At 70.4% G+C, this 56,442-nt stretch carries 46 protein-coding genes and 10 pseudogenes (2 of these 56 running past the window's edge); 24 read left to right on the top strand and 32 right to left on the bottom strand.

What is annotated here, in order from left to right; all coding sequences use genetic code 11:
• A protein-coding gene (locus tag JF597_RS18370; protein WP_293995894.1) for a universal stress protein crosses the window boundary here: on the top strand, window positions 1-439 show its 3' portion. The gene continues 434 nt to the left of window position 1, outside the view; 439 of the gene's 873 nt are visible here — the last part of the coding sequence; its start codon lies off the left edge, out of view; it ends in the stop codon at window positions 437-439.
• A 111-nt stretch (window positions 440-550) separates the two neighbouring features.
• On the opposite strand, the gene JF597_RS18365 is transcribed toward JF597_RS18370, so the two are convergent.
• The 3 genes from JF597_RS18365 to JF597_RS18355 all read right to left on the bottom strand — a co-directional run bounded on the left by JF597_RS18365 (window position 551) and on the right by JF597_RS18355 (window position 3,253).
• A complete protein-coding gene (locus JF597_RS18365) occupies window positions 551-1,432 on the bottom strand; it encodes an aldo/keto reductase (RefSeq protein WP_293995892.1) in 882 nt (293 codons plus the stop codon).
• Window positions 1,429-2,814: a Na+/H+ antiporter gene (locus tag JF597_RS18360; protein ID WP_293995879.1), complete on the bottom strand. Its 1,386-nt coding sequence runs from the start codon at window positions 2,812-2,814 to the stop codon at window positions 1,429-1,431. Before JF597_RS18360 ends, JF597_RS18365 begins: the two co-directional genes overlap by 4 nt.
• Before the next feature lie 67 nt (window positions 2,815-2,881).
• The gene (locus JF597_RS18355; RefSeq protein WP_293995878.1) at window positions 2,882-3,253 is read right to left on the bottom strand and encodes a DUF2255 family protein; all 372 of its coding nucleotides are present in this window, start codon (window positions 3,251-3,253) and stop codon (window positions 2,882-2,884) included.
• 187 nt (window positions 3,254-3,440) lie between these two features.
• On the opposite strand from JF597_RS18355, the gene JF597_RS18350 reads away from it, so the two are divergent.
• Window positions 3,441-4,307: a helix-turn-helix transcriptional regulator gene (locus JF597_RS18350; RefSeq protein WP_293995877.1), complete on the top strand. Its 867-nt coding sequence runs from the start codon at window positions 3,441-3,443 to the stop codon at window positions 4,305-4,307.
• A 139-nt stretch (window positions 4,308-4,446) separates the two neighbouring features.
• Here the strand turns inward: JF597_RS18350 and JF597_RS18345 are convergent, their stop codons facing one another.
• The 8 genes and pseudogenes from JF597_RS18345 to JF597_RS18310 form a co-directional block, all read right to left on the bottom strand.
• On the bottom strand, window positions 4,447-4,677 hold the full coding sequence (locus tag JF597_RS18345) for a zinc-binding dehydrogenase (RefSeq protein ID WP_293995876.1): 231 nt from the start codon (window positions 4,675-4,677) through the stop codon (window positions 4,447-4,449).
• A 196-nt stretch (window positions 4,678-4,873) separates the two neighbouring features.
• A pseudogene (locus JF597_RS18340) lies at window positions 4,874-5,644 on the bottom strand (helix-turn-helix domain-containing protein); the annotation flags it as partial.
• Between the two features lie 114 nt (window positions 5,645-5,758).
• The gene (locus JF597_RS18335; RefSeq protein WP_293995874.1) at window positions 5,759-6,457 is read right to left on the bottom strand and encodes a type 1 glutamine amidotransferase domain-containing protein; all 699 of its coding nucleotides are present in this window, start codon (window positions 6,455-6,457) and stop codon (window positions 5,759-5,761) included.
• 24 nt (window positions 6,458-6,481) lie between these two features.
• A complete protein-coding gene (locus JF597_RS18330) occupies window positions 6,482-6,871 on the bottom strand; it encodes a nuclear transport factor 2 family protein (RefSeq protein WP_293995872.1) in 390 nt (129 codons plus the stop codon).
• 147 nt (window positions 6,872-7,018) lie between these two features.
• On the bottom strand, window positions 7,019-7,930 hold the full coding sequence (locus JF597_RS18325) for an alpha/beta hydrolase (RefSeq protein WP_293995870.1): 912 nt from the start codon (window positions 7,928-7,930) through the stop codon (window positions 7,019-7,021).
• Between the two features lie 333 nt (window positions 7,931-8,263).
• Window positions 8,264-9,394, bottom strand: a complete 1,131-nt coding sequence (locus tag JF597_RS18320; RefSeq protein WP_293995868.1) for a cellulose binding domain-containing protein — start codon at window positions 9,392-9,394, stop codon at window positions 8,264-8,266.
• Between the two features lie 154 nt (window positions 9,395-9,548).
• A pseudogene (locus JF597_RS18315) lies at window positions 9,549-10,570 on the bottom strand (LacI family DNA-binding transcriptional regulator).
• A 333-nt stretch (window positions 10,571-10,903) separates the two neighbouring features.
• Window positions 10,904-11,599 (bottom strand): annotated as a pseudogene (locus JF597_RS18310) (glycoside hydrolase family 48 protein); the annotation flags it as partial.
• Window positions 11,600-12,061: 462 nt separating this feature from the next.
• On the opposite strand from JF597_RS18310, the gene JF597_RS18305 reads away from it, so the two are divergent.
• The 3 genes and pseudogenes from JF597_RS18305 to JF597_RS18295 form a co-directional block, all read left to right on the top strand.
• Window positions 12,062-12,289 (top strand): hypothetical protein, encoded by a 228-nt coding sequence (locus JF597_RS18305; RefSeq protein ID WP_293995866.1) that lies wholly within the window; start codon window positions 12,062-12,064, stop codon window positions 12,287-12,289.
• Window positions 12,290-12,319: 30 nt separating this feature from the next.
• On the top strand, window positions 12,320-14,089 hold the full coding sequence (locus tag JF597_RS18300; protein ID WP_293995864.1) for a glycoside hydrolase family 6 protein: 1,770 nt from the start codon (window positions 12,320-12,322) through the stop codon (window positions 14,087-14,089).
• A 267-nt stretch (window positions 14,090-14,356) separates the two neighbouring features.
• Window positions 14,357-14,689, top strand: a pseudogene (locus JF597_RS18295) (TetR family transcriptional regulator); the annotation flags it as partial.
• A 78-nt stretch (window positions 14,690-14,767) separates the two neighbouring features.
• On the opposite strand, the pseudogene JF597_RS18290 reads toward JF597_RS18295, so the two are convergent.
• The 4 genes and pseudogenes from JF597_RS18290 to JF597_RS18275 form a co-directional block, all read right to left on the bottom strand.
• Window positions 14,768-15,682: pseudogene (locus JF597_RS18290) on the bottom strand (FAD-dependent monooxygenase); the annotation flags it as partial.
• Window positions 15,683-15,999: 317 nt separating this feature from the next.
• Complete coding sequence (locus JF597_RS18285) at window positions 16,000-17,184, bottom strand: cytochrome P450 (protein WP_293995862.1); 1,185 nt, start codon at window positions 17,182-17,184, stop codon at window positions 16,000-16,002.
• Window positions 17,185-17,214: 30 nt separating this feature from the next.
• Window positions 17,215-18,570 carry an NAD(P)/FAD-dependent oxidoreductase gene (locus JF597_RS18280; protein ID WP_293995860.1) on the bottom strand — a complete coding sequence of 452 codons (1,356 nt, stop codon included), beginning with the start codon at window positions 18,568-18,570 and terminating at the stop codon, window positions 17,215-17,217.
• Window positions 18,560-18,769, bottom strand: a complete 210-nt coding sequence (locus JF597_RS18275; protein WP_293996136.1) for a ferredoxin — start codon at window positions 18,767-18,769, stop codon at window positions 18,560-18,562. The genes JF597_RS18280 and JF597_RS18275 overlap by 11 nt, the downstream gene beginning before the upstream one ends.
• A gap of 335 nt (window positions 18,770-19,104) precedes the next feature.
• Here JF597_RS18275 and JF597_RS18270 point away from each other — a divergent pair, with 335 nt between their 5' ends.
• The 3 genes from JF597_RS18270 (at window position 19,105) to JF597_RS55575 (ending at window position 20,505) form a co-directional block, all read left to right on the top strand.
• The gene (locus tag JF597_RS18270) at window positions 19,105-19,527 is read left to right on the top strand and encodes a hypothetical protein (RefSeq protein ID WP_293995858.1); all 423 of its coding nucleotides are present in this window, start codon (window positions 19,105-19,107) and stop codon (window positions 19,525-19,527) included.
• Window positions 19,528-19,729: 202 nt separating this feature from the next.
• Complete coding sequence (locus JF597_RS18265) at window positions 19,730-20,152, top strand: SsgA family sporulation/cell division regulator (protein WP_293996134.1); 423 nt, start codon at window positions 19,730-19,732, stop codon at window positions 20,150-20,152.
• Between the two features lie 113 nt (window positions 20,153-20,265).
• The gene (locus JF597_RS55575) at window positions 20,266-20,505 is read left to right on the top strand and encodes an NIPSNAP family protein (RefSeq protein ID WP_366916417.1); all 240 of its coding nucleotides are present in this window, start codon (window positions 20,266-20,268) and stop codon (window positions 20,503-20,505) included.
• Window positions 20,506-20,593: 88 nt separating this feature from the next.
• Here JF597_RS55575 and JF597_RS18255 read toward each other — a convergent pair whose 3' ends face one another.
• Entirely contained in the window at window positions 20,594-21,217 is a 624-nt protein-coding gene (locus JF597_RS18255; protein ID WP_293995856.1) for a TetR family transcriptional regulator, read from the bottom strand.
• Between the two features lie 257 nt (window positions 21,218-21,474).
• On the opposite strand from JF597_RS18255, the gene JF597_RS18250 reads away from it, so the two are divergent.
• From JF597_RS18250 to JF597_RS18240, 3 genes are all read left to right on the top strand, one after another.
• Window positions 21,475-24,696: a cytochrome P450 gene (locus tag JF597_RS18250; RefSeq protein WP_293995854.1), complete on the top strand. Its 3,222-nt coding sequence runs from the start codon at window positions 21,475-21,477 to the stop codon at window positions 24,694-24,696.
• Between the two features lie 159 nt (window positions 24,697-24,855).
• Window positions 24,856-25,902, top strand: a complete 1,047-nt coding sequence (locus tag JF597_RS18245) for a zinc-binding dehydrogenase (RefSeq protein WP_293995852.1) — start codon at window positions 24,856-24,858, stop codon at window positions 25,900-25,902.
• 105 nt (window positions 25,903-26,007) lie between these two features.
• A complete protein-coding gene (locus JF597_RS18240; RefSeq protein WP_293995850.1) occupies window positions 26,008-26,658 on the top strand; it encodes a TetR/AcrR family transcriptional regulator in 651 nt (216 codons plus the stop codon).
• A 239-nt stretch (window positions 26,659-26,897) separates the two neighbouring features.
• Here JF597_RS18240 and JF597_RS18235 read toward each other — a convergent pair whose 3' ends face one another.
• Both JF597_RS18235 and JF597_RS18230 read right to left on the bottom strand, forming a co-directional pair.
• A complete protein-coding gene (locus JF597_RS18235; protein WP_293995848.1) occupies window positions 26,898-29,081 on the bottom strand; it encodes a SpoIIE family protein phosphatase in 2,184 nt (727 codons plus the stop codon).
• A gap of 59 nt (window positions 29,082-29,140) precedes the next feature.
• Window positions 29,141-29,770 (bottom strand): TetR/AcrR family transcriptional regulator, encoded by a 630-nt coding sequence (locus tag JF597_RS18230; RefSeq protein ID WP_293995846.1) that lies wholly within the window; start codon window positions 29,768-29,770, stop codon window positions 29,141-29,143.
• Window positions 29,771-29,985: 215 nt separating this feature from the next.
• Between JF597_RS18230 and JF597_RS18225 the strand changes: the two genes are divergently transcribed.
• Both JF597_RS18225 and JF597_RS18220 read left to right on the top strand, forming a co-directional pair.
• A complete protein-coding gene (locus tag JF597_RS18225; RefSeq protein ID WP_293995844.1) occupies window positions 29,986-32,457 on the top strand; it encodes a SpoIIE family protein phosphatase in 2,472 nt (823 codons plus the stop codon).
• Between the two features lie 20 nt (window positions 32,458-32,477).
• Window positions 32,478-34,904, top strand: coding sequence for a SpoIIE family protein phosphatase (locus JF597_RS18220; protein WP_293995842.1), 2,427 nt, complete (start codon window positions 32,478-32,480; stop codon window positions 34,902-34,904).
• A gap of 50 nt (window positions 34,905-34,954) precedes the next feature.
• Here the strand turns inward: JF597_RS18220 and JF597_RS18215 are convergent.
• From JF597_RS18215 to JF597_RS18205, 3 genes and pseudogenes are all read right to left on the bottom strand, one after another.
• A pseudogene (locus JF597_RS18215) lies at window positions 34,955-36,000 on the bottom strand (NAD(P)-dependent alcohol dehydrogenase).
• A gap of 185 nt (window positions 36,001-36,185) precedes the next feature.
• Window positions 36,186-36,401, bottom strand: a pseudogene (locus JF597_RS18210) (cytochrome P450); the annotation flags it as partial.
• Between the two features lie 209 nt (window positions 36,402-36,610).
• Entirely contained in the window at window positions 36,611-37,246 is a 636-nt protein-coding gene (locus JF597_RS18205) for a TetR/AcrR family transcriptional regulator (protein ID WP_293995840.1), read from the bottom strand.
• Between the two features lie 434 nt (window positions 37,247-37,680).
• Between JF597_RS18205 and JF597_RS18200 the strand changes: the two genes are divergently transcribed.
• The 6 genes and pseudogenes from JF597_RS18200 to JF597_RS18175 all read left to right on the top strand — a co-directional run.
• Window positions 37,681-38,307: a hypothetical protein gene (locus JF597_RS18200; RefSeq protein WP_293995838.1), complete on the top strand. Its 627-nt coding sequence runs from the start codon at window positions 37,681-37,683 to the stop codon at window positions 38,305-38,307.
• A 100-nt stretch (window positions 38,308-38,407) separates the two neighbouring features.
• On the top strand, window positions 38,408-39,736 hold the full coding sequence (locus JF597_RS18195) for a Dyp-type peroxidase (RefSeq protein ID WP_293995835.1): 1,329 nt from the start codon (window positions 38,408-38,410) through the stop codon (window positions 39,734-39,736).
• A 33-nt stretch (window positions 39,737-39,769) separates the two neighbouring features.
• Window positions 39,770-40,939: a DUF4331 family protein gene (locus tag JF597_RS18190; RefSeq protein WP_293995833.1), complete on the top strand. Its 1,170-nt coding sequence runs from the start codon at window positions 39,770-39,772 to the stop codon at window positions 40,937-40,939.
• On the top strand, window positions 40,936-42,009 hold the full coding sequence (locus JF597_RS18185; protein ID WP_293995831.1) for a tetratricopeptide repeat protein: 1,074 nt from the start codon (window positions 40,936-40,938) through the stop codon (window positions 42,007-42,009). Before JF597_RS18190 ends, JF597_RS18185 begins: the two co-directional genes overlap by 4 nt.
• A 52-nt stretch (window positions 42,010-42,061) precedes the next feature.
• Window positions 42,062-42,451, top strand: a complete 390-nt coding sequence (locus tag JF597_RS18180; RefSeq protein WP_293995829.1) for an alcohol dehydrogenase catalytic domain-containing protein — start codon at window positions 42,062-42,064, stop codon at window positions 42,449-42,451.
• 177 nt (window positions 42,452-42,628) lie between these two features.
• Window positions 42,629-43,297, top strand: a pseudogene (locus JF597_RS18175) (transposase); the annotation flags it as partial.
• 129 nt (window positions 43,298-43,426) lie between these two features.
• Here the strand turns inward: JF597_RS18175 and JF597_RS18170 are convergent.
• The 4 genes from JF597_RS18170 to JF597_RS18155 all read right to left on the bottom strand — a co-directional run bounded on the left by JF597_RS18170 (window position 43,427) and on the right by JF597_RS18155 (window position 46,166).
• Window positions 43,427-43,942 carry a DinB family protein gene (locus tag JF597_RS18170; protein ID WP_293995827.1) on the bottom strand — a complete coding sequence of 172 codons (516 nt, stop codon included), beginning with the start codon at window positions 43,940-43,942 and terminating at the stop codon, window positions 43,427-43,429.
• 116 nt (window positions 43,943-44,058) lie between these two features.
• A complete protein-coding gene (locus tag JF597_RS18165; protein ID WP_293995825.1) occupies window positions 44,059-44,700 on the bottom strand; it encodes an IS630 family transposase in 642 nt (213 codons plus the stop codon).
• Window positions 44,701-44,764: 64 nt separating this feature from the next.
• On the bottom strand, window positions 44,765-45,190 hold the full coding sequence (locus tag JF597_RS18160) for a helix-turn-helix domain-containing protein (RefSeq protein WP_293995823.1): 426 nt from the start codon (window positions 45,188-45,190) through the stop codon (window positions 44,765-44,767).
• Window positions 45,191-45,434: 244 nt separating this feature from the next.
• Window positions 45,435-46,166 (bottom strand): SDR family oxidoreductase, encoded by a 732-nt coding sequence (locus JF597_RS18155; protein WP_293995821.1) that lies wholly within the window; start codon window positions 46,164-46,166, stop codon window positions 45,435-45,437.
• Window positions 46,167-46,250: 84 nt separating this feature from the next.
• Here JF597_RS18155 and JF597_RS18150 point away from each other — a divergent pair, with 84 nt between their 5' ends.
• Both JF597_RS18150 and JF597_RS18145 read left to right on the top strand, forming a co-directional pair.
• Window positions 46,251-46,868, top strand: coding sequence for a TetR/AcrR family transcriptional regulator (locus JF597_RS18150; protein WP_293995819.1), 618 nt, complete (start codon window positions 46,251-46,253; stop codon window positions 46,866-46,868).
• A 703-nt stretch (window positions 46,869-47,571) separates the two neighbouring features.
• Entirely contained in the window at window positions 47,572-48,483 is a 912-nt protein-coding gene (locus JF597_RS18145; protein WP_293995817.1) for a M56 family metallopeptidase, read from the top strand.
• 186 nt (window positions 48,484-48,669) lie between these two features.
• Here the strand turns inward: JF597_RS18145 and JF597_RS18140 are convergent.
• A pseudogene (locus JF597_RS18140) lies at window positions 48,670-49,494 on the bottom strand (HAD-IC family P-type ATPase); the annotation flags it as partial.
• A 173-nt stretch (window positions 49,495-49,667) separates the two neighbouring features.
• Window positions 49,668-51,086: a hypothetical protein gene (locus JF597_RS18135; RefSeq protein ID WP_293995815.1), complete on the bottom strand. Its 1,419-nt coding sequence runs from the start codon at window positions 51,084-51,086 to the stop codon at window positions 49,668-49,670.
• 186 nt (window positions 51,087-51,272) lie between these two features.
• Here JF597_RS18135 and JF597_RS18130 point away from each other — a divergent pair, with 186 nt between their 5' ends.
• Together JF597_RS18130 and JF597_RS18125 are read left to right on the top strand one after the other, a co-directional pair.
• Complete coding sequence (locus JF597_RS18130; RefSeq protein WP_293995813.1) at window positions 51,273-51,656, top strand: hypothetical protein; 384 nt, start codon at window positions 51,273-51,275, stop codon at window positions 51,654-51,656.
• 167 nt (window positions 51,657-51,823) lie between these two features.
• Window positions 51,824-52,690, top strand: a complete 867-nt coding sequence (locus JF597_RS18125; RefSeq protein ID WP_293995811.1) for an alpha/beta hydrolase — start codon at window positions 51,824-51,826, stop codon at window positions 52,688-52,690.
• Here the strand turns inward: JF597_RS18125 and JF597_RS18120 are convergent.
• A complete protein-coding gene (locus JF597_RS18120) occupies window positions 52,653-53,972 on the bottom strand; it encodes a condensation domain-containing protein (protein ID WP_293995809.1) in 1,320 nt (439 codons plus the stop codon). The two genes, JF597_RS18125 and JF597_RS18120, sit on opposite strands and share 38 nt — an antisense overlap.
• Window positions 53,969-54,766 carry a hypothetical protein gene (locus tag JF597_RS18115; protein ID WP_293995807.1) on the bottom strand — a complete coding sequence of 266 codons (798 nt, stop codon included), beginning with the start codon at window positions 54,764-54,766 and terminating at the stop codon, window positions 53,969-53,971. Before JF597_RS18115 ends, JF597_RS18120 begins: the two co-directional genes overlap by 4 nt.
• 114 nt (window positions 54,767-54,880) lie before the next feature.
• Here JF597_RS18115 and JF597_RS18110 point away from each other — a divergent pair.
• Window positions 54,881-55,060: pseudogene (locus JF597_RS18110) on the top strand (hypothetical protein); the annotation flags it as partial.
• Window positions 55,061-55,482: 422 nt separating this feature from the next.
• Here the strand turns inward: JF597_RS18110 and JF597_RS18105 are convergent.
• The 3 genes in view from JF597_RS18105 to JF597_RS18095 are tightly spaced (at most 16 nt apart) and all read right to left on the bottom strand, a layout consistent with a single transcriptional unit that may run on beyond the window.
• A complete protein-coding gene (locus tag JF597_RS18105) occupies window positions 55,483-55,863 on the bottom strand; it encodes a hypothetical protein (RefSeq protein WP_293995806.1) in 381 nt (126 codons plus the stop codon).
• A complete protein-coding gene (locus tag JF597_RS18100) occupies window positions 55,860-56,150 on the bottom strand; it encodes an acyl carrier protein (RefSeq protein ID WP_293995804.1) in 291 nt (96 codons plus the stop codon). The genes JF597_RS18105 and JF597_RS18100 overlap by 4 nt, the downstream gene beginning before the upstream one ends.
• A gap of 16 nt (window positions 56,151-56,166) precedes the next feature.
• Window positions 56,167-56,442, bottom strand: the end of a protein-coding gene (locus tag JF597_RS18095; protein ID WP_293995801.1) for a radical SAM protein. 900 nt of this gene lie beyond the right edge of the window; 276 of the gene's 1,176 nt are visible here — the last part of the coding sequence; its start codon lies beyond the right edge, outside the window — the gene reads right to left on this strand; its stop codon occupies window positions 56,167-56,169.

Here is a 56,442-nt window from a genome sequence, read left to right as displayed (position 1 = left end):
GGCCGGCGGCCACGAGCGGATCCTGCTCGGCGCGGGGGAGCCCGGCACCGCGAACGAGGCCGTACGGTTCGCCTTCCGGGAGGCGGAGGCCCGCGCATCCGTCCTGTACGCCGTCCGGGCCTGGAGCTGCCCCGCCCACCAGGTCGGCAACCGTCTGCCGGTCGCGGAGGCCGTCCGCCGGCGCGAGGAAAAAGCGTCGGCACTGCTCGACGCGCTGCTCGGCGAAGCCACGGCCGCCCATCCGAAGGTCCGGGTCCGCAGCGTGACGGCCGAGGGGCCGGCCCACCGGATCCTGGCGGACCGCTCGGCCGCCGCCGACCTCGTCGTCGTGGGCGCGAGGCGCCGCCCCGGACACGTCGGTCTCCGGCTCGGCCGGGTGGCCCACACCCTGCTCCACCGAGCGGCGTGCCCGGTGGCGGTCGTACCGCAGACGGAGTGATCGTCGTACCAGCCCGTACACGCGAGGTCCCAGAGGGGATGGGGCGCCCCATGCTGGTGATCGACGCGCCCGCGGTTCCTTCCGCCGCCTCCGGCGAGGCTGAACGGGCCCCTACGTGTCCAGCAGCGACATGTGGTGCTCGTTGTAACGGTCTCCCTTGACCCCGATCCGGCCTGCGAGTGCGTTCAGGTCCGACAGTTCGTCGGCGGAGAGCGGAACGTGCGTGGCGCCGGCGTTCTCCTCGACGCGGGCGGTGCGCCGGGTGCCGGGGATCGGCACGATCGACGGATGCCGGGCGAGCAGCCAGGCGAGGGCCACCTGCCCCGGTGTGGCGTCCCTGGCCTGCGCGAGGGCGGTGACGTGCTCGACGAGTGCCTTATTGGCCGCCCGGTTCTCGGCCGTGAAGCGCGGGATGGTGGTGCGTACGTCGTCGGCCGCGAACGGTGTCGAGGCGTCCACCGCCCCGGTCAGGAACCCCTTGCCCAGGGGGCTGAAGGGCACGAAGCCGATGCCGAGTGCCGCGCACGTCGGCAGGACCTCCGGCTCGGGATCGCGGGTCCACAGCGAGTACTCGCTCTGCACCGCCGTCACCGGGTGGACCGCGTGGGCGCGCCGGATGGTCCCCGCACTGGCCTCCGAGAGCCCAAAGCAGCGGACCTTGCCCTCCTGCACGAGCTCGCCCACCGTGCCCGCGACGTCCTCGATGGGCACCTCCGGGTCGACGCGGTGCTGGTAGAAGAGGTCGAGCCGCTCGACGCCCAGCCGTTTGAGGGAGGCCGTCGCGACGGAGCGGATCTGCTCGGGCCGGCTGTTCAGTCCGACGGCCGCACCGCCCTCGATGCGGAAGCCGAACTTGGTGGCGATGACCACCTGGTCACGCACCGGGGCCAGGGCCTCTCCGACGAGTTCCTCGTTGACGTAGGGGCCGTAGACCTCCGCGGTGTCGAAGAACGTGACGCCCAGATCGACGGCTCCGCGCAGCACGGCGATCATGTCGGTGCGGTCGCCGGGTTGGCCTCGTACTCCTGGCGCAGCCACTCCGCGACCTTGGGGGTGGTGCCCAGTTCGGCCGCGAGCCGGGGCAGTGCCTTGACGGCCTCCTCGGTCGCCGTGGTCTCGGCGAGGATCTGCTCCTCGTCGACGGAGGTGTCCCGGGGCAGCCGGGCCCAGCGCACCACGCCCGGCAGCAGCAGCCCCTGCACCACGAGCGTCACCACGATCACGCCGGAGGTGACGAAGACGATGAAGGCGCGGCCCGGGAACGGCGCTCCGGAGTCGAGGGTCTCGGGCACCGACAGCGCCACGGCCAGGGACACCGCGCCCCGGAAGCCCGCCGGCCCGCTCACCACGCGCGCCCGGTCGCTCATTCTCCGCAGTCGCTGCTCGGGACGCCGGTCGATCGCGCGGATCAGGTAGGCGGAGGCGAAAAGGAACGCGAACCGGACCGCGACCAGGACCACGCCGACCGCCCCGACCGCGATGAGGGCGTCCCTGAGGTCGGACCGGCTCAAGTGCCGCAGCGCGTACTGCAGTTCCACCCCCACCAGGACGAACAGCGCGCCGTTGATGATGAACGTGGCCAGCGGCCAGAAGGCCAGTGCCTGGCGGCGGTGCTCGGCCCGGATGAGGCCGGGCGCCACCTGCGCCATGATCAGGCCGCTCACCACGACCGCGAGAACACCCGAGGCGTGGATCAGCTCGGCCAGCAGATACGCCGTGAACGGCGCCAGGATCATGACGAGGTTGCCGAGCAGGGGATCGTCCAGCCGGCGGCGCAGGTTCATGTTGACCCAGGCGACCGCGACGCCGACCGCGGCCCCGCCGCCGTACGCCAGCAGGAACAGCGCGCCCACATGGGGAAGGGTGAGGTGCTCCTCGCCCACGGTGATGCCGACCGCCAGACCGTAGATCACCAGGGCGGTGCCGTCGTTGACGAGGCTCTCCGCACGCAGGACCGTGATCTGGCGGCGCGGCAGGGAACCCGCCAGGGCGCTCACCGCCGTGGCGTCGGTCGGTGCCACGGCCGCGCCCAGGGCCCACGCCGGTCCCCACGGCAACCCCAGCGCGTGGCCTGCGACCGCCACCGCCCCCGCGGTGAGGATCACCAGCACGGTGCTGAGCAGGACGATGCCGCGCAGGTTCGTCCGGATCTCCCGCATCGACGTGGTCAGGCTCTCCCAGTACAGCAGCACGGGAAGGAAGAGCAACAACACCACTTCGGGAGGGAGTTGGGTCTGGCGGACGGCCGGGACGAGGCCGATCAGGGCGCCCAGGAGCAGGAGCACGACGGGCGGGGCGACACGGAAGCGCTGACCCAGGAAGTTCCCCACCAGCACGGCCGCACCCAGGACGACGACGAGTTCGAGACCGAGCATGACACTTACTCCGGTGCGGGGCCGGCCGGCGGTGACGGCTCAGCGGGTTCGACGGGGATCTTCCTGGTCATCCGGGCAGCAGCCGCAGCGTCGTGGCACGCGCCGCCACCATGGGATCGACGTACGCGCCGCCGAGACGGCCGTACTTGCTCCGGTACGCCGTGTCGACGCGGTCGTTGGTCTCGGGGTCCGGCACCTCGGCGAAGGTGACGTCCTTGTCGACACCGCCGGAGCGGACGTGGCCCGCGTGGGTCGCGACGGCGGTGCGCCACCAGCCGCCGGCCGTGCCGCGGAAGGAGCGGACGTACAGGTCGTCGCCGTCGCGGACCACCCAGACCGGCACCGGTGCGCGCAGTGTGCCGTCACGCCGGAGCGGGGCCATCTCCAGTTCGTCGGCCTCTGCGATGCGCTGGAGCTCGCCGTCTGTCCAGGTGGTCATCGGTGTGGTTTCCATCCTCGTGATGCGGTGGGGGCACGACTCGTCGAGGTCGCTGGAACGTCACGGACGCAGCAGCGGTCACTTTCCCGGGGACCCGCAAAGGGGAGAATTCCATCCGGGGAACTGCTTATCCAGGGGAGAAATCCTTACCCCCCTCCCGGCGGCCGGGTGCTGCCACACTGGCGCCATGACCGGCGACGCGCATCCGAACGAGCTGGGAGAATTCCTCAAGGCGCGGAGGGCCGAGTTGACCCCGCGTACCGTCGGTCTGCCCGACACCGGTGACCGACGGGTGCCCGGCTTGCGCAGGGAGGAGGTCGCCCTGCTCGCCACCATCAGCACCGACTACTACACACGGCTGGAACAGGGCCGCATTCGGCCGTCCGCGTCAGTGCTGGCCACTCTCGCCCATGTCCTGCACCTGTCCGATCACCAGCGTGACCACCTGTTCCAGCTGGTCGGCCGGCCACGGGCACGACACCGCCGGCCGGCCGCGCAGAAAACGCACCCGCAGCTGCGCCGCCTGCTCGACGATCTCACCTCGAGTCCCGGCCTGGTGATCGGCCGGCGCCTGGACATCCTTGCCTGGAACCCTCTGGCAGCCGCTGTGCTCACCGACTTCGACAAGGTCCCCGCGAAGAGGCGCAACTACGCGCGGCTGATGTTCACCGACCCCGCCTTCCGAGAGCTCTGCCTCGACTGGAGGACCAACGCCCGGGCCTGCGTGACCCAGTTGCGCCTGGAGGCCGCCCGGTACCCCGGCGACCCCGGGCTTGCCGCGCTCGTCGGCGAGTTGTCGGTCGCCGACGCCGACTTCCGGCAGTGGTGGGCAGGCCGCCAGATGAACGGCCTGCGGGCGGGCACGAAGCGGCTGCGCCACCCGGTCGTCGGCGACCTCACCCTGGACTGGGACAGCCTGACCTGCACCGCCGCCCCCACACAGAAGCTGCTGATCGCCACCGCCGAACCCGGGACCCCGCCGCACGACCAGCTTCTGTTGCTGGCGTCGTGGACCGCGGATCCGGAACAGCGCGCAGAGGACGCGGCAGCCTGAGGCCTTCCGGCTCGCGGACGCCGCGCCACCCGTCCCGGGGTCGGAGACATGGCCACGCAGGGGCGCCCGGACGCCGTCCGGCCGCACCCACGCCATGGTGGTCGAGGGACGCCCACTCACCCCCGGTCCGTGGCCCGGATCAGAACGTCAGGACCAGCCGGCCACGCACGCCCCCGGCGGCGAGGAGCCGGTGCGCCTCGGCGGCCTGCTCCGCCGGGAACGTCCTGGCGACCCGAAGCGTGATCCGGCCGTCCTCCACCTGCTGCCGCAGCCGGTCGAGCTCGGCGCGCTCCCGGGCGTAGCGGAACACGAGGATCGGCTCGCAGACGATGCCTCGCTCACCGGGACCGTCGTAGCCGCGCAGTGTCACCACCCGGCCCCGTCACGCACCGCCCGGGCGGTGAGAGCGCCGAGCGAGGCGCCGTCGAGGCCCCTCGTTGTTCGACTCACGGTCGCTGAGGTGTCCGACCTTTCCGTCTCGCGCAGGCCCGGAAAAGGGGAGGGAATCCTGGCGGGGATACGGCCACAGGGGGGACGCTTCCTTCCCCCCATAGACGGAGAAGCGTTCAGGTCGTCGCGTCGGTCGCCGTCGGCTTCTCGCCGGCGGCCCAGGAGGCGAGCAGGCGCAGCCCGTCGTGGGACGCGCTGCCGGGTTCGGCGTTCCACACGATGATGTGCTGGTCGGGGTCCGTGCCGCAGGTGAGCGTGTTCCAGTCGAGGGTCAGCTCGCCCACCACGGGGTGACGCAGCTTCTTGACGCCCTTGCCCCGCAGCGCGACGTCGTGTTCGGTCCACCACTGCCGGAACTGCGCGTCACGGGCGGAGAGTTCCTCGACCAGCGCGGTGAGGGGCTGGTCGTCGGGGTAGCGCGCGCTCTCCATGCGCAGCTGGGCGACGGCCAGCCGGGTGACGTCCTCCCAGTCGACGTACAGCTCGCGCATCCAGGGCTCGGTGAACAGCAGCCGGACGAACACCCGCTCCTGCTCGGGGTAGCGCCCGAAGTCGGTCCACAGGGCGGCGGCGAGCCGGTTCCAGCCGAGGATGTCCGTGCACCGGCCGATGACGAAGGCCGGGGAGGCGCTGAGATCGTCCAGCATGCGCTGCAACTGCGGGTCCACCTGCTGGCGCTCGCGGTACACGGACGGGCGCAGCCTCTCCTTCGCCGCGAGGCCGAAGAGGTAGGTGCGCTGGGCGTCGTTGAGTCTCAGCGCCTGGGCGATCTCGTCGAGGAGGGGAGCCGATGCCTGGAGCCGGCCCTGCTCGATCCGGGTGTAGTACTCGGTGCTGATCGCGGCGAGGAGGGCCACCTCCTCGCGGCGCAGCCCCTTCAGACGCTGCGTCTTGTGAGGGGGACAGATCCTTCCCCTGCCTGATCGGACAGTGGGCGGCGATGGCTGGTGGCCCGGGGCGCGCGTGCGCGCCGGGCCATCGGCGGGGGTGTCTCCGGATGCTCAGCTCAGCGCCTTGACCAGCTCCTCGGCGAGGGGGACGGCCGAGTACGGGTTCTGGCCGGTGTAGAGGGTGCGGTCGACCTGGACGTGCGGGGTGAACGGGTCGGCCTCGCGGTAGTCGGCCTTGAGGTCGCCCACGAGGCGGTCCTGCAGCAGCCACTTCGCGCGGTCCGCGAGACCGTTCTGCTTCTCCTCGGCGTTGGACAGCCCGGTCAGGCGGTAGCCGGAGAAGGGGGACGAGCCGTCGGGGCCGATGGTGGCCAGCAGGGCCGCGGGGCCGTGGCAGACCAGGGACACGGGCTTGCCGGAGGCGAGCCAGTCGGTGAGCAGCCTGCCGGAGGCGGCGTTGTCGGGCAGGTCCTCCATCGGACCCCAGCCGCCGGGACAGAAGACGGCCACGTAGTCGTCGATGTGCACGTCCTCGATGCGCATCGGGCGCGCCAGCTCGGTGGCCTCCCGCAGCGCGGTACGCATGCGTTCGGCGCCTTCCTCGCCTCCGTTGAACTCCGCGCTGAGGCTGAGCGGGTCCGCCGTCGGCGGCACACCGCCGGGCGTCGCCGCCGCGATCTCGTATCCGGCCTCCTTGAAGACCTGGTAGGGGCCGATGGCCTCCTCGGCCCAGAATCCGGCCGGCTGGCGGGTTCCGTCGGCCAGCGTCCAGTGGTCGGACGCGGTGATCACGAAGAGGATCTTCGCCATGGAGAGCTCCTGATGAGGGGAGGGTCAGCCCTTGAGGGCTTCCTGGAGGACGTGGCTGTCGGCGATCTGCCGCATCCGTACGGCCTGGCCGTCCCGGACGGTCCACAGGTGCAGGAACCGGACGTCGGCCGTGTTCCCGGTCTTCGTCTCGGCGTGGTAGTGGCCGTAGACGAAGACATGGCCCGCCTCGTCCGCGAAGAACTCCTCGGGCACCGCGCCGAAGGACTCGTAGCCCGTCATCTTGCCGAAGAAGTCCGTGGCCACGCTGTCCCAGCCGTGGAAGACACCGCTGTTCGGGAAGCCGGGGGTGATGTCCCAGACGAAGTCCGGAGCCATCACCTCCTTGGTGACCTCGGGTGCCATTCGGGACTCGTAGACCCGGCGGATGACGGTGAGGCTCGGGGAATCGGACATGGGGTACTCCTTGCGCGGGGCGGGTGAAGCGGAAAAGGCCAAAGGGATCTGTGATCAGGCGGCGAAGGCGTCCGACGTGTGGAGGGCCTCGGGACCGGCTTCAGCGGCACCACGCGCCACGGCCTCGGCGATCACGTGATCTTTCTCCTAGAGGACGGCGAAGAACTTCACCATCTTGGTGATCGCCTGGTCCATGTACTCGGGAACGTCGTACATGGCGATGTGCGTCGCGCCGTCGACCACGAACAGTTCCTTCGGGCCGTTGGAAAGCTCGTACGCCTGGTCGCTGAACACCTTCGTGTCCGCCTTGCTCCCCGCGATGAGAAGCAACGGCTGGGTCAGCAGTTCCGGAATCTGGTCGAACGCCGAGAAGGCGTACATCTTGTCCAGGCTGGTCAGCAGGAAACGGCCCTTGGAATGGGGATGCCGACCACGCGGAGTCCGGTAGTAGTCGTACCCCTCGCGCAGGAGGTCCGGCGTGTTGTCGTCGATCTCCTCCAGCGTCTCCGGGACGAACGGGGCGTAGGCCGGCGCTGCTCCCCTCGCCTCCGCGGTGCGCTGCTGGGCGACCATTTCCAGGGTTTTGATCTGCTCGGACACCGAAGAGGGGTGCCCGAGAAAGGCCCTGGAGCCTTCGCCCATCGGGGCGGCGCTGACCGTGGCCACCGCCTTGAAGCGGCGTTCGGTCTGCGCCACGCTGATCGCGTAGCCGCCGCCGGCGCAGATGCCGAAGACACCCATCCGCTCGGTGTCGACGTAGGGGAGGGTGGTGAGGAAGTCCGCCGCGACGCGGGCGTCCTCCACCCTGGTCGTCGGGTCTTCCAGAAGGCGCGGTTCGCCGCCGCTTTCTCCCTGATAGGAGGAGTCGTAGACCACGGTGACGAATCCGTGGGCGGCCAGCCGCTTCGCGTACTGGCCGATGGTCTGTTCCTTCACGCCGCCGGCCGGGTGAATTCCGACCAGGGCCGGGTACTTCTTTTTTTCGTCGAAGTCGTCGGGCAGATGAAGGTGTCCCGCGATTTCTACTTCTCTGTTCCTGAATGAAACGGACTCGACCACGGCGCCTTTCCCCTTTTCGCCCCTGTTCCGCCAATTGGCGGTCCGCACACCATGATTCGCCGACGCAGAGATGATGTCCACCCGCGATGGGGGGAAGAAACCGTCCCCTGTATATGAATGACCGGGTAGGTGATTCCTCTTCTCGCGTGGAGGGGACTGACAGGGGCCCCACTGATCGTCTCGCCTTCTGGCCTGCGCCGGGGCGAGGTCGCGATGCTCGCCGGGGTGAGCGTCGAGTCCTGCACCCGCTTGGAGCGCGGCGATCTGAACGGGCGCCGGGGCCCGCGGGTCCGCGTGGAGAAAGCGGGCGGCCCCGGCGTGGGGGGGCGCAGGTCAAGCGGTGGTGCAGGCGGTGCCGTTCAGGCTGAAGCCGGCGGGCTTGGCGAAGGTGCCGCCGTAGGTGCCCTGGAACCCGAAGGACGCCTGGCCGCCGGCGGTGATCTGCTCGTTGTGGCCGACGTTGCTCGCCGTGACAGCGCCCGAGGACGGGGACACGTTCGCGTTCCAGGCGCTGGTGATCTGCTGCCCGGAGGGCAGCGTGAACACGAGTTTCCAGCCATTGACCGTGGCGGAACCGGTGTTGGTGACGGTGACGTCGGCGGTGAAGCCCCCCTGCCAGACGTTCGTGCTGTACGCCACCTTGCAGGCCGCGGAACCTCCCGGGCCGCCCGGGTCACCGGAGGAGCCCTTGTTGACAGTCGAGGAGAACGAGGTCAGGGCGAGACCCGTGCCGTTCTGCCAGGGTTCGAAACCGGCCTGAACACTGGTCAGGTACCAGTTGTTCTGGGCCAGTCCGCGGGAGACAGCCTGCCGGGCGAAGTCCATGACGTCGAAGTTCCAGCTGCTGATCGCCGACGGTGCGACGAACGACAGCACATCGTTCGAGCCGTTGTTACCGGACCACACCTGCCACTCGCGCCCGCCCACCGTGGCGGTGCCGACCGGCGAGCCCACGGGTTGGACGGATCCGACCCTGTTGAACCAGATCATGATCTCGGTTCGGTTCACGCCGTCGGTGCGGGGCGTGGGGTCGAGCCAGATGTCGTAGGCCGCGTCGTAGGCCGCGTCGTTCACGTAGCTGTACGAGGTGCTCGTGGGCGCGCTGGAGATGGAGCTGAGCTGAGCGGGGAGATCGGTGCCGGGCGAGCAGTTGGTGTAGTGGCAGCCGTTGTAGACGGAGGGGTACGACTTCGGAGCGCCGTTCGTGGGGACGGATCCGTCCGCCTGGGTGATCCTGAATCCGGAGCCGGTGACGGAGATGCACTGTGTGGCGCTGGTGCCCCAGCGGTTGTTCTGGACGACGTAGCGGCCCTGGACGGTGGTCGATCCGAACTGTTCGCAGATCGTGGTGTCGGCGTGCGCCCCCGATGCGGTGGTCAGCAGCGCGGCGAGGGAGAGGAGCGAGGTGAGCAGCGCGCCGAGCATGCCCCGCGCGCTGCGGGCGTGGTGTCGTGAAGGTCGCATGCAGATCCTCCGGAACGGGATGGGGGGATGTGCGGGAGCGCTCCCGAAAGCAACGATTGGGAGCGCTCCCAATCCGTCGGTTCGGCAGGGACACTAGAGATGGTTCAGGTTCATGACAAGGCCCGCGGCGTACCGGAATGCCGCCGGGTGACGGTCAGGTGGATTCGCGCACCACCAGCTCGGTGCGGAGGATGACGTGACGCCAGGCCACGGGCCCTCCTCCATCTCCTCCAGGAGCAGCCGGACCATGGCCCGTCCGATCGCCTCGATCGGCTGGCGCACCGTGGTCAGTCGTGGTGTGGTCCGCTGGGCCAGCGGGAAGTCGTCGAAACCGATCACGGCGATGTCCTCGGGCACACGGTGCCCCGCCGAGTGCAGCGTCTCCAGAGCTCCTGCGGCCGTGGTGTCCGACGCGGTGAGGAGTCCGTCGATCTCCGGATGCCGTCGGAGGAGTTCGGCCATGGCGCGGCGTCCGCTCTCCGCCGTGAAGTCGCCCTCGGCGACGAGGGTCCGCTCCCCTTCCAGGCCCGCCAGGGCCAACGCCTCCTGGTAGCCGCGCAGTCGGCACTGGGTCACGTACATGTCGGCCGGCCCGGTGATCGTGGCGATCGTTCGGCGGCCTCGTTCCAACAGGTGGAAGACGGCGCTGCGGGCTCCGCCGACGTTGTCCACATCGACGTAGCTGACGTACTCGTCGCCAGAGCGGCGCCCGAGCAGAACGGTCGGCAACCGGGCTTCGGCGAGCATGTCCGGCAGTGGATCGCCGGCGTGCACGGACATCAGCAGAACGCCGTCGACACGACCGCCGCGCGCGTACTCGAGGAAGCGCTGCCGCTCGGCGTCCGAGCGGACCAGGGTCAGCATCAGCTGCATTCCGGTGCCCGACAACGCGTCCCCGAGCGAGCTGACGGTCTCGGAGAAGAAGGGCTCCGCGAACTGGCGCCAGTCCGGTTCCGTCATGACCAGGGCGACCGCGTCGGCCCGCCGCCCTGCCAGCGAACGGGCCGCGAGGTTGGGCACGTACCCCAGTTCCTCGATGGCCCGCTGTACCGTCCGGCGCGTCGACTCCTTCACGCCCGCAGCGTTGTTGATGACGCGGGAGACCGTGCCCCGTCCCACCCCGGCACGGGCGGCCACCTCCTCCAGCGTCGGCGTCCCCAGGCGCCGTTTGCCCATGACCACCTCCCCCACCAGGTCACCGATCTTACGGGGACGGAGGTGCCGAACACACGACTTTGCCAGGGGCACGGGAACCGGCGGGCGACCCGGCCGCATCGGCCAGGGCAGTGTTCCCCTCCCTCCTTTCGAAGCCCGCCGGTGAGATCTGGGAGCGCTCCCGACGAGGACGGCGCGGGTGGGCGCGCGTGATGCGCATCGTCAGTGGTGAACCGTCAGGCCACGCTCCTGGCCGGCGTGAGGGCCGGACGGTCCCCTGTGCGCAGGGGACCGCCCGGCCGGGTGCCCCCGTCTCCCTGTGACGGGGGCCGCACGCGGAACTTCAGCGGGGGCCTATTCGAGGAGTTCCGCGTACGAGCCCATGGCCAGGGCGATGTCCGCCTGGGCCCAGAACCGGTGATACGTGAACACAGGCGCGGCACCGCCCTTGAGATACGCCTCGACCTTCGACCAGGCCGGGTCGTTCTTGTAGAACGACCTGAGCGAGCTGAATGTCGACGACGAGTTGATCGCGTCGCCGTTCGGCATCGTGCCGCTGAAAGTGCTCGGCACGTACACGCTGTCGTTGAACCTGCCGTAGTCGGAACGGGTTTCCGGGACGGCGATGCCCAGGCTGTCCCGGTAGTTGTTCCACATGCCGTCCAGCAGCGCCTTCGCCGTCGACTTGGCCGCGGCGTCACCGGACCTGGCGGCGTAGTACGTCAGGGTCTTGGCGTACGCGGCGGCCACCCCGACGTCGTTGGTGTAGTCGGCGACGGTGACGTGGAGCCCGCTGTTGGAGCCGGGGCTGGAGGCGTTCCAGGTGTCGGGCTCGCCCGACCACTGCAGCGTCGACGGGATCAGGTAGGTGCCGTCCGGGTTGATCGTGGTCTTGGACAGCGCCCACGTGACCCACTTGTCGAGGATCGCCTTCGCGGAGGTGTTCCCCGTCTGCTGGTAGAGCTCGGCGACCCGCTCCATCGACCACGCCTGGAAGCCGAACCACTGGTTGGACGGCGGGTCGTGGTACACGGGCTGTTCGTCGTAGTACGACGCTGCACTGAACGCTCGCCGCCTGTGCGGTGGTTGCGCCGGCGGCGAGCATGGAAAGGGGCAGGGCGAACGCTGCCGCCACGGCGGTCCACATTCGCCGTAAGGCTGCGCGTCTACGTCCGGGATCCATGTGCTGGTTCCTCCTTGATCACGCGGCTCGCGGGGGAGAGGTCAAGACTCGAAACCAGTGGGAGCGCTCCCATCGTGGAGACGGGGGCGGGCGCGGTCAAGACGTTGAGGAGTTGAAAGTTCGAAGCCGCATGTCGAACCGGAGTATTTCGCGGGACCCCTTTGAAACCTGCCCGGCTGGCGCTACCTTCGTCCGCACCAGTGGGAGCGGTTCCAATCAGTCGACGCGTCCGTAACGGCGCGCCCGAGCTGCAAGGAGTCGCTCATGCGACACCCCCCGCGTTCAGTACTTTTAACCGCCGCCGGAGCGGTCGTCCCCTTGTCGGGGTCATGACTGTTCCGGCCGTGGACGTCGTCATGGCCGGCGGGCTCGCCTACGCCGACGATCCCAGCCAGTGGCTGACGTACGAGCCTGCCGACCCTGCGGGCGATCTCGCCGCCGCGCACCACGTCCGGTCGCCGGCGAGGTCGGCGAGAACACAGCTCTCCGCCTGCGACGGCACACCCACCGCGTACGGCGTCGGGCCGCGTGACCATCTGCGCGCCCTCACCCCGTAACTCCCCACCGGAGGAAGGAAACCCGCACTCATGAGTCACACCAGGACATCGCTTCTCGTCGCCCTGGCGCTGGTCGCCGGGCTGTCGGGGACGGCGCTCGTCGTCGGCCAGGCCGGCGCCGCCACCTCGGCCATCCCCTGCACCGTCGACTACAGGATCCAGAGTCAGTGGGACACCGGTTTCACCGCAGCCGTGACGGTCACCAACAACGGTGCGGCCAAGTCGGGATGGTCGGTGAAGTGGTCGTATGCCGGCAACCAGAAGGTCTCCAGCTACTGGAACGCCAAGGTCGTCCAGAGCGGTGCCGACGTCACCGCCGTCAACGAGAGCTACAACGGCACCCTTGCGAACGGCGGCTCGGTCAGCTTCGGCTTCAACGGCTCCTACAGCGGGACCAACAGTGTGCCCGCCACGTTCACGCTCGACGGAGTCACCTGCAACGTGGACAGCGGCGGCGGCACCGGCGGAGGTACCGGGGGCGACACCGGTGGCGGCACCGGGGGCGACACCGGTGGCGGCACCGGGGGCGGTGGTGGAGACACCGGCAACCGCGTCGACAACCCCTACACCGGAGCGAAGGTGTACGTGAACCCCGAGTGGTCGGCCAAGGCCGCCGCCGAACCGGGCGGCAGCCGCATCTCCAACCAGCCCACCGCTGTCTGGCTCGACCGGATCGCCGCGATCAACGGTGTCAACGGCGGCATGGGTCTGCGCGCCCACCTCGACGAGGCGCTCAAGCAGAAGGGCTCCGGTGACCTGGTCGTACAGCTGGTCATCTACGACCTGCCCGGCCGTGACTGTGCCGCGCTCGCCTCCAACGGCGAACTCGGACCGAATGACCTCGACAAGTACAAGTCCCAGTACATCGACCCCATCGCCTCGATCCTCTCCGACCCGAAGTACGCGGGCCTGCGGATCGCCACCGTGATCGAGCCCGACTCGCTGCCCAACCTGGTCACCAACGCCGGCGGCACCTCCTCCACCACCGACGCCTGCGTGACCATGAAGAGCAACGGCAACTACGAGAAGGGCGTCTCCTACGCCCTGGACAAGCTCGGTGCCATCCCGAACGTCTACAACTACATCGACGCCGGCCACCACGGCTGGCTCGGCTGGGACAGCAACCTGGGCCCGGCCGTCCAGGAGTTCGCGAAGGTCGCCACGACCAACGGTGCGAGCGTGAACGACGTGGCCGGATTCATCGTCAACACCGCCAACTACAGCCCCGTCAAGGAGCCGAACTTCAAGGTCACCGACACCGTCAACGGGCAGACGGTGCGTCAGTCGAAGTGGGTCGACTGGAACCAGTACGTGGACGAACAGTCCTTCGCCCTCGCACTGCGGGACAAGCTGGTCGCGGCCGGATTCAACTCCGGCATCGGCATGCTGGTCGACACCTCCCGCGACGGCTGGGGCGGCCCCGCCCGGCCCACCGGTCCCGGACCGACGACCTCCGTCGACGACTTCGTCAACGGCAGCCGCATCGACCGGCGCATCCACGCCGGCAACTGGTGCAACCAGAGCGGCGCGGGACTCGGCGAACGTCCCACCGCGGCCCCGGCCGCCGGCATCGATGCCTACGTCTGGGTCAAGCCTCCGGGCGAGTCCGACGGCTCCAGCTCCGCCGTCTCCAACGACGAGGGCAAGGGCTTCGACCGCATGTGCGACCCCACCTACGGCGGCAACGCCCGCAACGGCAACAACCCCACCGGCGCCCTGCCGAACGCGCCGCTGGCCGGGCACTGGTTCTCCGCCCAGTTCCAGCAGCTCATGCAGAACGCCTACCCGCCGCTGTCGTGATCCGCTGACACGGCGCCCCCGCCGGGGCCCGGCCACTCCTGGCCGGCCCCCGGCGGGGGCGGGCTCCGGAGCCCGCAGGCCCGAACGGGCGGCCCGGGTGGGTCTGCGGCGCTCCTTCGAAGTTGCGTCCTGCCCGATCGGCGATCTGTATATCGGATACGGCGTTGTTGTTATGGTGCCGACCGGTGAGGTGAACGTTCCGTGGAAGCAGCTGGTCCTGCCCGGGGGAGCACGACATCGGCTCGGCGTTCTCCGGGGTGGCCGCCCGTGCCGCTGGAGCGCATCGTCGCCACCGCACTGCAGATCGTGGACGAGGAAGGCGCGGACGCTCTCTCGATGCGGACGCTGGCCCAGCGCCTGGGCTCGGGCACGGCGACGCTGTACCGCCACTTCGACAACCGGTCGGCTCTGGTCGCTCATGTCGTGGACCGCATGTTCGGCGCCGTGGAGCTGAACGGCGACGAACTGCTAGCGATGGACTGGAAACAGGCGCTGCGGATGGGCGCGCACACCATGTTCGGCGCCTTGGCCCGACACCGGAACGCGGCTCGTCTGCTGGTCGAAGAGGTCCCTCTGGGACCGAACGCCATGGCGCTCCGCGCAGCAGTACGCGGCTCATACGGTGGTTCCCCGGCCGGGACCGTTGGGGCTGTGCTGGGACATGGTGCGGCTCCTTGCCTACGGCGTCATGGCGCGTACGGCGGTGTGTGTGGTGGTGAGGAAGTCCCGGGCGGCGATGTGCCCGATGTAGCCGTCGGGACGGATCAGCAGCAGCGTGTCGCCGGTCAGGCCGTAGGCACGCCGCAGCGTTTTCTCCAGGCCGCAGAAGGAGAGGCCGACGGCGAGCCGCTTCAGCCGGGCGCCCGCCGTCGGCCAGGCGAACCGTTCGAGGTCCCGGGCGGCACCGGGCCCGTAGGCGATGGCGGTGAAGTCCGGCCCGCGCAGGACGTCGAACAGCCGGGGCTCGGCGCCGCCGGCGTCGAACAGCCGGGCGTCCGGGGCGCGGTCACCCACGCGCAGTGTCGCGGTGCGCATGCCGCCGGCGAGGGCGAGGGGGCCGCCGCAGTACGTCAGGCTGAGCTGCTGTTCCTCCTTGCCCCGCTTCATGCTCGACGGGTCGAGCCTGGCGATGCACGCCCCACTTGTCCGTGGACAGGCCCAGAACCCCGGCGGCGATCGGCTGCCTCTCCGCCTCGTAGGTGTCCAGCAGCGACGGGTTCGCCCCGGCGAGGACCTGGCCGAGCTTCCAGCCGAGGTTGTAGCCGTCCTGTATGCCGGTGTTCAGGCCCTGGGCGCCGGCCGGAGTATGGACGTGCGCGGCGTCACCGGCGAGGAAGACCCGTCCTCGGCTGTAGCGCTCCGCAAGACGGATGTTGGGCCGCAACACCGACGTCCAGCGGATGTCGTGCAGCTGAATGCGCCGGTTGCGGGTGTGGGTGTGGATCCGTCGGACCATGTCGTCCCTCTCCGAAGGCGGCTCCTCGTCCGGCCGGGCCGCATGTGCCACCGGTTGCGGGCCAGACCCGTCACCGAGGCGTCCGCGATGAGCATCCGGTCGCTCTCGTCCGTCGTCCCGGCGAACCCGACGCCCAAAGTGAGTTGCCGGCCACCGGGGGCCGGTCAGGCCGGACCCCGGCAGGTCGGGGCGGATGACGTCGAACGACTCGGACAACAGGCCCGCCGCTCGGTCGAAGTGCTGGAGCGACGACGCGCTGCCGTGCAACAGGACGAGTGCCGGACCGTGACCAGCGTGTTTGTAGTGCATCCGCAGACCGTCCACCACGAGGAATTGGGCTGCGGCTCAGACCAGGTAGCAATAACGGTCACGGTGTTACCGATAAGTGGCCGTGTCAAGTGCGAGCTGATGGAGTCCGTGACCTCGCAGACCAGGACGCCGTGGCCACGCGGGTCTACAGCTGAACGGGCAGGTGGCGGGGGCCTCGGAGCATGGCGTTCTGCCGGTACGGAGGCGGGTCCTCGACCAGGTGGGCGCTGCCGAGGTGGGGAATCAGCGCGCCGAGCGCGGCGTACGCCTCGATGCGGGCCAGAGGTCCGCCGTAGCAGAGGTGGATACCGCTGCCGAAGCCGAGGTGCTGGTTGTCCGCGCGGGTGGGGTCGAACCGGTCGGGCTCGTGGAACCGCCTGGGATCGCGGTTGCCTGAGGCCAGCACCAGGACGACGGTCGCGTGTTGCGGGATCTCGGTGCCGGCGACGTCGATGCCGGCGTGCGGGACGCGCTCGCGCATGTGGACCGGGGGCTCGTAGCGCAGCAGTTCCTCCACCGCTCGCGGCAGCAGTTCCGGTTCGCGCCGCAGCCGGTCCAACTGCTCGGGGTGACGCAGCAGTGTGAGCGAGCCGTTGGTGATCAGGTTGACCGTCGTCTCGTGCCCGGCGATGAGCAGCAGCACGGCGGTTTCGGCGAGTTCCTCCTGAGTGAGCCGCAGGGCCGGGTCCGGTTCGTTGACGAAGGCGGAGAGCATGTCGTCGCTCGGATGGCCGCGACGCTGCTCGGCGAGGTGCACCAGGTACCCGCCCATTTCCATCCGCGCCTGGTCGCCGGCTTTGTCCGTCTCGGCGGAGTCGTCGTCGGGCCGGACGTCGGCGGCGGCGACCAGCGCGTCGGACCAGGCGCGGAACAGCGGTTCGTCCTCGCGCGGTACGCCGAGCAGCCGGCAGATCACCGTGACGGGCAGCGGGTAGGCGAAGTCGTCGACGATGTCGATCTGCCGGCCCGCCTCGAAGGACTCCGCCAGTTCCTTGGTGATCCGGTCGATCTCGCCGCGCATGGAATCGACCCGGTGGGGGCTGTGCGGGGGCCCGAAGGGCCGCATGGCCAGCGTGCGCAGCCTGTGGTGCTCGGGGTCGTCGAGCCGGAGGAAGGGCGGCTTGTGGGTCACTTCCCCCCGGGTGCGGGGGTCGGCGCTCATCCGCGCGTCATGCAGCAGAGCGGCGATCTCGTGGTAGGTGCCGATCAGGTAGCTGCCGTCTGCCTGCTGCACCACGGGACCGGCTTCACGGAGTTCCGCGTACAGGGGGTACGGGTCGGGGCGGCTGGCGTAGTCGGTGATCCGTGCCAGCAGTGTCTCGGATTCCATGGCGGATCCTCCGGATGGACGGGACGCGGGCTACACCACGGTCAGTCGGCGGTCGGGAAGATGGCCGGTGAGGGCGACGGTCGGGCCGTGGGAGAGCACCGACGGATCCGGCACGAGGGAGGGGATCGGGACGTCGGCGGCGATCGCCCGGTCCTGCGCGCCGGGCGGGGGCGGGAACGGAGCGGCCGTCTCGATCAGGTGCCGGTAGTAGTCGAGGGACTTGGCCATGTCGACGGTGACCGCGGCGGTGACCCGGCCCTGGTAGCCGTAGACCATGGCGAGACGGCGTGCCTCCAGGGAGCCCTGGGCGATGACCACGTGGTCGGAGTAGGTGGGGACCCCCACCGACTTGATGTTGAGCCCGAACTGGGTCGACCAGAACACCGGGATGGACAGGTGCGGGCGCTGCAGCGGACCGGGGTTGACCATGTTGTGGGCCGCCACCTCGGCCTGCTCGACCGCGTTGCCCCAGTGCTCCAGGGACAGCATCTGGTAGCCGAACAGCGGGTGGGGGAAGCGGGAGACGTCGCCGGCCGCGAAGACGTCGTCGGTGACGATCCCGTACATGTTGAAGGCTCGGCATCCGGCGTCGCAGGCGATCCCCCGCGGGCCCACCGCCAGCCCGGATTCTGCCAGCCACTCCACGTTGCGGATGGCGCCCAGCGCGACGACGCACACGTCCGCGTCCACGCGACTGCCGTCCGACAACTGTGCGCCCGTGAAGGCACCGTTGCCGGTCAGGGCGCTGACCGTCACCCCGGTGCGCAGGTCCACGCCGTGGTTGCGCTGCATGACCGCCGCGAGCTTCGAGAGGATGCCGCCGAGGGCGCCCACCAGCGGCGCGGGGCCGCGTTCGGCGACCGTGACCTCGAGCCCGAGTTCCCGGCAGGCCGAGGCGATCTCCGAGCCGGTGAAGCCGGCGCCGATCACCAGCACCCGCTCCGGCCGCGCGTCCAGGCGTTCGGCCAGCCCGGCGGCGTCCTCCCGGGTACGCAGGGTGAACACGCCGTCCAGGGCGCCTTCCTCGGGGTTCGGCCAGGGACGCGCCCGGGTGCCGGTGGCGATCAGCAGCCGGTCGTACGGCAGCGACTCCCCGTCCTCCAGCACCACTCGCTTCGCCAGTAGATCCACACCGGTGGCGCGCACTCCGAGGCGCCACTCGGCGTCCGCATCCCGGCGCATCGGCAGCTCGGTGGTGTCCGCCGTCGCCTGGCCGAGCAGCACCTGCTTGGACAGCGGCGGCCGGTCGTAGGGCGCGTGGGGCTCGTCGCCGACCACGGTCAGCGGGCCGGTGAATCCCTCCTCGCGCAGTGCCTCGGCGGCCCTGAGTCCGGCCAGCGACGCACCGACGATGACGATCCTTCCCTCCTTCAGGTCACCGGGCACCGGTGTTCACCTCTTCCCCGAGGAGAATCGCCTGCACCGGGCATGCCGCCGCGGCCTGGCGCACGCGTTCTTCCTGGTCGTCCGGTACGGCGGTCGCGTAGAGCAGTCCCTCCTCGCCGTGCAGCTCGAACACCTGCGGCGCGAGGAACACGCACTGTGCGTACCCCTGGCAGTGGGTGAGATCGACGACGGCCCGCATCGTCACCACTTCCTCCGTTGTCACACCCCCCTCGTCTCCAGCATGGGCCGGAAATCCTGTACTCGCATGTCGCGGAGGCGGGACGAAGCCCCCCGACGCACCGAGGACACGGAGGCGGTCAACGTCCCTGTGCCGCAAGGGAGTTCGCCACTTCCGCAACAGCCGTCCACAACAGTTGCCCGCGTCACATCGACATTTCCATACGACGTATGGTTACACTCGAGAGAGTGATTCCGTACAGCGTATGGAAGTGCTCGCACCACCGTACCGGGCGGCCGACGTCGCCTGACCGGAAAGCCGTCGGCGCAGACCGCGCCGACCGGGAAGGGGAAATCATGAAGAAGTTCACGAAGCGCGTCGCCCTCGCTGTCTCCTCCGCGGCGGTCGTGGGGGTTTCCGTCCTCGGTGCCGGGGGCACCGCTTCGGCAGCGACGTCGGAGTCCGCGCACGTTCAGCGGTCGGCTGTCCAGGTCGGGAACGCCGACTACAGCTGGGACAACGGAGTCGGGTACCTGCTCGAACGGGGCTACTCCTGCGACGAGGTCCATGGCTGGCACCGCGTCACCGACGCGACCCGGCACGACTGCGACGGCCGCTTCTACCGCGGGGGGCACTTCTACCGCGACGGTCACTCCTGCCTCCGGCGGGACGAGCGCCAAGGCTCTGCGGCCGCCAGGTCGTACCGGCTCGGCGAATACCGCGTCGAGCGCGGCGACCGGGGCTGGCACCACCCCGAGCCGGACCGCGGTGACCGGTGAGACGAGTGCCGTTCAAGTCCTGGGGGCGGCGGTCGGCGATCGGCGCCTCCGACCGCCGGCTGAGCGGGGCCGCCCCACTGATCGTGCGATGCGCCGGTGCCCTCCGGCGCCCGTGCCCCGCCGTACCGCCTCCGCCCGCGCCGCCGCGATGCCGTCGGCCGGACGCGGGGCGCCGCCTCGGTACGCCCAGGAGCGGAAGCCGATGAAGAAGTCCTTGAAGTCTGTCGAACAGCGGGTGGCCGTGCAGCTGGTCGTGTCGCGGGACTGTTCACTGCCGCTGTGCCTGCGCCTTCGGTACGAGCCCACCGATCCCTATGCCGTCCGCGCCGTCTTCTTCGCCGACTGCGACGAGCCGGTCGAATGGGTCCTGGGGCGGGATCTCCTCGCCGACGGCCTCAAGGGCCCCGCGGGCTGCGCGGACGTCCGGATCTGGTCGGCCTCGGGACGTGGCGACACGTCGATGTACATCGCCCTCGGACCGCCCGCGGACACCGCGCTGCTCGAGGTCTCCACGCGGGACGTCAGGTCCTTCCTGGAGCGGACCGAGGCTCTGGTGCCCCGCGGCACGGAGTCCGGACACATCGACTGGGGCGCCGAACTGGCGCACCTGCGCTCGCAAGGCTGACACCCTCAGGAAAAGGAGCAACTGTCCATGTCCCAGTACCAGCTTCGCGTCTACGCCCTGCGCGGCCCCGACGCGCTCGCCGCCTACGAGAAGATCTGGAGCACATTCCCGGCATGGCCAAGCACCGGATCACCACACACGGCGTCTGGACTGGGCCGGCGGCGCCCGGGAGCGAGACGTTCCGCCTCTACGCCCTGGTTTCCTACGAGGGCACCGATGACGTGCAGGAGCGGTTGGAGACGTACCTGTCGAGTCCGGAGTTCCGCACCGGCATGGAGGGCTTCGACATCAGCCGGATAGTCGGCCTCGACGAAACCCTGCTGACGCCCACCGGCGACTCACCCCTGCGCTGACGGCGGGCCCGCGACGAGTGACGCGACTCGGCCGAGGCGCTCGCCGGCGGGCTGCTCGTGCCGACCGCGACGCCTTGGATCCACCGACTCAGCGGCCGGCGCCTCTGCCGTTGGCGAGCCGGCCCTCCAGGCCCGTGATGAGTGTGTCGATCACCAGCCGGAACATGTGGTCCTGATCCAGGTCTGCCTTGTCTGCGTCCGTGACCTCGTCCGCGTCGGCAGCCGCACCGGGGGGCTTGAGGCTCGCCCACAGCTGGAGTGAGCCGTTGAGTTCGGCGCTGAGGACGCCGATGACGACGGCGATCATGAGTGCGGCGGTCTCCGGGACCTCCGGCTGCGGCACCCCGGCGGCGGCCACGATCGCGGTGAGTGTGGTCCAGAACGGGTCGTCGGGCTGGATGAAGTCCGGCTGGTGGCTGAACGAGTAGGCCATCAGCTCGGGGTGACGGTGCGCCAGGGTCCGGAAGTCTGTCGCCAGCAGGCGGATGCGCTCCTGCCAGGGCGCGTCCTGGAGTGTCACGGTGCGGAACTGGGCGCCGACCGTTCTCGCCACGCCGCGCAGCACGGCTTCCTTGTTCGGGACGTGGTGGTACAGGGACATCGGGTTCGCATCGAGCTGGGTGGCGAGCTTGCGCATGGTGAGCGCCTCGACCCCGTCCTCGTCGATGATCTTCAGGGCGGCGTCGTAGATACCGGCCTGGGTCAGCGGCACGTCCCTCTTCCTCGTGCCCCGTGGGGGACGCCTCACCTTGTTTTCCATACCCCGTACGGTATCAGCTCCGTACCAGGGTATGGAGATGGCCCGGATCACAGTGCCCGCGTGCACGGTCAGGACTTGCGTCCGATTTCCATACGTCGTACGGTACTAATTCCATACGGCGTATGTTTCTGCCTGGCGCCGCGGCATCGACCCCGCGCAGCGCGCCCCTGGCCCATCCCCTTTCACCCCTCCACGCAGAGGAGCAAGCCATGACCACGCAGTCCGCGAACGACCTTCGCCCCATCCGGTCCCCGCGCGGGGTCCCCCTGCTCGGCAACACGCCGCAGATCCCCGCCACCAACCCGTTCGAGTACTTCGCCGAACTGTCCAAGCAGTTCCCCGAAGGCATCTACGGCATGGACATCGCCGGCATCGAGCAGGTCTTCGTCTACGACCCGGACCTGGTGGCCGAGGTCAGCGACGAGACGCGGTTCTTCAAGCAGATCGACAAGACGCCGCTGGCCCATGTCCGGGACTTCTTGAACGCGGGCCTGTTCACCGCGCACCAGCACGAAGAGGAATGGGGCAGGGCGCACCGGATCCTGCTGCCGGCCTTCAGCCAGCGGGCCATGAAGGGTTACTACGGGCAGATGCTGGAGATCGCCCAGAACCTGGTGGGCAAGTGGGAGCGCCGGGAGGGGAAGCGGGTCAAGATCACCGACGACTACACCCGCCTGACGCTGGACACCATCGCCCTGTCGGGGTTCGGCTACCGGTTCGACTCCTTCGGCAAGGAGGAGCTGCACCCCTTCCTCAACGCGCTGCTGGAGACGCTGATCGAGTCGCTGCGGCGCTCGCAGGAGCTGCCGATGATGACCAAGCTGCGCAAGGCGGACGACCGGAAGTACCGCGACAACATCCGGCTGATGCAGGACCTGGTCGAGAGCGTGATCAAGGAGCGCCGCGAGGGGAAGGGCACCGGTGAGGACGACCTGCTGGGCCTGATGCTGGAGGCCACCGACCCGGAGACCGGCAAGCTGCTGGACGACTACAACGTCCGCGACCAGGTGCTGACGTTCCTGATCGCCGGTCACGAGACCACCAGCGGTCTGCTGGCGTTCGCCACCTACTCGCTGATGCGCAACCCGCACGTCCTGGCCCAGGCCTACGCCGAAGTGGACCGCCTGCTGCCCGGCGACACGGTCCCGGACTACGACACGATCATGAAGCTGGACGTCATCCCGCGGATCCTGGAGGAGACCCTGCGCCTGTGGGCCCCCATCCCTTTGATCGGCAAGGCGCCGCTTGAGGACACCGTCATCGGCGGCCGCTACCGGCTCAAGAAGGGAGCGCGGGTCAACATCCTCGAAGGCCCGCTGCACACCAACCCCAAGGCATGGGACCGTCCCGACGAGTTCGACATCGACCGGTGGCTACCGGAGAACCGCGCCAAGCAGCACCCGCACGCCTACAAGCCGTTCGGCAACGGTGTGCGTGCCTGCATCGGCCGGCAGTTCGCGCTCACCGAGGCCCGCCTGGTCCTTGCGCTGGTGCTGCAGAAGTTCAAGTTCTCCGACACGGCCGACTACAAGATGGACGTCAAGGAGGCGCTGACCCGCAAGCCCGGCAACTTCGAGCTGGTCGTCCGTCGCCGTCAGGAACACGAGCGCACCGTGTTCGGCGCCGCGGACGTGCAGACGGGCGACACGCAGGCGCAGGCCGCGGTCAGCGGCGTCGGCGTGAACCTGACCGTCGCCTACGGCTCCAGCCTGGGTTCGTGCGAGGACCTGGCGCGCACCATCGCCGACCGCGGTGAACGCTCCGGTTTCGGCACCACGCTGATGAGCCTGGACGAGCTGGGCGACAATCTGCCCACCGAGGGACTGCTCGTCGTGGTCGCCGCCAGCTACAACGGCAAGGCGCCCGACAACGCCCAGCGCTTCGACGACCGGCTCGCCACCGGACTGCCCGAGGGCTCGCTGTCGAACGTGCGGTTCGCGCTGCTGGGTGCCGGCAACACCCAGTGGGTGGCCACCTTCCAGGCATTCCCCAAGCGAATCGAGGAAGGGCTGCTGGCCGCCGGCGCCACCCCGGTCATCGAGCGCGGCATCGCGGACGCCGCCGGTGACTTCGACGGCATGGCCAGTCGCTGGATGGACACGCTGTGGGCCACCCTGGCCGAGGAGTACGCCGCCGACACCTCCGAGGCGAGCGGACCGCGCTACCAGGTCCAGCTGCTCACCGAGTCCGACGTGCGTCCCGCCATCGTCTCCGAGCAGGCGTACCCGCTCACCGTGGTGGCCAACGAGGAGCTCGTGGCCGACGCGACCGGCCTGTGGGACTTCAGCATCGAGCCGCCGCGCCCGTCCGCGAAGTCCATCACCATCGAGCTGCCCGAGGGCGTCACCTACGACACCGGCAACCACCTGGCCGTCTTCGCCAAGAACGAACTCGGCCTGGTGGAGCGCGCACTGAGGCGGCTCGGCGTCGCATACGACCAGGTGCTCCGGCTCGACCAGCCGGCCGGTGGCCGCACCCACCTGCCGGTAGGCACCCCGGTCACCGCCGGCATCCTGCTCACCGAGTTCCTGGAGCTGCAGGACGTGGCCACCCGCTCCCAGATCCAGACGCTCGCCGAGTACACCCAGTGCCCGTGGACCCGGCCACAGCTCCAGGCGTACACCACCGACACCCAGGAGGCCGAGGAGCGCTACCAGAAGGAGATCCTCGGCAAGCGCGTCTCGGTGCTGGGCCTGCTGGAGCGCTTCCCGGCCGTCGAACTGCCGCTGGCGGTCTTCCTGGAGATGATGGGCCCCATCCGTCCCCGCTTCTACTCCATTTCCTCCGCCCCGTCGGCCAACCCGCGCCACGTGCGCCTGACCGTCGGCCTCCTGGAGGGCCCGGCCCTGTCCGGCGACGGCCACTACCGCGGCACCTGCTCCTCCTACATCGCGGGCCTGGAGCCCGGGGACGTCGTCTACGGCTACGTCCGCGTGCCCTCCCCCACGTTCGCCCCGCCCGCCGACCCCGCCACGCCGCTGATCCTCATCGGCCCCGGCACCGGCATCGCGCCGCTGCGCGGCTTCCTCGAGGAGCGTGCGCACCAGCACGCGAACGGCACCCAGGTCGGCCTGTCCCAGGTCTTCGTCGGGTGCCGCCACCCGGAGCACGACTACTTCTACCGCCAGGAGATGCAGGACTGGGAGCAGGCCGGGATCGCGCAGGTGCACACCGCGTTCTCCGCGGTCACCGGCCACCCGGCCCGGTTCGTGCAGAACGCCATCGCCCATGCCGCCGACACGGTGTGGCAGGCCATCGAGGACGGCGCGTACGTCTACGTCTGCGGCGACGGCCGCCGCATGGCACCCGCCGTCCGCGAGGCCCTCGCCGCCATCCACCGTCAGAAGACCGGCTGCGACGACGAGACCGCCCAGCAGTGGCTCGTCCAGCTCGAGGCCGACGAGCGCTACCAGCAGGACGTCTTCGCCTGACCGTCGCACGCCGTGACGGCGTGCGACCCCCGGCCGCCGGGAGGCGTGCGGCATCCCCGCTGCCGGCCGTACGCCTCCCGGCCACCACAAGCCATGCGGACACCACACGGCACCCGTGCCCTGAACTCGGGCGGTGCCGCTCACAGAAAGCAGATCGTCATGGACACCATGCTCGCCGGACGCTTCCACCTGGACAGCAGGAAATTCGCCGTGGAAGAGGTCCCCATCCCCGTTCCGGGCCCGGGCGAGGTCCTCATCGAGGTCAAGGCCGCCGGCGTCTGCCTCTCGGACGTCCACCTGCTGGACGGCTCCCTCGTCCCGCTGTTCGCCACCTCCGACACGATCACCGTCGGCCACGAGGTCTCCGGCGTCATCCACACACTCGGCCCCGACCTCAGGCGCGGCCTGCCCGTCGGCACCCGCGTCACCCTGGAGGCCGGCAAGACCTGCGGGACGTGCGCCGGATGCGTGCGCCGCCGCCCGTGCACCCAGATGCTCACCGCCGGCATCGACTACGACGGCGGGTGGGCCGAGTACGTGGTCGTCCGCGAGGACACCCTCATCCCGATCCCCGACAGCCTCCCCTTCGACCAGGCCGCGATCATCCCCGACGCGGTCTCCACCCCCTACGCCGCCGTCGTCGCCACCGCGGGTGTCCGTGCCGCCCAGTCCGTCGGCGTCTGGGGCGTGGGCGGAGTCGGCGCGCACAACGTACGCCTCGCCCGCCTGGTCGGCGCTGCACCGATCATCGCCGTCGACCCGCTGCTCAGCGCCCGCGAGCGCGCCCTTGCCTTCGGCGCCGACCTCGCGCTCGACCCGGCGGCCCCCGACTTCGCCGACCAGGTCCGCGCGGCCACCGGCGGACGGGGCCTGGACTTCGCCTTCGACTGCGCCGGCGTGCCCGCCGTCCGCGACCAGGCCGCCTCCGTGCTCGGCCTGGGCGGCTCCCTGATCCTGGTGGGCATCACACCCCGGCCGCTCACCATCGCCGAGGGCCTGACCTTCAACTACCTGCAGAAGCAGGTGCGCGGCCACTACGGCGGCTTCCCCGAGTCCGTCTCCGAGCTCGTGCGGCTGACCGCGGCCGGCCGTCTCGACCTGGCCCCCTCCATCACGGACCACATCCCGCTCGTCGACGCCGCCGACGCGGTCAGCCGTCTGGAGAACAAGATCGGCGACCCGATCCGCCTCATCCTCGTCCCCTGACGCCTGTCAGGACACCAGGCCACCCTGGGCAGGGGTGAGTGGGCGCCGGTGCGTGAGGGTGCACCGGCGCCCACGGCTTTCCGGTAACCGTGGAGCGACAGAACCATGCAGACGACCGACCCCCTGGGCCGTACTCCGCAGCGCAGGGACGCCCGCTCGAACCGCCGACGCATCCTCGCCGCTGCTCGGCAGAGACTGCGGGAGGACCCCGATGCGAGTCTGGACAGCATCGCCGAGGCGGCCGGCGTCGCCCGGCGCACCCTCTACGGACACTTCCCCGGCCGGCATGCGCTGATCGCCGACCTGACGCGGGAAGCAGGCGACGAACTCCAGCAGGCGCTTGCCGCAGCCCGTACGACGGATGCCGACCCGATCGAGGCGATGACGCGGATGGTGCTGGCGGCATGGGCGGTGGGCGATCAATACCGCTTGCTCATCGCCTTGAGCCGGCGTCGGCTGGGCGAGGCCGCCTTCCGCGCCGTCCTGGCACCGGCCCGCGAAGAGGCCGTCGCGACCCTGCGACGTGGTCAACGCGAAGGCGTCTTCACGGACCACCTTCCAGCACCCCTCCTCGCCCAGGCGCTGGAGGCCCTGATGCTGGCACTCGCCGAGGAGAACGCCGCGTGCGCATGGGCCGACCCCACCGGCGAGGCCGCGGCCACCTCGTTCCTCGTCGCCGCCGGAGTGGCACCACGGGCGGCCTCGCTTCAGGTGCAGGACGTCGCCAGGCGCGACCGGGCAGCCGACGCCGGGTGACCTCATGGGCGTCGTCCGGGGCGACACCGAGTATGCGCAGGACCATCTCGGCCACCGCCGTCTGCGCCGGCGCGCAGTACGGTTCGGCAGACGTTCCTGACTGCTGCGGGCCGAGAGCCGCACGCGGCCGGCACCCGAGACGGCGGACAGGGCCAGTCACCTGTTTCAGACCGTCTCGACGATGCCGGCGCGGAGCTGACCGGCGATGTCCGGCCGTCACGGCGGCGTCGGCGTACGCCTCAACAGGCCCTCAGCAGCAGCAGAGCGGTGTCGTCGGCACGATCGCCCGACGGCTGGGCGTGGGCGAGAAGCGTCTCGGCGATGTCGTCCAGCGGGCCGGTGGCCTTGGCGAGCACCTCCGCGAGGTCGGTGAGGGCGGCCTCGAAGTCGGTGCCGGGTGTTTCGATGAGTCCGTCGGTGTAGAGGGCCAGGAGAGCGCCGGGAAGCAGGGGGATGTCGACGGTCGGGTACACCGCCGTGGGGTCGACGCCCAGCAGCGGGCCTGGCGGTGCCGCCACGATGTCGGTGTGCAGGTCGGGGTGGCGCAGCAGGGGCGGGCAGTGGCCCGCGGTGGCCACCTGGGCGATGTGGTTGACCGGATCGATGTGCGCGTACAGGCAGCTGGCGAGCAGGCCCGGGTCGAGGGCGTCGAACAAGTGGTTGGTCCGGGCCAGGACCTCGCCCGAGCTCGCGCCGGCCACGGCGTAGGCGTGGACCGCGGTGCGCACCTCGCCCATCAGGCCGGCCGCGCCGACCCCGTGGCCCTGTACATCCCCGATGACGGCGGCGGCTTCGGCGTCCGACAGGCGGATGAGGTCGTAGAAGTCGCCGCCCACCTCCATGCCATGGCTGGCGGGCAGATAGCGGGCGGCCACGTCCAGTCCGTGCATCGTCGGCAGGGTGCGGGGCAGCAGGCCGGCCTGGAGGCCTTCCGCCAACCGGTGCTTGGCGTCGTACTGCCGTGCGCGGTCCAGGGCCTGGGAGACCAGGGCGCCGATGGCGGTGAGGGTGGCACGCTCCTGCAACGTGAAGGGGTGGGCCTGCCGGTAACCGACCACGCACACCCCGAAGTACTCGCCGCAGGCCATGAGCGGCAGCCAGGCCCAGGCGCCCAGACCGTCGTCGATGGAGGCGCTCTCGGGATACACCGCACGCAGCTCGTCCTGGTCGGCGAAGAAGGACGGCAGCCCCTGGGCCAGACCCCAGGGCGGCGCCCCCGTGGTCAGCCCTGGAAGGGGGAGGTCGGAGGCGAGGGGGGCGTGGTCGACGAGGTCGACCAGGTGCTGGCTGAAGCCGTGCTGGCCGACCACCCGTACCCGGCCCGCCTCCGCCACCAGGAAGGCGAAGGCCTGCGCGTCCAACGCGACCAACAGGTGGCCGGCCACCAGCTCCACGACCTCGTCGACGGAAGCGGCCGCGGCCAGGCCGCCGGAGAGCTGCATCATGTGGTAGTGGGCGTCCAGGCCGGCGGGGCCAGGCAACTCCCCGGTACCGACGGCCAGTTCATCGGGGCTGCGCGCAGCGCCGGCCGGGGCGGAGATGCGCAGGCTCACACCGGTGCGGTCCGGGTACAGCTGGAGCAGCAGTTCTCTGCCGTCACGGGGCTGCCTCACCGTGTAGGAGGTCGGGAGCTGGCTCGCGAGTGCGGCCTGGTACCGCAGCCGGTACGGCGCGGGAGCCAGCCACGGCACCGCTTCCCACAGGCGGGCGCCCAGCAGGTGGGGGACGCTCTCGCAGAGCAGGTCGGCCGCGGTCCGGTCGACGAACCTGATCCGCCCCCGCACGTCGACTCGGCACGCACCTTCGGGAAGAGCGGCTATGAAGTCCACCGCCCCTTGCGGGGGAGCGGGTACCGAGGGATGCGCGGGCGCCGGCGGCAGGAGACGCGCCGCGAGTCCGGGCTGCACGCGGTGCCCGGCCTCGGCGGCGTCCTGCAGCAGCAGGGCGATGCAGCGGGCCGCAGTGGTCAGACGGCCCCGCGCGCCCGCATCCGGCGCCGGTGATCTCTGGGAGAACAGCACCAGCAGGGCGCCCCACACACCGGTGCCGGCCAGCAGCGGGGCCGCCGCGACGGCCCCCACGAACGGGAAGGTCAGCGCCAGCTGGGGATAGCGGCGGGCGAACTCCTCACCGGAGCCGACCCACACCGGACGCCGCTGGCGTATCGCTTCGGGAACGGGGCCGTCAGCCACGGTGGTCACCCGTATGCGTCGCAGCAGACTGACGAACCCCGTGGGCATCGCGAGGCTCGCGTCCAGTACCAGGACCTCGCCGCCGGGTTCGAGCAGAAAGAGCGCCCCCGCGTGCGCACCTGTCCCGACCACCGTCCGGGCCAGAATCTGATCCAGCAGCTCCTGGACGGCAGCGGTCTGCAGGTCCTTGCCATGAGCCATCCGCTGCGCTCGCTTCGCGGAGTCGTGCACCTCCGTTCAGGATAGGCCCGCGTCGCCGAGCCGTTCACCGCGGGACGAGGCGGCCCTCTTCACACCGCGGCGGAAAGGGGTCCCCGGGCGACGTCGTGGGCCTCCTCCGGGGAGAGGCCGAGCATGTGCAGCAGCACCTCGGCCATGGTGGCCGCGGCCTGGTCGATGTCGACCTGGGGTTTGCTGAGCCACAGCTCCACAAGTGCCAGCAGGCTGCCGTTCAGTGCGGACAGCGCGATGACCGGGTCGACGACTGTGAAGCGGTCCGAGGCGATGCCCTGCTCCACGTCGAGCCGCATCCGCGGAGCCAGTCCGCGGCCGGCGCATATGCGGCCGAGCTCGCTGTGGCACACGATTCGCATGATCTCGGGGTGGGACTCGGCCAAACGTGCGCTGAGCCGCAGGCCCCCGGCGAGGCGCTCGGCGGGATCATCGACGCCGTGCAGGCGTTCGTCGATGGCCTGACCGAACTCCTCCATCGCATCCTCCAGGGCCACGCCGAACAGGTCCCGTTTGGAGTCGAAATGGTTGTAGAAGGAGCCGAAGCCCACATCCGCGCGTCCTGCGATGGCCTGGATGCTGGCGCTGGTGTCGCCGGACTCGGCCAGTATCTGCCGTGCCGCGCGGACGAGCGCCTGCCGGGTCCCGGCGCGACGGCGTTCGAATCGATTGCTGAGTGTTACTGACATCGGCATGCACCGTGGAGAGCAGCAGGTCTGATGACTTCGTTGCGCCGACGACCTGGTCGTCGTGCATATCTGATCGTTAGATCAACTTTGCGATTCCCTTGACGATGAAGCTGTCATCAATGATGCTTTCGTCAGAAACACCCTAACATGTCCCATATGCCGTGACCATAAGTCTCCATGTCGATACGGCGCCCCACGCAACGGAACGGATGAAAATGAGGGAAACCCATCAGCCAGGACTCGCTCAGCCGGTGAACCCGAGCGAGGCACCCGACGCGGCGATAGCCATGCTCGACGCGGAAGGGACGGTGGTCGGGTGGACGCAGGCCGCCGAGCAGTTGGTCGGGTACTCGGCCGGAGAGATGGTGGGCCGGCCGGCGGCACACGTACTGCCGTGCTCAGGCGGCGCTCTCCAGGCTGCGGCGCTCGCCGAACAGTGCCGTGCCCAGGGCGGCTGGTCCGGCACCACGACGGTCCGCCACCGGGACGGCCACGCGCTCACCCTGGCCCTGCGGGTTTCGTTGCTGCGGGGAGAGAGCGAAAGCCTGCGCTGGCTCGTGTTCGTGACCGGCATAGGCGCGCTCTCCTCGGGAGCGATGGACGGATCGCTGCGCGAGTCGCTGCTCGCCCACGCACCGATCGGCATCGTCGTTCGCGACCCGCAGCTGCGCTGCACGTGGGTCAACGACGCGATGGAACTCCACGACGGCATTCCCCGTGATCGACGGCTCGGCGGCCGTCTGAAGGACACGCTGCCCGGTTTCGAGGCCGAAGCGCTCGAGGTGGTGATGCGGCACGTGCTGGAAAGCGGCATCACCATGGTGCACGAGTACCGGGCGTGGCCGCCGACCGACCGGCGCCGGGAGCACGTCTACTCGGCCTCGTTCTTCTGTCTCCAGAACGCGGACGGCAGGCCGTGGGCGGTGTGCAGCATGAGCGTCGATGTCACCGGCAACCGGCGGGCGCGCGAGCGTCTTGCCATCCTCAGCGAAGCCGGCACCCGCATCGGCAGCACCCTCGACGTCATGCAGACCAGCCAGGAGCTGGCAGAGCTCACCGTGCCCCTGCTGGCCGACCATGCCCTCGTCGACCTGGTGGAGTCGGTTCCGTTCGCCCTGGAGCCCGCACGGATCGGCGTGGCGAACGGCCGCGCTCCCGCGCTGCGCCGTGCCGGTCTGGCCTCCGTCGACCTCGGTGTCCTCGAACTGCCCTGGGTCCGCGAAGAGGTGATCAACGTCCACCCGGCCTCGCCGTTCGCCGCCGCGCTGCACACGGGCAGGTCGCACCTCGTACCGTCCCTGGACGCGGACACCCAGCTCAGCCCGTGGGTCGACCACGACCCTGCGCGGGCGCAGCAGGTCCGTGACAGCGGGGTCCACTCCCTGATGGTCGTCCCCATCCGTGCGCGGCGCTGCGTCCTGGGACTGGCGCTGTTCGGCCGCTCCGAGGAGCCGACGCCGTTCCAGGAGGACGACCTGCTGCTCGCGGAGGAGCTCGTGACCCGGGCCGCGCTCAGCCTGGACAACGCACTCCAGTACGCGCGCGAACGCGCCGCCGCCCTCACGCTCCAGCGCGACCTGCTTCCCCACCGGGTCCGGGGCGGCGCCGCCGTCGAGGTGGCCTCGCGCTACGTACCGGCCGACACGGACCACGGCGTAGGGGGTGACTGGTTCGATGTGATCGAGCTGTCCGGCGCCCGCGTGGCCCTCGTCGTCGGCGATGTGGTCGGACACGGGATCCACGCCGCGGCGACCATGGGCAGGCTGCGCACCGCCTTGCGCACGCTCGCACACCTGGACCTGCCCCCGGAACAGCTCCTGGCGCACCTCGACGACACGGTCCTGCGGCTGAACGAGGAGAGCGAGGAAGACGCCGACGACCTGGGCGTGGTCCCCTCGGTCGTGGGCGCCACCTGCCTGTACGCCGTCTACGACCCGGTCACGCGGCGGTGCACGATGGCTCGGGCCGGCCACCCACCGCCCGCCATCATCGACCCGCGGGGCGGTGTCACCTTCCCGGACATGCCCGCCGGTGCCCCGCTCGGGCTCGGCCTCGGGGCGCTCGCCTTCGAGTCGGTGGAACGCGAACTGCCCGAGGGGAGTGTGCTCGCGCTCTACACCGACGGCCTGGTCGAGTCACGCGACGACGACCTCGATGCCGGCATGCGGCGCCTGGGCGCTTTGCTGGCACCGTCCGGCCGGTCTCTGGAGGACCTGTGCTCGGAGGTGGTCGAGACCTTGCCGGCCCGGACCCACTTCGACGATGTCACCCTGCTCCTCGTACGGACGCGCGGACTCCAGGCGGCGTGGGTCGCGTCGTGGGACCTGCCGAACGAGCTGACCGCCGTCCGCACCGCCCGGCACCTGACCGGACGTCAGCTCCGGGCGTGGGGGATGGACCAACTCGTCGGCACCGTGGAGCTGATCGTCAGCGAACTGGTCACCAACGCCGTCCGGTACGGCGGTGGGCCGATCCGCCTACGGCTCCTCCAGCACTCCATCCTGACCTGTGAGGTCACCGACACGAGCACCAGCCAGCCACACCCACGACACCCTCGCACCCTCGACGAGGACGGCCGTGGCCTCATGCTCGTCGCTCAACTCTCCCGCAGGTGGGGCTCCCGCTCCGTATCGGGCGGCAAGGTCGTCTGGTCCGAACAAAACCTGCCCGCAGCCACGATCGCCTGAGCCGCCGAGGAAGGTACGACATGATGGACGACAACGCTGTGAGTGACATCGACTCCGCAGGCGACACCCCAGGGACGACGGGCCTGTCCGATGCCGGGCCCGGCGGCGGGCCACCGGCGTTCGAGTGCGCGGCAGCCGTCGTGCTGGACGACCGAGGCACGGTGCTCCGGTGGACCCGGGCGGCGCAGGACCTGACGGGGTTCACCGCCGACGAGGTCTGCGGACGGCCCGCACGGGAACTGGTGGTCGGACTCCCCGACGAGCCGTACCGGGCCGCGGAGATACCGGCGTCCGGCCGGGTACGCCTGTGGCACCGGTCCGGCGACACCGTCGAGGTCGTTTTCCGGACCTCCGCCGTGGAAGGTCCCGCGGAGTTTCTCGTCCTGGTGGCCCCGGCGCACCACGCCGTCCACCACGAGCAGGGTGCCGCGCTCCTGCGCGCGCTCTCCGCACAGGACCGGGTCACGATCGCTCTGTACGACACGGACCTGACCACGGTGCAGACGAACGCCACACCGGGCACTGCCGACGGCCGTCCCGTACAGCCCGGCACCCGGCTGCACGACGTGCTCTGCGCCGAGGACGCCGACACCCTGGAGGCGGTACTGCGCCAGGTGATCGAGACGGGCGCCCCGGTGATCCGCAGGACCCAGCACGTACGCCGGCGGCAGGATCCGGCGCGGCGGCGGGCCCTGTCGCTGTCCGCCTTCCGCCTGGAGGACCCGCGAGGACGCCCCACGGGAGTCGCGGCCCTGTACGTCGAGACCCTCGACCAGCTGGAGGAGCGACGTCATCTGCACCTCTCCCGCGAGGTCGCCGAGCGGGTCGGGGGATCCCTGGACGTCGTGCGGACCGCGCGGGACCTGGCCGATCTCCTCGCCCCCGGTCTCGGGGACCTGGCCGCGGTCGACCTCGCCCACTCCGTGTTCGGCGGGGAGGAACCCGCCAGGCAACTGGGCGGCGGAGACATGCGCAACGCGGCCCTCGCGCCCGCCACCGTGGCCTGGCCGGCCGGCATCAAGCAGGGCGGCCTCGTCCCGCCCCTTCCCGACCACCCCTTCCTGCACCGCATCCGGCAGGGCGAGACAGTCGTCCTCCGCCTCGACGAGTACGCCGCCATGATCGGCGATCCGCGACTGCTGGAGTACCTCGTCCCGCGGGGCGCCCACTCGGTGCTGGTGGCACCGTTGCACGCCCGCGGCCTCACGCTCGGCGCCATATCGCTCTGGCGCTGCGGCCGGTCCGGACCGTTCACCGAGGACGAGGCGCAGCTCCTGACACTCCTCGCCTCCAGGGGCGCGCTCGCCGTCGACAACGCTCGCCGTTACGTGCGCGAGCACCGGGCGGCAGTGGCGCTGCAGCAGCGCCTTCTTCCCCCGGCCACGACCGACACGTCGGCGGCCGAGACCGCCGGGGTCTACCTGCCCGCGGGCGACGGAGCGCAGATCCGCGGCGACTGGTACGACGCTATTGCCCTGCCCTCCCTCCGGCTGGCCCTTGTCGCCGGGGACGTGATCGGCCACGGCATGCCCGCGATCGCCACCATGGGCCGTCTGCGCACCGCCATCCAGACCCTCGCCGACCTCGAGCTCGAACCGGACGAAATGCTCACCCGGCTCGCGGACCTGGTCCAGCGCCTCGTGGCCGAGGCCCCGCCCGACGACCACGACGTCGTCGGCGCCACCTGCCTGTACGCGGTCTACGACCCGGTCACCCGACGTTGCGCCATCGCCAGTGCCGGGCATCCTCCGCCCGTCCTGCTCCGGCCCGACGGCACCGCTGAGGCCGTCCGGATCTCTCCCGGGCCACCCCTCGCCGTCAGCGGCATGCCGTACGAGACCACCACGATCGAGCTGGAGCCGGGCAGCGTCCTCGCGCTGTGCACCGACGGCCTGATCGAACGGGGCGACCGCGACCTCGACCAGGGGCTCCGGTACCTGGTGGATGCGCTCTCCGCTTCCTGCCGCCCGGAGCGCGCGCTGCACGAAACTGGCCGGGCCCTCCTCGCCAGTCTCCGGAACCAGCCGCGGCGCGACGACGCGGCCCTGCTGCTGGCCCGTACGCGCGCCGTACCGGCGCCGAACATCGCCCACTGGCAGATCCCGGCCGACCCGGCGGCCGTCTCACAGGCCCGGGAGTGGACCGCTCGCCAGCTCACCGCATGGGGGCTGGGCGACCTCGTCTTCACCACCGAACTCATCGTCAGCGAACTGGTGACCAACGCCATGCGCTACGGCCGTCCGCCGGCGGAGCTGCGACTGATCCGCCACGACGTCCTGGTCTGCGAGGTCACCGACTCCAGCAGCACCCAGCCCCGCCTGCGGCGTGCCCGCATGAGCGACGAGGGCGGACGCGGCCTCTTCCTGGTCGCCCAACTCGGCGCGCGCTGGGGCTGCCGCCATGGTCAGAACAACAAGACGATCTGGTCCGAGCAGCTCATCCGGTGACCCCTACGTCGGCCGCCGGGGACCACTCGCACGGGCGCCGAGCGCGGTGCTCACCCGTGGGGGGTGATGACGGCGCGCCCCCGGATCCTGCCCGTGCGCAGGAGCTGGTAGGCCTCACGGGCGCGTTCCAGGGGGAAGTGCTCGACCAGCAGCTTGATCTTCTCCTGCCGGGCGAGGGTGATGACGTCCATCAGCTCGGGGAGGGAACCCCAGTAGGGGGCGGCGACCGAGCACTCGTGCGGCGGGCAGGCGAAGTTGACGGGCAGGGCTCCGCCGCCGAGACCGACGACGGTCAGGTGGCCGAGGACCCGCGCCACCTGAGCGGCCATCCGGAGAGTCGGGTCCATGCCGACCATGTCCAGCACGAGCTCGGCTCCGTGCTGCCCGGTCATGTCCTTGATGCGCCTGACCGCCTGGTCACCCGAGAGCAGTGCCTCGTCCGCGCCCATGCGCTTGGCGGTCTCGAGCTTGCCGGCGTCGGTGTCCACGGCGACGACGGTGGTCGCCGCACTGAGTGCTCGAAGGACTTGGACGGCCATCTGGCCCAGGCCGCCCGCCCCGATGACCACCGCGGTCGAGCCCGGCCCCAGCAGGTGCAGCGACCGCCTGACGGCGTGGTAGCTCGTCAGCCCGGCGTCGCTGAGCGGGGCGGCCTGGCGGGGATCGAGCGTGCCGAGCGGAATCAGGAAGCGTGACGCCGGCACCAGCAGGTACTCGGCCATTCCGCCGTCGTACCCGCCCCCAGGCCACCGCCCTGACCGTCCGTCGTCTGGCAGTAGTTCTCCCGCCCCTGTCTGCAGTGGGCGCACAGCCCGCAGCCCCAGGGACCGTAGACGATCACGGCGTCTCCGGGCGCGAACCCGGTGACGCCCGGTCCCGCTCGCTCCACCCATCCCGCGTTCTCGTGGCCGAGCGTGAAGGGCAGTTCCGTGGTGAAGCCGGGCGGGGGCCCGGGCGACTCCATGATGTGCAGGTCGGAGTGGCAGGCACCGGCACCGCCGACCTTCACCAGGACCTGCCCCGGCCCCGGCTCGGGCACCGGCACCTCGCGCAGCTCCGGCGGCTTTCGCCATTCGACGAGTTGCAGAGCGCGCATGGTGATCCTTTGCGTACGTCGGGTCAGTCGCGGATCCCGTCGATGTCGACCAGGAGGTGGAGCGCGCCGCGGAAGATCTGGTTGTGGCGGTAGGGCGGCGGGTCCGCCACAAGCCGCGGGTTCTCCACACGCCGGACGAACTCACTGACTGCGACCTGGACCTCGAGCCGCGCGAGCGGTGCGCCGAAGCAGAAGTGGATGCCCTGGCTGAACCCGAGGTGCTGGTTGTCGGGACGTTCGAGATCGAGCTCGTCGGGGTCGGCGAAGCGTGCCGGGTCGCGGTTCGCCGAGCCGTACGCCAGGAAGATCGGCGCGCCCTTCGGGATGGTGGTGCCCGCGATGCCGATGTCCTCCCGGGCGGAGCGGGTGTGCCAGAACTGGACCGACGACTCGAAGCGCAGCAGTTCCTCGACCGCGGGACACGGGATGGCGCGGGTTGTCGGGAGGCTGCTGCCGGCCTGACCCGGCCGCCCCGCCGGCGACGCAGGCGTCCTGCCCGCGATGAGCTGTCCGGACCGAGTTCCGGGCGTCCTCGGCGCGCGGCACGTCGCCCAGCCGAACGCCGGGCCGGTCGTCGGCCGCCTTGTAGTGTTCTGTGCCCGCCGAACGGTCAGCCCAGGTCGGGCAGCGGGCGCCGGGTGACCTCATGGGCGTCGTCCGAGGGGACTCCGAGCATGCGCAAGACCATGGCGGCCAGGTCGGATGCGGCCTCGTCGCCGTCGAGGTCGGGGCGGGCGATCCGCAGCGCCACGAGGGACATGAGGGTGCCGCCCACGGCGGACAGCGCGGTGGTCGCGTCGGCGCAGTCGAAGCGCCCCGAGGCGATGCCGATCTCCAGGTCCCGCAGTGCTCGTGGGGCCAGACCGCGGTCGGAGTGGATGTAGGCCAGGCCGCGGTCGCGCAGGATCCGGGTGAGCTCGGGGTGGGAGTCGGCCATCCTCGCCGTGAGCCTGAATCCGGCGGCGATCAGCTCGGCCGGATCGTCGATCCCATCCACTCGCTCGTCGATGAGCTGGCCGAACTCCTCCAGGGCGTCCGTCACCGCGGCGTCGAACAGCTCCGTCTTGGACTCGAAGTGGTTGTAGAAGGAGCCGAAACCGACGTCCGCGCGCTCGGCGATGGTCTGGATGCTGGCGCTGGTGTCCCCGGTCTCCGCCAGGATCTGCCGGGCCGCCCGGACGAGCGCGTGACGGGTCTCGGCGCGGCGCCGCTCGAAGCGGTTCTTGGGCGGGGCTGACGTCGGCATACGGCGAGTGTAACAACCGTCGCGATGGGTCCGCCATTACTGATGAGATCCTCAATCATTTGGGTATGAGGTTCCGCATGGAGCTGATCCCTGGGCCAGGGCCTCCCTGCCGCCAGCGGGCATCACGGCGTCGCCTTGGCGCCGTCCGCAGTCCCGGCCACTGCCTCTCGCAGGCGGTGCGCGCGCCGATCCGCGCCGAAGCAGCAGCGACGGCATCCCCCTTGGCCGAGAACCCCACCCTTGCCCGCATCCGCAGGTGCTCGCGAGTGCTGGGCCCGGTGCGTGACCCGGGGTCGCTGTGAGACAAGTTGACTCATAGGCTCTCTGTGAGTCAATCTGTCTCACATAGGGATCGCGACAGTGTGGATCCCTCTCCTGTCCGTAGAGAACGCCCATGTCACCGCATGTGCGTACAGGTCCTCATGGAGGAAGTCATGACCGCTACGATCACGAAGAAGGCGGGCAAGGGCCGCATCGACGGCGTCGTCTCCGAGCTGGCCACCTACTTCCACGTCAAGCCGGGGCACGTCGAGGAGTTGCAGGCGGCCTGCCGGCGGTTCGTGGAGGAACTGCGCCGCCAGGACCCGAAGGAGACCATCAAGACCGGTCTGCGTGACACCCGGCACGTGGTCTTCGACGAGGGCAGGATGCTGCTGTGGGCCACCACGTTCGAGACCGAGTGGGACCCCTACGTCGACGACGCGATCCTGAGCGTGGGCTTCGAGCACTTCGTCGACTGGCTGCAGCACACCACCGAGTGGGACGAGCTCTTCGCCTGGGTCGAGGAGTCCGGCGGCCTGCAGGCGCTCTCGAAGAACAGTGACAACCCGGACTTCGAGAAGAACGTACGCAACTCCACCGCCGGCCTGAAGAAGATCCTCCAGGACAACCAGGAACAGGCCGCCGCCTACTTCAACCCCCTGAGCACCTTCACCATGCCGCAGGTCGTCAAGGCCCAGAAGCTCGACGCCGCCTTCCAGGAAGTCCTCGACGACCCCGCTGCCGAGGAAGCCCTCTCTCACCCGGCCCTCAAGCCCCTCCTCGCCCACGCCGCCGCCTGACACCGACCCACCCTTCGGATCCCGGGAGGGGGCGGCCGTTCCCGCCCCCTCCACGACCGTGCGGCGACCCCGTCCGCGCAAGACAGTTCTGGAAGGCATCATGAGCATCGAAGAGAGCAGCGTCCTGGAGCTCGACGACATCCAGGCCGCCGCTCTGGAGCCACGGCCGACGCCGTACGCAGGCGCCTACCTCGCCCTGCGCATCGACGACCGCCGACAGGGACGCGAACTCCTGCGAAGGCTGACCCCCGCCATCGACTCGGTCGCGGCGTTCGACCCCGAGCGCCAGGTCTCGCTCGCGGTGGCACTCAGCTTCCACGGCCTGAAGGCTCTGGGGGTGCCCGAGGCGTCCCTGGCCACCTTCCCCGAGGAGTTCCGGGAGGGCATGTCCGCGCGGGCCGCCTACATAGGGGATATCGGAGACAACGCGGCGGAGAACTGGGAGGGGCCGCTCGGTTCGCAGGACGTGCACCTCGTCCTGACCGGACTCGCGCCGGACGCCGCCCGCCTGGAGACGGTTGTCCTCCTGGTCCGCGACGCGCTGCGCGATCTGCCCGGCGTCGTTCCCGTCTGGCAGCAGGACGTGCACGTCGGACCGGACGAGAAAGAACCGTTCGGCTTCCGGGACGGCATCGGGCAGCCGGCCATCGAGGGCACGGGGATCCCCGGGACGAACACGTACGAAGAGCCGCTCAAGGCAGGCGAGTTCGTGCTCGGATACGAGGACGAGACCCATGGCATCGCCCCCGTTCCGCAGCCCGAGGTACTCGGACGCAACGGAACGTACGTGGCCTTCCGCAAGCTGCACACGCGCGTGGCCGCGTTCCGCCAGTATCTGCGCGACCGTGCGACGGACCCCGCCGACGAGGAACTGCTGGCGGCCAAGTTCGTCGGCCGATGGCCCAGTGGTGCCCCGCTGGCCCTGACGCCGGACAAGGACGATCCGGAACTCGGTGCCGATCCCGAGCGGAACAACACCTTCATGTACGGCGACGACCCGGAGGGCCTCAAGTGCCCCGTGGGCGCCCACTCCCGGCGGATGAACCCGCGGGACGCGGTCGTCACCGGCGAGGTGCGCCTGCACCGCATGATCCGGCGCGGTACGACCTACGGCCCGCCCCTGCCCAAGGGCGTCCTGGAGGACGACGGCGCCGACCGCGGCATCATGTTCGCCTTCGTCGGAGCCCACCTCGACCGGCAGTTCGAGTTCGTCCAGCGGCAGTGGGTGAACGACGGCAAGTTCATCGGCGCGCCCGCGGACAAGGACCCGCTGATCGGCGTGAACGACGACGGCGGGTTCACCGTCCCGCGCCGGCCGATCCGCCGCCGCTTCAAGGGGCTGCCGCCGTTCGTCGTCAACCGGGGCGGCGAGTACTGCTTCATGCCCGGCCTGCGGGCGCTGCGCTGGATCGCCGACCTCGACACCTGACATCTCCCACCACCATGACAAGGAGCGTCTCCCATGGCTGACCACTTCTCCGGACCGCGTGCCATCGCCGACCCCGCGTCCGACATCTGCGACGTGTACGCCTTCCCGAGCCCCGAGCGGCCGGGGAACCTGGTGCTCGTCCTCGACGTGCTCCCGGCCTCGGCCCCCACGGCCCTGTTCTCCGACGTGATCACCCACCGTTTCCGCGTCCGGCCCGTCACCTCCGTGAGCGAGGGTGCCGCTGCGGCGTTCCACCTCGGCACGGACGAGTACGTCTTCGACTTCACCTTCGACGCCCCGCAGCAGGTCGACGGCACGGGCACCCTGGTGCAGCTGGGCACGTGCCGGGCCCCCGGCGGACGGCAGGTCTCCTTCCAGGTGGGCAACGAGGTGCCCACCGAGGCCGAGGGACTGCGGATCTTCGCCGGATCGCGCCTCGACCCGTTCTTCATCGACTTCTTGGGCGTGGTCGCCACCGACATGACGGGGAAGCTGTCCTTCCGGACCGACGCCGACAACGTTCTGGAGGACCTGAACTGCCTGAGCATCGTCGTCGAGATCGACGCAGCGGTACTCGGCCCGGCCGCCGGCTCGCTGGTGGCGGTGGTCGGCGAGACCCTGACCTCCGGTGGCGGCCGCCAGATCCAGCTGGAGCGGATGGGCCGGCCGGAGATCAAGAACGTGGTCCTGTCGAGCAAGACGCACGACACCGTCAACCGCGATCTGGAGATCCGCGACCTCTACAACGAGGAGGACACCTTCACCATCCGCCCCGACTACGCGGGAGCCTACCGAGCCCGCTTCAACGCCAACCTGGCCTGGTTCGACAACCTGGACGGCAAGACCGACTGGCCGCTGGACGAGCAGGGTGACCACCCGCTGACCGAACTGCTGCTCGCGGACTTCCTCGTCGTCGACCTGGCCAAGCCCTTCTCCGAGGACGGCTGTTTCGAGATCGAGACCGCGCTGCTCGCCGGCCGCCCGCACACCACCTGCGGTGGCCGTTCGCTCAACGACGACATCGTGGACACCCTCTACACCCTGCTGGTGGGCGGTGTCGACGGGGAGCGTCTCAGCGACGGCGTCGACCGGGCGACCAAGCCGGCCACCCACACCTTCCCGTACCTGAACGCGCCCAACCCGACGCCGCCGGACCTCGGGGCCCGCCTGGCCGCGCTGATGCCTCCGCAGGAAGCGGCATGACCGGCGCGGCTTCCCAGGTGTGCGATCCGGTCACGACGAGCGGAACCATCGCCGTCATGAATCTGGACGCGCAGATCGACGGCCTGGCCGTACGCCTGAGCCGTACGGGCACCGCGGAGACGCGAGGGGCGCCCCTGGTGGTGGCCCAGGGGGCGGCTCTGATCGATCTGCTCAACCTCCGAGGCCACGTCCTGGGCCGCGTCGCCGACTACGAACGGGCGACGGAACTGGCGGACAGCCTGGTCCGCGCGGCGCCCGAGGACGGCACGGCCCTGCTCGCCCGCGCCCGGACCCGGGCGGCCCTGCACCGCTTCGCCGAGGCCGTCACCGACCTTGGAGCGGCTGCCCGAAGCGGCGCGGACGCGCCCGCAGTGGACGCGGAACGAGCAGTCGTCCTGCAGGCCCTCGGCTGCCACTCGGATGCCGTGGCCCTGATCCGCGCAGCAGGGGAGCGGCAGAGCGAGTTCACGACGCTCGGCGCGCTCGCCGTACTCCAGGCGGAGCGCGGTGAGGTCACCGAGGCGGAGCGGCTCTTCGACGAGGCACGGCGTCACTATCAGGGGACATCGCCCTTTCCGCTTGCTCAGCTGGACTTTCGGCGGGGTGTGATGTGGCACCGCGAGGGGGATGTCGACGCGGCCCGCTCCTGGTACCAGGCAGCCAGGCGCCGGGTGCCCGGCTACGCACCGGCAGCGGGTCACCTGGCCGAGACCGAGCTGCTGCGCGGGGAGACGCACGACGCCGTCGCCCTGCTGCGTCCGCTCACCCGGACCAGCGACGACCCGGAGTACGCCGCCCACCTCGCGGCCGCGCTGTACAGGAGCGGCCGTGTCCATGAGGCGAAGCAGTGGCGCGAGCGTGCGGCAGCGCGCTACGACGAACTGGTGCGGCGTCATCCGGAGGCCTACGCCGACCACGCGGCCGACTTCTGGCTCACCGTGGGCGGGGACGCCGACCGGGGGCTCGAAATGGCCCTGCAGAACCTCGCCTTCCGCCAAACGGCCCGCGCCCAGGCCCTGTTCCAGCGCGCGGTGCTCGCGCAGAACCGGGCTGCCCGGGCTGCCTCATAGCCGCCGTCCTCCGCACCCGCTACTACTCACCAAGGCACAGACGATGGACACCATGCTGGCAGGACGCGTCCACCTGGACACGAAGAAGTTCCTCATGGAGGAGATCCCGATCCCTGAACCCGGACCGGGCGAGGTACTGATCGAGGTCAAGGCGGCAGGCGTGTGCCTCTCCGACCTCCACCTCATCGACGGGGTGGGCATCACCACCGAGCCGCTGAAGATCTCGGAGCGCATGACCTTCAACCTGAAGAACAAGAGGGTCTACGGGCACTACGGTTCGTCGTTCGACCACGTCTACGAACTGATCCGACTGGCTTCCAGCGGCCGTCTCGACCTGGCGCCGTCCATCACCGACCACATCCCCCTGGCCGACGCCCCCGAAGCGATTCACCGCCTTGAGCACAAGATCGGCGACCCGATCCGACTCATCCTCGTCCCCTGACGACGCAACCGAGCCCGCGGGCCGCGCCGACCGTGTACCTGCCAGGACGCGCGGTCGGCGCGGCCGTTACGAGCAGGGTCGGGCACAAGCAGGCCGAACGGCGGCGCCTGTAATGCGACCGACGCGTCACCGCGGCGCGGCCACCGCCCGAACAACACCGCGCCGGCCGCCACGAGAATGAAGGCACCGGTCGTGGTCGCCGACGCCGGCTACGGCGTCAGCACCCCGTTCCGGCTCGGTCTCCAGGAGCGAGGGCTGTCCTATGTCCTGGCCCTGAACGGGAAGGAAGTCGCCCACCCGGAGGATGTCGAGCCGCACCAGCCTGCTTACGGCGGGCTCGGACCACCCACCCTTCCCCGCTACCGCACCCCACCGCGAACCGTGTCCGTCCTCGCAGCGGAGGCAGGTGCGGAGCAGTTCACCGAGGTGAGGTGGAGGCAGGGCAGCAAAGGCGCGATGACCTCACGGTTCGCGGTGCTGACAGTGCGGCCCGCGGGCAAGCAGTCCCTGGCCGCAGCGCAGGAGGCGGGCGGCGGCCGCAACCGGTGGGACGGCGTCCTGCCCGTCCAGACGCTCCTCGTCGAATGGCCGGACGGCCAGGACACTCCGACGGACTACTGGATATCGAACCTGCCCGCCACCACACCGGCCGCTGACCTGGTGCGGTGGGCCAAGATGCGCTGGCGGATCGAGCACGATTACCGCGAGCTCAAGCATGGCCTCGGACTGGACCACTTCGAGGGCCGCACCTGGCGCGGCTGGCACCACCACGTCACCCTCGTCACCGCCGCCCAGGCATTCCTCACTCTCAGGCGGCTCGACTCAAAAGTCCGCACACCGGCCTGACCCTCTACCAGGTCCTCGACGCTCTTCAGGACCTGCTGAGGTGCTGGACCGGTATCTGCACCACCTGCGGACGCCCCCTGCCCAGCCCTCGGAGCAGCCGCAGACAGCCCACAACCTAACGAAGCACTACTAGACGCCGGTCCGTCCGCCGACGAGCTCTCGCACGATGTCGAGATGCCCGTTGTGCCGGGAGATCTCTTCGATGAGGTGGAGGATCACCCAGCGGAGGTCCACGTGGCGGCCGTCGCTGATGGGGCGCCAGGCTCTTGAGCTCAAGTCGTGGTCGGTCAGCAGGCGACGGTAGCGGTCGCTCTGCTCGTCATATTCGGCGAGAAGCCGGGGCAACGGGATGTCGACCGCTGTCCGCATCTCGGGGTCGGGGTCGTCGTCGCTCGCCTGCGTGAGCGGACCCGCGGGTTCCTCCCCCAGGAACATCACTTGGACCCAGTGGTACTCGACCCACCGCAGATGGCTGATCAGCCCGCACAGGGTCATCAGCGGTGAGTTCGGAAGCGGAGCTCTGCGGGCGTCTTCCGCGGACACGCCCTCGCACTTGGCTCGCGCCGTGTCACGGGCGTAGTCCAGGAAGGTGATCAGCTGCGTGCGCTCGTCCCAGGTGGGAGGCGTATCGGTTCGTTGCGTCATCGCGGGAAGTTTCTCGCAGGCCGGAGGGGAGGTCGAGCGATTAATGAGCGGGCCCCGTCCAGTACCGCCTCATCCGCCTTGGGTACAACGATCCGGCAAGGTCCGTCGGACAGGCCCTAGTTGTGCAGCGCTTCGCAGGTCCTCTGCCGGTTGCTGGTGGTCGCCTTGGTGAGGGTGGGTGAGGACCATGCGGCCTGGGTGTACTCCGCTGGGGCGGTCTGGTGGTGACGGGCGTGGTCGGCGTCGGCGTCGTAGCGCCACTGGTAGGGGCGGGCGGTGCGGTTGTGCCGGATCGTGAAGGCGGTGATCTGGGCTTCGAGGTCCTCGCGGGAGGTGAAGTCGCCGCGGCGGAGCAGGCGGCGGGTCGGGCGGCGGGTCAGGACGCCGAACCACTGCTCGACCATGTTCAGCCAACTGGCGTGCTTGGGCGTGTGGGTGACGGTGATGCGCGGGTGGGCGGCGAGCCAGGCGCGGGTGGCCCTGGAGGTGTGCGAGGAGCCGTTGTCCATGATCAGGTGGAGGCGCAGGGCCGGGTTGGTCAGCCGGTTCAATCCCCGTAGGAAGGCGATGAAGGTGGCCGAGTCGTTGCGCTCGATGCGCTCGGCCAGGACCTGGCCGGTGGCCACGTCCATGGCGGCGGCAATGGAGACGGTGCCGTGCCGGCGGTACTCGAACTCGCGCCGCTCGGCCTGTCCGGGGCGGGTGCGCCGGGTGGGGTAGAGGCGGGAGTTGGCCTGAATGCCGGTCTTCTCGTCCACGCTGAACCAGCATCGTGCCGGGTGGGACGTCCAGGTAGAGAGGGCACACCGCGCCGGCCTGGGATCAGAACGCTTGGCCGTCGGCCCGGTTGAGCCAGCCGCGGACCCTGTGCGGGCGCACCTTTGCCTCGGCCAGGGCCCGGCCGACCGTGGAGGGCGAGCGCACCAGGCCGCGTTCGGCCAGGTGGGCGGCGATGGTGACGCGGGTCCATAGCGTGGCTCCCTCGGGCGGCACGCTGGTAGCGGTGGCCACCACGGCCAGGCGCGCGCTGGGACCGTGCAGTTCGGGGCGTCCGCTGCGCGGGCGGTCGAACAGGCCCGCCACCCGACGGCGGCGGAAGCGTTCGCGCCAGGTGCGCACGGTGGGCACACTGCAGCCGAGCTCGGCGGCAATGGCGGTGGTGGGCCGGCCCGCGGCGGCCGGCCGTACGATCCGTGCGCGCCGCACCACCGCCTGCCCGGACCCGGCAGCGGCCACGAGCGTGCGCATCTTGCGTTCCTGCTTGCGTGAAAGCGGCAACGGCGGTGCGGGTGGATGGGCCACGAAGGGGTGCGTTTCCTTTGGAGTAAGCATCAGCCGGAGGCCGGGGTGATCATCAATCGCTGACAGCCTTCTGACGCTTCGCTCCCTGCCGGACAGGCGGGCGCAGCCGGGAGATCCCCGGTCAGGCCCCTCCCTCCGGAGGAATCGCTCCTGGGCGTCGATGAGTTCGCCCGGCGAGGCCGGCGAGGCGTCAGCTCTGTGCCGTGGGGCGGACGACGATGTCGCCGACGTCGACGTTCGACGGCTGCTCGATCGCGAAGGCGACAGCGCGGGCGATGTCGTCGGGGGAGAGGGAGAAGTCGACCGTCGGGGCCTGCGACTTGACGGTGGGGCTGGTGACCGAGTCGGCGAACTCCGTCGCGACGTAGCCGGGCGAGACCATGGTGACCCGCAGGTCGGGCCCGGCTTCCTGGCGCAGTCCCTCGGAGACGGTGCGGACTGCGTTCTTCGTCGCCGCGTAGACAGCCTGGTTCGGCACGATGCGCAGCCCGGCGGTCGAGACGACGTTGACGAACTGCCCCCTGCCCTGCTTGCGGAACACGGGGAGCGCTGCCGCGATCCCGTGCAGCACGCCGCGGAAGTTGACGTCGATCATGTGGTCCCAGTCCTCGACGCGCAGCTCGTCGAACGGCGAGATGGGGCCGACCCCGGCGTTGCTGACGAGGACGTCGAGCGCGCCATAGCGCCCGCAGGCGTACGCCACGAGGTCCGCGAGGTCTCCGCGGCGACGCACGTCCGTCGTCGTCCAGGCGGCCGTGCCGCCATCGGCCTCGATGCGGGCGGCGAGCGCTTCCAGCCGGTCGCTCCGACGCGCTCCGAGGACGAGCTTCGCGCCGCGCGACGCGAGGAGCAGCGCGCTCGCCTCGCCGATCCCGCTGCCCGCGCCCGTGATGGCCACCACCTTGCCGTCGATCCCTGTCATGCGCGGCCTCCAGCGCTAGAAGTAAGAGGGCTATCACTTCTAAAGTAAGTGGTCTCTTACTTATGGTCAAGGACGGTGGACTGAGTGACTGACGCAGCAGTTGGGGCGGGGAGTGAGCGCCCTGCCCGGGGGCAGCTCCGCTCGGCGCTGATCGCTGAGAGCTTCGTGCTGCTCTCCGAGACGGGGATGGCCGGCTTCTCCGTCGCCGAACTCGCCCGAAGGCTCGGGGTGAGCACGGCCGCCCCGTACCGTCACTTCCCCAACCGTGACGCGCTGCTCGCCGTCGTCGCGGCACAGGCCGCCGACGAGCTCACCCGGTCCATGGAGGCCGCCGCGCAGGCGGCCGGCCCCGACCCGATCGACCGGCTCGCGGCCACCGCGGGGGCATACGTGCGCCACGTGTCCGACCGCGGCGCCGGCCTCGACGTGATCTTCGCCCGGGAGCTGAGGCCACTGCGCGACGCCGACGTGGCCCGGGCCGGCCGGGACCTGATGGCGCTGCTGCTCAACCTTGCCCGGGACGCCGGCCATGCCGACCCTTCCCAGGCACTGCTCCTACTTGAACAGCTCTTCGTCCTGGCCCACGGCTACGTCACCCTGGACACGGAGGACTTCCTGACCCGCTCCCGCCTCTCCCCCGAGGATGTCGCCACACGCGCCACGCGCGCGGCGACGGCGCTGCTGCGCGGCAACGTGACGTGAGCACCAGCCGACTGCCGTGCTCAGTCGCCACCCCGCGCAGGATCACCGTCCGCCCGTCGGAGGCGAGCCGGCTGTAGCTGCCGGTGGCGTAGCGGCCGGTGAGGTCACCGAGCAGAATGAGATCTGTTGCGGCCGACGGTAGTTGGGCGTGGCTCAGGCCGCCGTGGAATGTGGATGCGTCTCGTCGGGAGGGGGCGTTGTGGGTGCTGTCTGACACGGTGGGGTCGTCTCGCAAAGACGTGGACGCCACCCAGGCCCGCTGAAACCGCTCGGGGCCAGGCTTACGAGGGCCTCCAGGACGGCAATCCTGGGAATTCGCCGGCGCCGACGGAGGTCGGTTCCGGACACCACCCGTGGGGCGAACACGTCGGACAGAGTCCGTAATCGCAGGCCGGGGCGGTCGGGGCCCGCGCATCCCCGCTCGGTCCTTTGGAGGCGGCCGTAGACGTAGACGGTTCCCTGGACGTGTTCCATGGCATGGAAGTCGGGCTGACCGGACAGGGACGACGGCGTCCAGGTCCTCTTGGCGTCCGTGCTTTTGATACTGCGCGCGGCAGCAGTACACGGGGGCACTGATGCGGGACGCTCTTGAGGACAATCCGGACCCGGCGGGCGCTCTGGTCAGTTTCGTGGAACAGATGAGTGCGGAGGATATGGACGCGCTACGCTCGGCGCTCCGAGCGGTGAAGAGGCGGAGCGGCATATGATCACAGCTGTCGGGCTGGCCGGATACGCGGTCCTGATGGGTGTTGTGATGCCTCCCCGGCTGATCCGGGCCCGGTGGGCGCACCGCGCGCCGGCCGTCGCGGTCCTGGCGTGGCAGGGACTCATGGTCACGTTCGTCGTCGCAACCGCCCTTGCCGTGTACCACCTGGCGATGACAGAACGGCATGTGCACGACGGCCTCGTCGGGCTGCTCACCGCGTGCGGACTGGCCGCCCACACCGCGTCGGCGGGTGACACGCCGCCCACCTTCGGTGACGTGCTGGTGATCGCCGCTCCCGTCGTGGTCGTACTGCTGCCGGCCGGCTGGTTGATCCGTTGTGCGTGGCGGGCCCGGTGGGCTCGCGCCCGCCAGCTGGACATGCTCACTCTCGTCGGCGAGCCGGCGCCCGAGTACGGTGCCACGATCGTCGACTACGACGTTCCGGCCGTCTACTGCCTGGGGGGACGCTCTGCCCGCGTGGTCGTCACCCGCGGCGCACTGGACGTGCTCACCGAGGAACAGTTGCGGGCCGTGCTGGAGCACGAGCGCGCCCACATCGCCGGCAGGCATCACTTGCTGAAGATCCTGGTTGACGCGTTCTCCCGGGCCTTCCGCGGTCTGCCACTCGCCCGGCACGCGAAGGAGCAGACGAACCTGCTGCTGGAGATGATCGCGGACGACCGTGCCCTGCGGTACCACTCCAGGGACGCGCTGGCGAGCGCCATGTACGAGGTCGCGGCAGGGAGAACACCTGAGGTGGCACTGGGTGCGGGTGGATCCGGCGTCCTCATACGGCTGCGGCGCGTCCTGACCCCGCAGCCCCGACCGCACCGCGCGGCGTGGTTGGGCATCGTGGTGGCGACGGTCGCAGCTCCGCTGCTGCCCCTGATGGTGGCGTGCGTGCCCTGACTTCCGCAGGACCCGCGCTTCGGTACTGCTCATTTCTTGGCCTGTCAGTGAATTCAGCGCTGGCCGGAGCGAAGGTCAAGCTCGGCAAGGGGGGACCAGGACGTGCTTGGCGACCGAACTCACTGACGACGAGACGCGCCCCGTCTCCTGACCGGGCGCCTTTCGTCAACGGTGTTGTCGACGTGGCTACTTGACGGATCGAACCCGCAGGCTGTTGGTCACCACGAAGACCGAGGAGAAGGCCGTCGCGGCGCCCGCGACCATCGGGTTGAGCATGCCGAACGCGGCCGGCGGCAGGGCGGCGGCGTGGTAGCCGAAGGCCCAGAACAGGTTGACTTTGATCGTGGCCAGGGTCTTGCGGGACAGCCGGATCCCGTCGGCGGCCACTCGCAGATCACCGCGTACGAGGGTCAGGTATCCCGCCTCGACCGCCGCGTCCGTGCCGGTGCCCATGGCCGGGCCCAGGTCGGCGGCGGCGAGGGCGGCCGCGTCGTTGACGCCGTCACCGACCATCGCGACCGTACGGCCCTCGTTCTGCAGTCGCCTGACGGCGTCGAACTTGTCCTGGGGCAGGACCTCGGCGATCACCTCGTCGATGCCGACGGCGCGCGACGGACTCGGCGACCAACTGGTTGTCGCCGGTCAGCAGCACGGGCTTCAGGCCCAGCCTGCGGAGCTCGGCGACCGCCTCTGCGCTGGTCTCCTTGACCGCGTCGGCCACGGTGAGGACACCGCGCGCTTCGCCGTGCCGGGTGACCGCCACCGCCGTACGGCCCTCGGCCTCCGCCGCGGCCCTGGCCTCGGCCTTCAGGAGCTTCTCGCGGCCGACGAGGACCGCGTGGCGTCGACGACGCCCTGGACGCCGAGTCCGGCGACGTCCTCGAAGTTCTCCGGGAGGGGCAGACTTCCGGCCCGTTCCACGGCACCGGCGGCGACGGCCCGGGCGATCGGGTGCTCGGAGACGTGTGCGAACCTGCCTGCCAGCCGCAGCGGTTCGTGCTCGTCCACACCCGGCGTACACGTCCTGCAGGGTCACAGGGTGTGGATGGGTGGGGTCGATACCGGGCCGACGTTGTTGCTTCGCCCCGCTCCGACAGTGACGACAACTTACCCCCAGGGGTATTCCTGGGACCGTACGCAGGTTACATGGATCTGGTCACCTCATGCCCTGATCACCAAGATGCTTAGTTCCTTCCGCTCTGCCGCGGCTGTGGGGCGCGGTGGGTGCGACCGGACCGGGCGACCGTGAGGAGGATCGCCGCGGCCAGGCCGTACAGGCCCACGGTGGCGGCGGTCCGGCCGGCTCCGTACGTCTGGGGCGGCGGGAGATACACGGGGCGTGTGGTGGTGAGGTTCCGTCCCGAGCCCTGCTGGACGGCGACCCAGCTCTCAGCGGTCCGGTTTCGGGCGTCCTTGAACGTCGCGTACAGGAACCAGCGGCCTTCGGCGTGCAGCGCGATCCGGCCGCGATCGGTGCCGTCGGGGACAGGTGTGAGACGTCCGGTTGCTTTCTCTCCTGCGCGTCGGGCGACCAACTCGACGGGGCGCAGGGCGGGATCGTCCGTCGTGAGCGTGACATCGACCTCGTGCTCCCCGACGAACGCCCGCCATCGGGCCTGGCCCGCGTCGGCGCCCTGCCCCGGGTCATGGGCGAGGGCGCGGGGTGCGGTGAGCAAGGGGAAGGCGATCAGGAGGGCCGAGGCGACCACCGTGGCCTCAACAGTGCGTCGCCGTGGGCTCGGCACGTCTTCCGACATCAGGACCACCAGCGCGGAGGCAGACAGTGCCAGCAGCAGCGAGGGCGCAACCTGGTCGGCGGAGACCTCCGTGCCGTGTGGCATTACCGGCAGCAGCGGTACGTATGCCGCGTGCACGGCGGCCGGCACCACGAGGGCCGACCACCACGGTGAGGTGCGCCACCGATGGACGAGGTCGACGGCAATCGCCACCAGGAGTACCGGCGGTACGACCGGCGTGGAGTGGCCGAGCAGGGCCAGGAAGCCGACCGTCAGCAGCCGCGCCGCGGTGACCAGCAGCGCGGCGTGGACGACGGCGTTCGGGTGTGGATCGAAGCGGCGGATGACCACCACCGCCAGGGTCGCTCCGGCGCTCACGACCGGCAGGTACCAGAGCGCCGAGAACTGGGGCACGTCGGAGTCGTACTCCATGACCGGCACCAGCGCCGCGGCCAGGACCAGGGAATCGGCCGCCATGACGGGCAAACGGCTGCCGCCCTGCTGGACGACGGCCCGCAGCAGCGCCACGGTCAGTGCCATCGTCGCCGCGACGGCCAGCAGATGCGGCGGGCTCCACAGTACGGCGTCCCGGCCGAAGGCGGTGTGCCAGGCCGCGTCCGCGGGCGCCGAGATGCCCACGGCCGCTCCGGAGACGGCAGCTCCACGCAGGACGGGGTCTCGGAGGATCCCGGCCGTTCCCTCCCGGCGGGCCTGCGGCCACGCCCAGCGGGCGAGTGTCCCGAGTGTGACCAGGATCGAGCCGTAGAGCAGCATGTGCGGGGCGCTCCAGAAGGTGTCCCGCCCGATGTCGGTGTGCAGCGAGTCGTCCCAGTAGGTGCTGAACAGCGCGAGTGCGCCGCTTGTCATGGCTGCCCACAGCCAGCCCATATCCGTGCCCCTTTTCAGTGAGATGCCATGGCCCTGCACATGTACCCCCCAGGGGTATAGGCAAACCGTCGTGACACTACTGTACTAAGGAGATTAGTCGTGATCGGTCGGCCGGGGGATGATCTGCTCAGAGCGCCGGCCCCCTCGCCTGTCAGGAGCCTCGACGTGTGCCTGATCAAGAAGGTCCTCGACAAGAAGATCCTCGTCCCACTGGCCATCACCGTGGCCGGGACGCTGTCGTTTCCTCCGTCCTGGGACCTTGTGGCCGTTCCTTTGCTGGTCATGCTGGTCTGCCCGCTCACCGTGCTGGTGATGATGCGTGACCGGCCCGCGGACGCCGGCGCGTCCGTCACCGATGCCGCAGCGGGTGAATCCGACCCGACCATGCTCACCGACGAAGCGATCGAAGCGCGGATCCGCGCTCTGCAGGCGGAGCTGCGCCACCTGAAGGGCACCCAGGCCCACCGGGCAGAGGAGGCCGCCACGGCACACGGCAGCCGGAACCCCGGCGGCCCGGACGAGCCCGGCCCGCCCGCGCCGTCCCCCTGATGCCGGCCCGGCGACTGGAGCAATCCTGAGCTGCCTTCTGCGCAGACTCTCCCCACCCGTACGTACCTGCACCTGCGCAGCGGTCATGGCTGGCCGCCCGACCGCACGGCCGACGCGCTGCTGGACCTGGTCACCCCCGGACTGCTGACAACCACCAAGGAGTAGCCATGGCGACCGCCGGCTCCGACCTCGGCCCCGTCCACCACGTCGAACTCCCGGACGGCGTCATCCGCTACCACGCAACCGGTGACGGCCCGCCCGTGGTGTTCGTGCACGGCATCATCGCCAACGCCGACGTCTGGCGCGGCGTCGTGGCCGTCCTGCGCGACCGCTACCGCTGCATCACCCCGGACTGGCCCCTGGGCGGTCACGTCCAGCCCATGCGCCCCGGCACCGAATTCACGCTGTTCGGACTCGCCGACCTCGTCCGACGCACCATCGCCGCCTTGGACCTCGCCGCCCCGGCCCTGGTCGGCAACGACACCGGCGGCGCCATCTGCCAGGCCGTGGCCGCCCGTCATCCCGAGAGCATCAGCTCCCTGGTTCTCACTCCCTGCGACGCCTTCGACAACTTCCTGCCGCTGCCCATCCGGCATCTCCAGGTCCTCGGCCGCACCCCCGCCGGGCTGACGGTCCTCGCCGAGACCCTGCGGCTGCGCGCCGTCCAGCGCATGCCCATCGCCTTCGGCCTGCTCACCCGGCGCGCCATCCCCGCCGACATCATGGCCAGTTACACCGGCCCGCTGCGCGACCATCCCGGGGTCCGCCGGGACTTCGCCCAGCTGGTACGGAGCATCTCGCCCGCCTTCACCCGAGAGGCCGCCGAAGACCTGCGCAGCTTCCCGCACCCCGCCCTGATCGCCTGGGCCCGGCAGAACTTCTTCCCGCTGGCCCATGGCGAGCGGCTGGCCGGCCTCATTCCCGACGCCCGGCTGCGCGTCATCGAGGACTCCGGCCCCTTCGTCACCGAGGACCAGCCCGGCGAGACCGCCGCGCTCATCGACGCTTTCCTGAAGGAGACCTCCGCGCTGTGACCTCAAGCTCGCTCAGGTGGGTGCGGAAGGTGTCGAGGAAGGCCAGGATGCTGTCTTCGCTGTCGTCGTTGGCGTCGTAGCCGATCCGGGCCATCAAGGCTCCTTCGGCAGAGCGCCGAACACGCATGGAGTGGCCGAACCGGCCCGCGTCGTCCTGGTTTCCGGCCGAGTAGGCGACGGTGGCGCCGGCCTCGGCGAAGGCATAGGGAGTGGTGTCTCGGCCGGGCAGGTATTCGAACATGCGGTACCACGACGGTTCCAGGCCCTGTATGCCGGGCGCCAGGTGGGGCGCGAGGCCCAGCATGTCGAGGATGGGGAACCGGGCGTGCTCGTATCCGTGCAGAACGGCGCCGCGGATCTCGGTCATGAAGTCCTCGGTGAGCCGGCGGCCGGGCCGTACGCGCAGGGGCAGGAACGTGGGATAGAGGAACGGCCCGATCAGGTCGCGGACGGCGGGGTGTTCGCGCTGTTCGAAAATCGTGGTCACGATGAGGTCGTCGCGGCGGGAGCGGGCGCGGAGGGCGAGCACGTAGGCTGCGAGCAGGGTGGTGAACACGGTGCTGCGGTGCCGGCGGGACCAGGCCAGCACCGTCTCGACTTCGGCGTTGTCCAGCAGTTCGGTGCGAAGCACCCTGCCGCCTGCGGGGGCGCCGGGGTGGAAGGGCTGGTCCCGCTCGTACGCGGGGACGGGGATGCCCGCCAGGGCGTCGTGCCAGGCCGCCCGGTCGGCGTCGGCTCTGGCGTGGAAGCGGTCGGCCTGCCAGCGGACGTACTCGGTGTAGGGGAGGCGAACGGGCGGCAGGCGCCGGCCCCGCAGCCGGGCGGTGTAGAGCGCGGCCAGTTCGCCGAGGGCGAGGCGCAGGGAAGTGGGGTCGACGGCGAAGTGGTGGAAGGCCAGCCCGAGTAGGTGGCGTTCGGCGGTGTGGGTGAGGAGGAAGCCGCGGGCCAGGATCGGGCGGGTGAGGTCGATGGTGGTGCTGTCGAGCAGGACGGTCATTGCCTGGAAGTCGTCCTTGATGACGCCGGTGGGGCCGACCGGCTCCAGCGCGGTCTTGTCGGCGGGGAGGATTTCGACGCGGGTGGTACCGGGCACCGGGTGGGCCCTGAGGACGTCGTGACGTGCGATGAGGTCGTTGAAGGCGACGTCGAGGGCCTGCGTGTCCAGGGGGCCGGTGATGTCGGCCAGGATGGTGAGGACCGCCCGCGGGTTGGTGAGGTAGCCGGGGCGCAGTTGCTCCATGCGGACCGCTGTCTGCTGGAACACGGACATGGGATGGCTCATCGCATGGCCTCCTCGATCAGGTGCTGGGCGTAGCTGGCTGTCCGGGCGCGAGCGTCGAGCAGATTGCGGTGAAGTCGTTCGAGCAGGGCCACCGACCAGCCGCTGTTCCTCCACTCGTGGTACGGGATGCCGAAGCCGAGCCGTCGCCACAGGTCGGCGTTGCGTGCTTCGTGGTCGCCGAAAGGCTCGAGCAGGACCACGGGGGTGGCGGCGGCGAGCGAGTCCATGAGGGTGCCGCCGCCGGGCTTGCTGACCACGGCCGTCGCTTCGCGCGTGAGGTGGAAGGAGGCATGGTGGCTCTCGCCCCGCTGGAAGTCCGCGGTGCCGTCCGCCGGTACGGCGCCGAAGGGCGGGAAGCCGGTGTCCTGCCAGGGATGCCACTCCGGGTCGATCATGAAGTAACGGTGCGCGCTGTCGTGGGCGATGTCCGCAGGCTCGTACGCGACGATGTCCAGGGCGAGGCCGTGTTCGCCGAGTTCGCGGGAGCGGGCGGCGTACGTGCCCATCCCCCAGCCGCCGCCGTGGACCAGGAAGCGGGCGGACCGGCGGTGCCAAGGGACGGGGGGCTTCAGGTCGACGGGGATGGTGCGCGCGATACCGCCGTCGCGTTCCTCCAGGAGCCAGACGTCCTGCGGATCGGCCTCCCGCGGCCGGTCGGGGACGGCCACGGCGGCGGAGACGAAGGACGGAGAGGCGACCGAGTCGACGTGGCAGGCGTGGACCCGCACGCCCGGGCGGCGGGCTGCGTAGCGGTGCGCGGTGGGCAGCCAGAAGCCGGAAAACAGGACGAGCATGTCGACGTCGTCGGCGTTCCACGCTTTCAGCAACTTGTCGAGGAGCTGCTCGTCGGGCGCGGCGGGGTTGAGCCGGGACAGCCGCTGGCCGACGAGCGCCAGTCGGAAGTCGCGGTGGAAGGCGCTCTTGGCGGCCGGGATGCGCTCGCGTGCGGCCCGGCGCGGATCCCGCTGCTGTTCGTCGCGACCTTCCAGTCCGTCGGCATCATGATCATGATGCGCGGGGTGGTGGACTCGCGGGGCGAGGCCCAGTCCGTGGTGGCCGGGTCGTCGGTGGTCGTCGTCGCCTACGTGGCGCTCGGTGAGCAGCAGAACGCACACGCCCTGGGGGCCGCCGTATCCGCCGACGGACAGGGGCAGCTGGGTGGCAAGGAGGAAGACCGCGCAGAACTGCGCCAGACGCTCCCAGCCCAGGTCCGCTCCGATCACGAGCGTGAGCACCTGCCATGCCGCGAACATGGCCATGACCAGGCCGAACCGCAGCGCGAGCTGGACCGCCATCTCGGCCGGGCGTGTCTTCGCGAACACCGAGAGGAAGGCACTGTCGCGGACGCGGGGCAGCACCCGCCGGGCGGCCGGCAGCCACATCCACAACAGGAAGACCACCAGGACCGTGGCGACGGCAAAGCTCACAGGCACGGCGCCGCCCGGCAGCCCGCCGCCGAGCGCGGCGCCGGCCCCGGCGCAGGTGGCGACCACGATGCCGTCGGCCACCGTCAGAACCTCGGTGGCGCCCAGGGTGCGTAAGGCCCCGACCTGCCAGCGGCGGCGGAAGTACAGGGGGCGATCAGCTTCCCGTCCACACCGTCCGGGGCGGCCGGGGCCGGGCGGTGCCGAAGGGACAGCCCCGCGGCGGCCAGCACGGTGAGGTACGACCCTGGCACGCCGGTGCCGGTGATGAGCAGGTCCTCGGGGCTGCAGGCGGCGGCCAGCAGTTCGTCCATGGCGGCCACCGCGCGGTCGGCGTGGGGGTCCCGGACCGCGGGGAGGGCGGCCAACCCCTCGGGACGCCACCGGCGTTCGGCGTCGAACGTGCCGAGGCGTACCGTCCCGCGGGGCTCGCGGGGGCCGGTTTCACCGCTCGCTCCGGCGCTCACGACGGGCGGCCCGCCTCGGCCAGGACGAAACGACCGAGTTCCCGAAGGGAGCCGAGCTGGTCGAAGGTCAGGTGCTCGAAGTCGAGCTCGACGTCGAACTCGTCCTCCAGCCGCAGCAGGAAGTTGATCATCTGGATCGAGTCCAGGCCGAGATCATTGACGATATCCGTGTCGCCGCTGATCCCGGTGATCAGCGCGTGATCGCCGATGATCTCGCCGAGGAGCTTTCTCAGGCGCTCCTCGACGTCGGTCTCCCGGCTCTGTCCGAGAGCGTCCGTCTGGTGCATCCGGTGGTCCATCCGGTCACATCCCGTTGAGATAGAGGAGTATGCATTTCGAGCAGACAGGCATCAGTGCGGTGCCGCGCAGCACTTCCCGTACACGCCGGAAAGTCTCGCTCTGCCAGATTTCGCGGACATCGTTCTCGTACAGGTCGCCGACGACGAATTCGGGAAAGAACTTGCAGGAGCTGACTTTTCCGTCGGCGTGGACCTCCAGGCGGTTGGAGACGGCGAGGCAGCGGCTGCGCCGCTGGGCCGGCGCGGGTGTTCCGAGAACGAAGTCGGCCACCTCGTCGAT

The sequence above is a fragment of the Streptomyces sp. genome (assembly GCF_019510245.1).
In the GTDB taxonomy this organism is placed as follows: Bacteria; Actinomycetota; Actinomycetes; order Streptomycetales; family Streptomycetaceae; genus Streptomyces.
Note: the sequence above shows the minus strand (reverse complement) of the source record. Positions and strands in the feature narration are given on the sequence as shown.

Excerpts from the sequence above, each read along its gene's own strand:
- JF597_RS55575 (WP_366916417.1), top strand. The coding sequence starts at position 20,266 with ATGGCCAAGCACCGGATCACCACACACGGCGTCTGGACTGGGCCGGCG.
- JF597_RS18135 (WP_293995815.1), bottom strand. The coding sequence starts at position 51,086 with ATGACAAGCGGCGCACTCGCGCTGTTCAGCACCTACTGGGACGACTCG.
- JF597_RS18205 (WP_293995840.1), bottom strand. The coding sequence starts at position 37,246 with ATGCCGACGTCAGCCCCGCCCAAGAACCGCTTCGAGCGGCGCCGCGCC.
- JF597_RS18360 (WP_293995879.1), bottom strand. The coding sequence starts at position 2,814 with ATGCTCGGTCTCGAACTCGTCGTCGTCCTGGGTGCGGCCGTGCTGGTG.
- JF597_RS18245 (WP_293995852.1), top strand. The coding sequence starts at position 24,856 with ATGGACACCATGCTCGCCGGACGCTTCCACCTGGACAGCAGGAAATTC.
- JF597_RS18160 (WP_293995823.1), bottom strand. The coding sequence starts at position 45,190 with ATGCGCACGCTCGTGGCCGCTGCCGGGTCCGGGCAGGCGGTGGTGCGG.
- JF597_RS18335 (WP_293995874.1), bottom strand. The coding sequence starts at position 6,457 with ATGGCGAAGATCCTCTTCGTGATCACCGCGTCCGACCACTGGACGCTG.
- JF597_RS18270 (WP_293995858.1), top strand. The coding sequence starts at position 19,105 with ATGAAGAAGTTCACGAAGCGCGTCGCCCTCGCTGTCTCCTCCGCGGCG.
- JF597_RS18365 (WP_293995892.1), bottom strand. The coding sequence starts at position 1,432 with ATGATCGCCGTGCTGCGCGGAGCCGTCGATCTGGGCGTCACGTTCTTC.
- JF597_RS18125 (WP_293995811.1), top strand. The coding sequence starts at position 51,824 with ATGGCGACCGCCGGCTCCGACCTCGGCCCCGTCCACCACGTCGAACTC.
- JF597_RS18155 (WP_293995821.1), bottom strand. The coding sequence starts at position 46,166 with ATGACAGGGATCGACGGCAAGGTGGTGGCCATCACGGGCGCGGGCAGC.
- JF597_RS18275 (WP_293996136.1), bottom strand. The coding sequence starts at position 18,769 with ATGCGGGCCGTCGTCGATCTCACCCACTGCCAGGGGTACGCACAGTGC.
- JF597_RS18230 (WP_293995846.1), bottom strand. The coding sequence starts at position 29,770 with ATGTCAGTAACACTCAGCAATCGATTCGAACGCCGTCGCGCCGGGACC.
- JF597_RS18115 (WP_293995807.1), bottom strand. The coding sequence starts at position 54,766 with ATGCTCGTCCTGTTTTCCGGCTTCTGGCTGCCCACCGCGCACCGCTAC.
- JF597_RS18180 (WP_293995829.1), top strand. The coding sequence starts at position 42,062 with ATGCTGGCAGGACGCGTCCACCTGGACACGAAGAAGTTCCTCATGGAG.
- JF597_RS18200 (WP_293995838.1), top strand. The coding sequence starts at position 37,681 with ATGACCGCTACGATCACGAAGAAGGCGGGCAAGGGCCGCATCGACGGC.
- JF597_RS18145 (WP_293995817.1), top strand. The coding sequence starts at position 47,572 with ATGATCACAGCTGTCGGGCTGGCCGGATACGCGGTCCTGATGGGTGTT.
- JF597_RS18170 (WP_293995827.1), bottom strand. The coding sequence starts at position 43,942 with ATGACGCAACGAACCGATACGCCTCCCACCTGGGACGAGCGCACGCAG.
- JF597_RS18265 (WP_293996134.1), top strand. The coding sequence starts at position 19,730 with ATGAAGAAGTCCTTGAAGTCTGTCGAACAGCGGGTGGCCGTGCAGCTG.
- JF597_RS18190 (WP_293995833.1), top strand. The coding sequence starts at position 39,770 with ATGGCTGACCACTTCTCCGGACCGCGTGCCATCGCCGACCCCGCGTCC.
- JF597_RS18220 (WP_293995842.1), top strand. The coding sequence starts at position 32,478 with ATGATGGACGACAACGCTGTGAGTGACATCGACTCCGCAGGCGACACC.
- JF597_RS18320 (WP_293995868.1), bottom strand. The coding sequence starts at position 9,394 with ATGCGACCTTCACGACACCACGCCCGCAGCGCGCGGGGCATGCTCGGC.
- JF597_RS18185 (WP_293995831.1), top strand. The coding sequence starts at position 40,936 with ATGACCGGCGCGGCTTCCCAGGTGTGCGATCCGGTCACGACGAGCGGA.
- JF597_RS18305 (WP_293995866.1), top strand. The coding sequence starts at position 12,062 with ATGACTGTTCCGGCCGTGGACGTCGTCATGGCCGGCGGGCTCGCCTAC.
- JF597_RS18120 (WP_293995809.1), bottom strand. The coding sequence starts at position 53,972 with ATGAGCCATCCCATGTCCGTGTTCCAGCAGACAGCGGTCCGCATGGAG.
- JF597_RS18250 (WP_293995854.1), top strand. The coding sequence starts at position 21,475 with ATGACCACGCAGTCCGCGAACGACCTTCGCCCCATCCGGTCCCCGCGC.
- JF597_RS18355 (WP_293995878.1), bottom strand. The coding sequence starts at position 3,253 with ATGACCACCTGGACAGACGGCGAGCTCCAGCGCATCGCAGAGGCCGAC.
- JF597_RS18350 (WP_293995877.1), top strand. The coding sequence starts at position 3,441 with ATGACCGGCGACGCGCATCCGAACGAGCTGGGAGAATTCCTCAAGGCG.
- JF597_RS18240 (WP_293995850.1), top strand. The coding sequence starts at position 26,008 with ATGCAGACGACCGACCCCCTGGGCCGTACTCCGCAGCGCAGGGACGCC.
- JF597_RS18300 (WP_293995864.1), top strand. The coding sequence starts at position 12,320 with ATGAGTCACACCAGGACATCGCTTCTCGTCGCCCTGGCGCTGGTCGCC.
- JF597_RS18225 (WP_293995844.1), top strand. The coding sequence starts at position 29,986 with ATGAGGGAAACCCATCAGCCAGGACTCGCTCAGCCGGTGAACCCGAGC.
- JF597_RS18195 (WP_293995835.1), top strand. The coding sequence starts at position 38,408 with ATGAGCATCGAAGAGAGCAGCGTCCTGGAGCTCGACGACATCCAGGCC.
- JF597_RS18100 (WP_293995804.1), bottom strand. The coding sequence starts at position 56,150 with ATGCACCAGACGGACGCTCTCGGACAGAGCCGGGAGACCGACGTCGAG.
- JF597_RS18285 (WP_293995862.1), bottom strand. The coding sequence starts at position 17,184 with ATGGAATCCGAGACACTGCTGGCACGGATCACCGACTACGCCAGCCGC.
- JF597_RS18330 (WP_293995872.1), bottom strand. The coding sequence starts at position 6,871 with ATGTCCGATTCCCCGAGCCTCACCGTCATCCGCCGGGTCTACGAGTCC.